The following is a 56,112-nucleotide window of genomic DNA, read 5'->3' as shown; positions in this document are numbered from 1 at the left end:
CAGATCAATAGGTGAAGTGGTTAAAGTCAGCAATGAACTGATTACAACCAATAGCCCTAATCGCATCGACACAAACAAGGCCTGACGGACACCCTCCTCTTCTATGCTGAACCACCCCCATCTTACATACACCTGCCCACCTTTCGTAAGCAAGATTTGCAAAATGACGGTTAGCAATAGCAGGAACCAGACTGGTTTTAAGCCACGAAGAATATAGGAAAGCGATAATTTCGACATAAACAAGCATAGTAAGAGAATAGCTACTAAGAATCCGTAGATTTCCGCCTTGTTCGCCATAAAAACAACCATAGCAAACACGATAATAAATAAAAATTTACTTCTCGGATCCAGACGGTGTACAAAGGAATCACCAGGTATATATTGGCCGATAGCAAAATTTTGTAGCATGCTCATTGAACATCCTCCTTACCTTGCTTGAGTAGATCAAGCAGATAGGAGGATAAATCCTCTTCTTTGTATAAAGAGAGCGGCAATCGCTTATTGTGTGGAAGCTTTTCATTTAATCGATGAAGAAAAGAGACTGTTTCAGGTACATCTAAAGCTAATTCTTGCAAAGCAGCTTGCTCTTTAAAAATGTCTGCAGGTGTACCCTCCATCGCAATCCTTCCTTTAGCCAATACCAGAAGATAATCAGCATACCGAGCAGCTTCCTCCATACTGTGGGTAACCAGTAAAGTAGTGAGCTTTTGTTCCCGATGAATCTGATAAATCCCTTCTAAGATGGCTTTCCTCCCAGCAGGATCGAGTCCTGCGGTCGGTTCATCTAGAACAAGTACTTTTGGTTGCATTGCCAATACCCCTGCAATTGCAACACGGCGCATCTGTCCCCCACTTAAATGGAAAGGAGAGCGGCCTTTAACCTCATCGAAGGAAAGTCCCACAATTTCAAGCGATTCTTTTGCCCTTTGATAAGCCATTTGTTCGGGTAATTCATAATTTAGTGGACCGTACATCACATCTTTAAGTACAGTTTCTTCAAAAAGTTGATGTTCCGGATATTGGAACACGAGCCCCACCTGACGGCGCAAATTACGCGTTTTTTTCGTTGTCGGAGTCACAACCATATCGCCGACCCGTACAGTACCCTCTGTCGGCTTAATTAAACCGTTCAGATGCTGTATCAAAGTCGATTTTCCGGAGCCGGTTTGGCCAATAATACCTACAAACGAACCCGATGGGATAGTAAAGGAGATGTGCGAAAGTGCCTCTTTTTCAAACGGAGTCCCTTTTCCATACAAATAGGTCACATTTTCAAAAGATATTTGCATAATTCGTCAACCAACTCCTCTTGATCCAGTACAGTCTGAAGTTTTATACCTTGTTGCCTTAAAGTGTGACGAAGCCTTCCTGCAAAGGGAACATCCAGACCAATAGCCTTCAGACCCTCTACGTCAGCATACACTTCAACAGGAGTACCATCCGCATAAATCTTCCCCTGATCCATCACAATAATACGATCAGACTCTAATGTCTCTTCAGGAAAATGCGTAATGTTAACGATTGTGAGCCCTTCTTCTCGGTTCAACCGGTGAACCAATTGAATAACTTCTTTCCTTCCTTGTGGGTCAAGCATAGCAGTGGCTTCATCCAAAATAATGATGGACGGGCGCATTGCCAGAATTCCAGCAATTGCGACACGCTGCTTTTGCCCACCAGACAGCCGTTGAGGCTGGCTTTTTAGGTAGGCTGTCATCTTAACCGATTCTAAGGATTCGTCAATGCGCTTACGCATCTCTGTTGCTTCAATACCGAGGTTCTCAAGCCCAAAGGCTACATCATCCTCGACGATCGTACCAACGATTTGATTATCTGGATTCTGAAACACCATACCAACCTGCTGCCTGATGTCCCATAATCGTTCCTCATCGTCAGTAGAAAATCCTGTGACCGTCAGTACCCCTGCAGTCGGTACCAACAAAGCGTTCATAAGCTTTGCTAACGTCGATTTGCCAGAGCCGTTATGTCCAATGATTGAAACAAAAGAACCTTCCTGAATAGAAAAGTCTATACCTTTTACCACGGGGGATGCTTCTGCTTGCTCCGAGTGATATTGAAAGGTAAGCCCACTAGCCTGAATCATGTTAGATTGTTCTTTCAAAGTCCTCACATCCCTCGTCACAGGCAAATTACAAGATGTTTTTGGAACTATATCTGGATAAAAGAAAAAAGGGTTGAATCAGAACCCGGCAAAACCAGACCCTGTCCTCACCCTTTCTCTAGCAACCAGTTACTATTCAACTAATTCGATATAAGCCATTGGTGCAGCATCGCCACGGCGAGGACCAACTTTAAGGATACGAGTGTATCCACCATTACGCTCAGCGAAACGTGGTGCGATATCATCGAAAAGTTTTTGAACAGCTGTTTTGCCTTCCTCAGTAGCAACTTCGTTACGAACGAAAGCAGCTACTTGACGACGTGCATGAAGATCACCGCGTTTTGCAAGAGTGACCATTTTATCAGCGATAGAACGTAGTTCTTTCGCTTTCATTTCAGTCGTTTCGATGCGCTCGTTGATGATAAGATCTGTTACCAAATCGCGGAACAGAGCTTTACGAGCCGCACTACGACGTCCAAGTTTACGGTATGCCATGTTCTAACCTCCTTCTTTCTGGTATGTTGTGACTTAATATGCATCAGCATTTCACACCAGATTTGACCCTCTCCCAAGACAAGGAGCGGATAGTAACATCTGTATAGATCAACTATGCTAAAAGCTCTTAGTCGTCGTTACGTAGACCTAGACCAAGCTCTTGAAGTTTTTCTTGAACTTCTTCTAAAGATTTACGTCCCAAGTTACGAACTTTCATCATATCTTCTTCAGACTTCTGAGTTAACTCTTGAACCGTGTTGATACCAGCGCGTTTCAAGCAGTTGTAAGAACGAACAGAAAGATCAAGCTCTTCGATAGTCATCTCTAAGACTTTTTCTTTCTTATCTTCTTCTTTTTCGACCATGATTTCAGCATCTTTCGCTTCGTCAGTCAAACCAACAAACAAGTTAAGATGTTCCGTCATGATTTTGGCTCCAAGGCTAACAGCTTCCTCAGGGCGGATGCTTCCATTTGTCCAAACTTCCAATGTTAATTTATCATAGTTAGTCATTTGCCCTACGCGGGTATTCTCAACCTGATAGTTAACACGTTTGATTGGAGTGTAAATGGAGTCAATTGGAATAACACCAATTGGTTGATCCTCAGATTTATTGCCATCTGCTTGAACATACCCACGACCGCGCCCTGCTGTCATGCGAATATGCAGACGACCGCCAGTTGCTAACGTTGCGATATGCAGATCAGGGTTTAAAATCTCCACATCACTATCAGCACGAATATCTCCTGCTTTCACAACGCCTTCGCCTTCTGCATCAATCTCAAGAATTTTTTCTTCATCAGAATGGATCTTAAGCGCAAGACCCTTGATGTTGAGGATGATTTCAGTTACGTCCTCCACTACTCCCTCGACAGTCGAGAATTCGTGTAGTACACCGTCAATTTGAACAGAAGTAACCGCCGCGCCTGGCAAAGAAGACAGTAGAATCCGTCTGAGTGAATTGCCAAGGGTTGTACCGTAACCACGCTCAAGGGGCTCAACGACGAATTTGCCGTACAAGTTGTCGTCGTCTAACTCCACAACCTCAATTCTAGGTTTTTCTATTTCTATCATTCTTAACAAACCCTCCTTCAAAACGTCGAAATTCAAGGGTGGGCCTAGGGACCCACTCAGGAATTTCTTTCGGCGGTTTACCGTTTGCATGCATGTCAAGCCAAAAAAGCAGAATCTACCATTCTATTATGGACAAGTTCTGAGCTTTATAAACCCGACTACACGCGGCGACGTTTTGGTGGACGGCAGCCGTTGTGTGGGATTGGGGTAACATCTTTAATCATGTTAACTTCCAAACCAGCAGCTTGCAATGAACGGATAGCAGCCTCACGACCAGCACCAGGACCTTTAACTAGTACTTCCAAAGAACGCATTCCATGATCCATTGCAGTTTTTGCTGCAGTTTCAGCAGCCATTTGCGCTGCGAATGGAGTGCTCTTACGGGAACCTCTGAAGCCGAGGGCACCAGCACTGGACCAAGAGATTGCGTTGCCATGAGGGTCTGTGATCGTAACGATAGTGTTGTTGAATGTAGAACGGATATGTGCTACGCCAACTTCAACATTTTTACGATCGCGACGACGTGTACGAGTCGCAACTTGTTTTCTTTTAGCCATGTTAATTTACCCTCCTTTACTTCTTCTTGTTCGCTACTGTACGACGAGGACCTTTACGTGTACGAGCATTTGTTTTAGAACGTTGACCACGAACTGGTAAACCACGACGATGGCGGATACCACGGAAGCAACCAATTTCCATCAAGCGTTTAATGTTAAGAGAGATTTCACGACGAAGGTCCCCCTCAACTTTGATGTTCTTGTCGATGAATTCACGAAGTTTGTTAACTTCATCTTCAGTCAAATCACGAACACGAGCATTAGCATCTACGCCAGCTTCCGCAAGAATGCGTTGGGAAGTAGAGCGACCGATACCGAAGATATAGGTAAGTGCGATTTCCACTCGTTTTTCACGAGGCAAGTCGACGCCTGCAATACGTGCCATTCTTCTAAAGCACCTCCTTGATTTTATCCTTGTTTTTGCTTATGTTTTGGATTTTCACAAATAACCATAACGTTACCTTTGCGACGGATAACTTTGCACTTTTCGCAAATCGGTTTAACCGACGGTCTTACTTTCATGGTTCTTGCCTCCCTTTTCTAGGGGTTAAAATTATTTGTAACGGTACGTAATACGCCCGCGAGTTAAGTCGTAAGGCGATAGTTCGACAGTTACCTTGTCTCCAGGAAGAATACGAATGAAGTGCATTCGAATTTTTCCCGATACATGTGCCAATACTTTATGTCCATTTTCCAGCTCAACACGGAACATTGCATTTGGCAATGGTTCGATGACGGTACCTTCTACTTCAATTACGTCGTCTTTGGCCATTGGCTAGTCTCCTTTCAACTGTTTATACAGTCAGACCATGAGTTTGGCATTATCATAATGCCTCGAGAAACTTCTCGGCTACTTGAACAAACTTATCGTCAACACGTTGAACGACAATCTTCCAGTTCACCTTCGTTTAGGGTCTAGTCAAGATCTCATAGCCATCTTCCGTAATCGCGATGGTGTGTTCATAGTGCGCACACTTTTTCCCATCCACTGTTACGACCGTCCAATTGTCCTCCAATGTGCGGACATAACGTTCGCCAGCATTCACCATCGGCTCGATTGCTAAAACCATTCCTGGCTTTAATCTTGGCCCTCTGTTAGGAGAACCATAATTAGGAATTTGTGGATCTTCATGCAAACTTTGACCGATTCCATGTCCCACGTACTCGCGGACAATTGAATAACCAGCAGCTTCCGCATGTAGTTGAATCTCATGAGAGATATCAGAAAGGCGTCCATCAGGAATTGCTTTCGCTAGACCTTTATATAAGGACTCTTCCGTGACTTGCATCAGGCGCTGATCATCCACAGAGATGTCACCAACAGCATAGGTCCAGGCTGAGTCACCATGATAACCTTGGAACTTAGCACCAATATCTATGCTGATGATATCCCCTTCTTGCAATGTCCGTTTTCCTGGAATTCCATGTACGAGTTCCTCATTGACTGAGGCACAGATACTGCCTGTAAACCCACCGTAGCCCTTAAACGACGGAATCGCATTATGACTGCGAATAAAAGTTTCGGCCAGCTCATCAAGTTCCTTTGTAGTAACACCCGGCTTTATGAAGTTTGCCAGTTGTTGATGAGTTAAAGCGACAATTCGGCCAGCTTCCCTCATTATCTCAAGTTCAGCTTTAGACTTTATATTAATCATTATCGCTTACCCTCGCAATAACGTGGCAATATTTTCAAACACCTTGTCGATATCCTGTTCTCCATTGATTGTACGCAAGATACCCTCTTTGGAGTAGTAATCAACTAAAAGATTAGCTTGAGAAATATTAACATCTAAACGCTGTGTTACTACTTCTGCTTTGTCATCATCTCGTTGGAATAGCTTGCTGCCATCTTTATCACAGATTCCATCCACTTGAGGTGGGTTAAACACTGTGTGGTAGCTCGCAGCGCAAGTTGGGCAGATCCAGCGACCAGTAAGACGTTCAATTAACAACTCGCGGCGAACCTCGATGTTAATCACGTGGTCAAGTTCACGTCCCAGTTCTTTTAGCATGGAGCTTAATGCTTCAGCTTGTGGAACTGTGCGCGGAAAACCATCGAGAAGAAATCCTTTTGCACAATCATCTTTACTTAAACGTTCCCGCACAATGCCGATCGTAATCTCATCTGGTACCAAGTTACCTTTATCCATGTAGGACTTTGCTTCCAAACCTAATGGAGTCTGGTTTTTAATAGCAGCCCGGAACATATCACCGGTAGAGATGTGCGGGATGTTAAAGGTTTCTACGATACGCTCTGCCTGTGTGCCTTTACCGGCTCCAGGAAGACCCATCAAAATTATATTCATGTCAATCCCCCGTCCACTTACGAAAGACCCTGTAAGGAAATCCTTAAAGAATTCTTTCTGCACCAGATCCTCTCCCATTAGGAGGTTCAGAGGTGATTATTATACTCGTTATTTAATGAAGCCTTTGTAATGACGCTGTATAAGCTGGCTCTCGATTTGTTTCATGGTGTCGAGAACAACCCCAATCATAATCAAGATGGAAGTACCACCGATATAAATCGAGTTAGGTAATCCAAACATCTTACTAAATGCGAAAGGCAATAGTGAGATGATAGTCAGGAATATAGCACCGGCGAACGTTAGGCGAGTTAATGTACGAGTAATATATACCTCGGTGTTAGTACCAGGGCGAATTCCAGGAATGTAACCGCCATTCTTTCTCATATTTTCTGCCATTTGAGCAGGATTCATCTGAACAAATGTATAGAAGAACGTAAAGCCAATGATTAACACCGCATAAAGCGTCATGCCAAGCGGAGCGCTAACTTGGAAGTTGTTATAAATCCAGTTAGCAATTCCTTCACCAGTCGGTTTAACCCAGAAACTAGCGATTGTTGACGGAAACACTACTAGCGACACAGCGAAGATTACCGGAATAACCCCTGCTGAGTTGACTTTTAGTGGAATATGAGAAGACTGTCCACCATACATCTTACGTCCTACAACACGTTTCGCATACTGAACAGGAATCTTACGCAAGCCTTGTTGCATGAAGATAATCCCTACAACCAGCAATAGAACCGCAAGCAGAATCAGCAAGATTTTAATAACTCCAAAGAAAACTTGCGAGTTGGGATTGTTAAACTGCATCTCATAGATCGTATGAATCCCACCAGGTATATTGGCGACGATACCCGCCATGATGATAATGGAAATACCATTACCAATGCCCTTTTCGGTAATTTGCTCACCTAACCACAGCAAAAAAGCAGTTCCTGCTGTTAGAGTCAAAGCAATTAACAAAAAGCTGCTCCAAGATGTATCAGTAACTAATCCGTTCATCATTCGGTTAAACCCATAGGTCATACCAAGTGATTGGATAAATCCAAGAACAATCGTACCGTAGCGTGTTACCTGCGCAATTTTGCGACGTCCCACTTCTCCTTCCTTCGACCATTGCGTAAACTTCGGAACCACATCCATGGAAAGAAGCTGCATAATGATCGAAGCAGTGATGTAAGGCATAATTCCCATCGCAAAGATAGAGAATTTTTTCAATGCACCACCAGAGAATGTATCCAGAAGACCTACAAAATTGTTGGTATTACCTTGAAGTAAATCAACATTGATGTTAGGCACAGGAACGTGGGTTCCAATTCGGAAGACGACAAGCATCAAAAGAGTGAAAAACACCTTTCGACGCAGGTCGCCTATCTTAAAGATGTTAGAAAAAGATCCTAACATTAGATCACCTCAGTGGTTCCACCGACTTGAGCAATCTTTTCAGCAGCAGCACCAGAGAATTTGTGAGCTTTTACTGTTAGCTTCACTGTTAATTCACCGTTAGCCAAAACTTTCACGCCATCACGAAGAGCACTGATAACTCCTGTTTCTTTAAGCAACTCAGGTGTAACCACTGTACCTTCAGCAAAGCGGTTCAATGCATCTAGAGATACGATTGCAAACTCTTTGCGGTTGATGTTGTGGAAGCCACGTTTAGGTAAACGACGGAATAGTGGGTTTTGACCACCCTCAAATCCTGGGCGTACGCCACCACCAGAACGAGCATTTTGACCTTTGTGACCTTTACCAGCTGTTTTACCAGTTCCGCTACCGATACCACGTCCTAGACGTTTACGCTCATGACGGGAACCTTCTGCTGGTTTAAGTTCATGCAATTTCATAGGTTGCACCTCCTCACTATCAATCTGTAGCTTATTCTCCGATTTCCTTTACATCTACAAGATGTTTAACTTTGAAAATCATACCACGCATTGCTACGTTATCTTGTTTTTCTACTGTTTGATGGATTTTGCGAAGGCCAAGGGCTTTCACCGTTTCCTTCTGGTCAGCCGGACGACCGATGAGGCTACGTTTTAGCGTGATTTGTAATGATTTCGCCATGTCCCTTTCCCTCCTTCTATCCTAAAAGTTCTGCAACAGTTTTTCCGCGAAGTTTAGCTACGTCTTCAGCAGTTTTCAGACGGCTAAGACCTTCAAGAGTAGCGCTAACCATGTTGATTGGGTTGTTAGAACCCAAAGATTTACTCAACACGTCACCTACACCTGCAAGTTCAAGTACCGCACGAACTGGGCCACCCGCGATAACTCCTGTACCTTCAGAAGCTGGCTTGATCAATACGCGGCCAGAACCGAAATGGCACAAAACTTCGTGAGGGATGGTAGTTCCTTTTAAAGGTACGCGAATCATGTTTTTCTTCGCGTCATCAATTGCTTTACGAATTGCGTCCGGTACTTCTTGGGCTTTACCCATACCAGAGCCAACATGGCCGTTCTTATCGCCTACTACTACTAGTGCGCTAAAGCTGAAGCGACGACCACCCTTAACCACTTTCGCTACGCGGTTAACAGCGACGACTCTTTCTTCTAGCTCTAATTTGCTAGCGTCGATACGCATTCTTTTCCCTCCTTGTATCTTATTGTCTCCTAGAATTGCAGACCAGCTTCACGTGCTGCATCAGCTAGTGCTTTAACACGTCCATGGTACAAGTAACCACCACGGTCAAAGACGATTTCAGTGAGACCTTTTTCTTGAGCGCGTGCTGCGATCAGGTTACCAACAGCAGTTGCTGCTTCAATATTAGAACCGTTATTTAAGTTAAGCTCTTTATCAAGTGAAGATGCAGCTGCAAGAGTTGTACCTGCTACATCATCGATTAACTGAGCATAGATATGCTTAGAAGAACGGAAAACATTCAAACGTGGACGAGCAGCAGAACCCATTACACGCTTACGAATACGCAGTTGACGTTTTTTCCGTGCTTTGTTTTTATCGTTTTTCGTAAACATTAAGCGGCCTCCTTTCTGATGAAACTATGCGGCTTATTTACCTTTTTTACCTTCTTTACGACGAACAACTTCATCGCTGTAACGAATACCTTTACCTTTGTAAGGCTCAGGTTTACGTAGAGAACGGATTTCAGCAGCCACTTGGCCTACACGCTCTTTATCAATACCTTTAACAACAAGTGTTGTTTGGTTAGTTAATTCTAATTCGATTCCTTTTTCAGGAGTTACCTCAACTGGGTGAGAGAAACCTAAAGAAAGAGTTACACCGTTAGCAGACTTAGCTCCACGATATCCTACACCTACTAGTTCAAGTGTACGAGTGAAACCTTCAGATACACCTACAACCATGTTCGATACCAAGGCACGAGTAGTACCATGTAGAGAACGATGAAGTTTATTGTCAGACGGACGCTCAACGATTACTTCAGATTCAGAAATGTTGATTTTGATGTCCGGATGAAAGTTACGAACGAGAGTACCCTTAGGGCCTTTTACTGTCAACTCTGTACCGTTCAGAGTTAAAGTAACGCCTGCAGGAACCGTAATCGGTTTTTTACCGACACGTGACATGACTTGCACCTCCTGTGCGTAAATCTAAGATTACCAAATATAAGCTAGTACTTCTCCACCAACATGTGCTTGACGAGCTTGTTTGTCAGTCATAACACCTTTGGAAGTAGAGATCAAAGCGACACCTAGTCCGCCTAATACACGAGGAATTTCATTGTTGTTAGCATAAACACGGTGTCCTGGCTTACTGATACGTTTTAGGCCAGTGATTACACGTTCGTTGTTAACCCCGTATTTAAGGAACAAACGGATGATTCCTTGCTTGTTGTCTTCAATAAATTCCGCATCACGGATAAAGCCCTCTTCTTTCAAAATGCGAGCAATTTCCTTCTTCAGGTTAGATGCAGGAATTTCAACTTTCTCGTGACGAACCATGTTCGCATTGCGGACGCGAGTTAGCATATCAGCAACTGGATCAGTCATTACCATGAGAGAAAAACCTCCTTCCCGTCTATATTACCAGCTGGCTTTCTTTACACCTGGAATTTGGCCTTTGTAAGCCAATTCACGGAAGCAAATACGGCACAGTTTAAATTTGCGAAGCACAGAGTGCGGACGACCGCAACGTTCGCAACGAGTATACGCACGAACTTTGAACTTAGGATCACGCTGTTGCTTCACGATCATAGATTTCTTTGCCACAATTGTCCCTCCTTACGATAGGGTTTATTTACGGAATGGCATACCCATCTGAGTTAGAAGTTCACGAGCTTCTTCGTCAGTTTTCGCAGATGTTACCACTACGATGTCCATACCGCGAACCTTATCAATTTTATCGTATTCGATCTCTGGAAAAATCAATTGCTCTTTAAGACCAAGAGTATAGTTTCCACGACCGTCAAAAGCTTTGGATGAAATACCACGGAAGTCACGAACACGTGGTAGAGATACGTTCATCAATTTATCGAGGAATTGGTACATACGCTCACCACGAAGTGTTACCTTCGCACCGATTGGCATACCTTCACGCAATTTGAAACCAGCGATAGATTTCTTCGCACGAGTAACAATTGGTTTTTGACCAGCGATTAATTGCAAATCTTCAATGGCTGTATCGATAGCTTTTGCGTTAGCAACTGCTTCACCAACACCAATGTTGATTACGATTTTCTCTACTTTAGGAACTTGCATGACAGTTTTGTAATTAAACTTAGTCATCAAGCTAGGAACGATTTCCTGCAAGTACTTTTCTTTCAATCTTGCTGCCATTTAAGACAACCTCCTTTCCGACCTGACTACTTATCGATTACTTCGCCAGATTTTTTCGCAACCCGAACTTTTTTACCGTTCTCTAATACTTTGTAACCTACGCGGGTAGGTTTTCCTGTTTTAGGGTCAATTAGAGAGACATTAGAAACGTGAATGGCAGCTTCTTGTGTTACGATTCCGCCTTGAGGATTCGCTTGAGAAGGACGAGCATGCTTCTTCACAAGATTAATACCTTCTACCAACACACGGTCTTTTTTAGGTAAAGCAGCCAATACTTGACCTTTTTTACCTTTGTCTTTGCCCGCAGTAACGATAACCATATCGCCTTTTTTTACGTGCATCGCTGGGTGCACCTCCTATCGAACAAAATACAAATTTGTTACGTTAATTTAGATAACCTCAGGAGCCAGAGAGATGATCTTCATGAAGTCTTTTTCACGAAGCTCACGAGCAACCGGTCCAAAGATACGAGTACCACGTGGAGAGTTATCATCTTTGATAACTACAGCTGCATTCTGGTCGAAGCGGATGTAAGAACCATCGTTACGACGTACGCCACTAACGGTACGAACGATAACAGCCTTAACTACTTGACCTTTCTTGACAACTCCTCCGGGTGTAGCAGCTTTGACAGAGCAAACGATAATGTCGCCTACGTTAGCAGTCTTGCGGCCAGATCCACCAAGAACCTTAATGCACATTAATTCTTTAGCACCAGAGTTGTCAGCAACTGCTAGTCTGGATTGAGTTTGGATCATTCTGAGTCACTCCCTTCGGATGTGATGTTTTATCCGAGTCTATCATATAGTAAGCTATCTTATACAATGACAGCTTCTTGTACTACTTTTACAAGACGGAATCTCTTGTCCTTAGAAAGCGGACGAGTTTCCATAATTTCTACGATATCACCGATTTTAGCTGTATTGTTTTCATCGTGTGCTTTGAACTTTTTAGAGTACTTCACACGCTTACCATACAACGTATGTTTTTTGTAGGTTTCAACCAGAACAACAACGGTTTTATCCATTTTGTCTGATACTACACGACCTACCAGCGTTCTACGCAAATTGCGTTGTGCGGTCATCGTTGGAACCTCCTTCCTTATATTAGCCGATTCCTAATTCACGTTGGCGTAGGATAGTTTTCGCGCATGCGATATCCTTACGCACTTGCTTAATACGAGCCGTGTTTTCCAATTGGCCAGTAGCTAATTGAAAACGAAGGTTGAACAATTCTTCTTTCAAAAAAGAAACGTTTTGTTCGATCTCGGCAGTGGTTAGATTGCGGTATTCATTAGCCTTCATGTGCGTCACCACCCACTTCTTCGCGCTTAACAAACTTACACTTAACAGGTAGTTTGTGCATAGCAAGACGCATAGCTTCACGCGCTACTTCTTCAGATACACCAGCAAGTTCAAACATAACTTTACCTGGTTTAACTACAGCAACCCATTTTTCAACGGAACCTTTACCAGAACCCATGCGGACTTCTAGAGGTTTTTGTGTAATCGGTCTGTCTGGGAAAACTTTAATCCAAACTTTACCGCCACGACGGATATAACGTGTCATCGCAATACGTGCTGCCTCGATTTGACGATTCGTTACCCAAGCTGGTTCAAGAGCTTGGAGGCCATATTCACCGAAAGCAACAGTTGTACCGCCTTTAGCGTTACCGGACAACTTCGGACGATGTTGTTTACGATGCTTCACGCGTTTAGGCATCAACATGTTTACTTGCCTCCTTCCACTCGTGCAACGTTCTTCTTAGTTGGAAGAACTTCACCACGGTAGATCCATACTTTTACACCGATGCGGCCATAAGTAGTGTGAGCTTCAGCTGTACCATAGTCGATGTCAGCACGCAATGTATGAAGAGGTACAGTACCTTCGCTGTAACCTTCAGAACGAGCGATATCAGCTCCACCTAGACGACCACTAACAAGTGTTTTGATACCTTTCGCACCTGCACGCAAAGAACGAGTGATTGTTTGCTTTTGTGCACGACGGAAAGAAATACGGTTTTCTAATTGACGAGCAATGTTTTCAGCTACTAGAGTAGCGTCAAGATCAGGTTTCTTGATCTCGTTGATATTGATGTGTACACGCTTGCTAGTAAGTTGGGAAAGAGCTTTACGAAGTGTTTCAACTTCAGAGCCACCTTTACCGATAACCATACCAGGCTTAGCAGTGTGAATTGTTACGTTTACGCGGTTTGCAGCGCGTTCGATTTCAACTGTAGATACAGCAGCGTCTTTAAGACGACCTTTGATGTATTTACGAATGTGAAGGTCTTCATGCAACAAAGTTGCGAAGTCCTTATCAGCATACCATCTGGATTCCCAGTCACGAATTACGCCAACTCGCAGACCGACCGGACTTACCTTTTGTCCCACTCAATTTCCCTCCTTATTTTTCGTTTAGTACCACTGTGATGTGGCTAGTGCGCTTATGAATACGGCTAGCACGACCCATTGCACGTGGGCGGAATCGTTTCAAGGTAGGACCTTGATCTACGAAAATTTGACTCACAACAAGATTCTCAACGTCCATGTTGTGGTTATGCTCAGCATTAGCAATCGCAGAGTTTAAAAGCTTCTCTACTACTGGAGAACCTGCTTTAGGAGTGTGTTTCAAAATACCTAGAGCTTCTCCAATTTTCTTGCCTCTGATTAGATCGATAACTAGACGCACTTTACGAGGCGCGATTCGAATATTACGAGCAACTGCTTTAGATTCCATGATTGTACCTCCCCTCTATGAAGAGAATAATTAGCGCTTCTTGGATTTTTTGTCGTTGTCGACGTGACCCCTGAAGGTACGAGTAGGTGCGAATTCACCTAATTTGTGTCCGACCATATCTTCAGTCACGTATACAGGAACATGTTTACGACCATCGTATACAGCGAATGTATGACCGATAAAATCAGGGAAGATAGTAGAACGGCGAGACCAAGTTTTGACAACTTTCTTCTCGTTTTTCTCGTTCAAAGCATCAACCTTTTTCATCAAGTGGTCGTCCACGAAAGGACCTTTCTTCAAGCTACGACCCATAGTTCAGAAACCTCCCTTCGCCAAAGGCGTTCGGTTTATTGTATTATCCGATCTTACTTCTTACGGCGACGGATAATGTATTTATCGTTCTTGTTTTTCTTCTTACGAGTCTTAAGACCCAATGCAGGTTTACCCCAAGGAGTAACTGGTGCTTTACGACCGATAGGAGCGCGACCTTCACCACCACCGTGTGGGTGATCGTTAGGGTTCATTACGCTACCGCGAACAGTAGGACGTACGCCCAACCAACGTTTACGACCAGCTTTACCGATGTTGATCAATTCGTGATCCAAGTTACCAACTTGACCGATAGTAGCACGGCATACGTTGTGGATACGACGAGTTTCACCAGAACCTAGACGCACGATTACGAATTCTCCATCGCGACCTAGCAATTGAGCAGAAGTACCAGCTGCACGAACCAACTGAGCACCTTTACCTGGTTTCAACTCGATGTTGTGGATTGTTGTACCAACAGGAATGTTTACAAGTGGTAAGCAGTTACCTGTTTTGATGTCTGCATCTGCGCCGGATACAATCTCATCTCCAACTTTCAAACCATGTGGAGCGATGATGTAACGCTTTTCACCATCAACGTAGTTAATTAACGCGATGTTTGCAGAACGGTTTGGATCGTATTCGATAGTAGCTACGCGACCTACGATACCATCTTTGTTACGTTTGAAATCGATAACACGATATTTACGCTTATGGCCGCCACCTTGATGACGAACAGTAATCTTACCTTGATTATTACGTCCAGCTTTTTTGTTAAGCGGTTGTAGAAGAGATTTCTCCGGAGTGGAGGTTGTGATCTCTTCGAAGGTAGAAACCGTCATATGGCGACGACTCGGAGAAGTCGGTTTAAACTTCTTGATACCCATTCCTTATTCCCTCCTTATAGAAAGTCGTCGAGCTTAAATACCTTCGTAGAATTCTAGCTCTTTGCTATCAGCAGTCAATTTAACGATTGCTTTTTTCCACTCAGAAGTGTATCCAGCATATTTACCATAGCGCTTAGGTTTTGCAGCAACGCGAATTGTGTTAACTGCTTCAACTTTTACGCCGAAAACTTTCTCAATAGCTTGTTTGATTTCCGTTTTGTTGGCTTTCATAGGTACTTCGAAAACGTACTTCTTGTCAGCCATCATATCGGTGGTGCGCTCAGTAATGATAGGGCGCTTGATAACATCGTGAAGGCTCTTCATTATGCGAGCACCTCCTCTACTTTAGCAATCGCTTCTTTAGTTACGATTACTTTATCATGAGCAACTAGGTCAAGAACGTTAACGCCAACAGCATCAATGCACTTAGCACCTGGGATGTTGCGAGAAGAAAGAGCAACGTTTTGATCATAATCTGCTGTTACGATAAGAACTTTACGATCAACTTTCAAGTTAGAAAGAATACCAGCAAATTCCTTAGTTTTAGGAGCAGACATAGTCAATGAATCTAGTACCAACAATTCATTGTTTTGTACTTTTGTAGATAGAGCGGATTTAAGAGCCAAACGACGAACTTTACGGTTTAGCTTATATCCATATTTGCGAGGTGTAGGTCCGAATACTACGCCGCCGCCTTTCCATTGAGGAGAGCGAATAGATCCTTGGCGTGCACGACCAGTACCTTTTTGACGCCATGGTTTGCGTCCACCACCACGTACTTCAGAACGATTTTTAACATCGTGAGTACCTTGGCGTTGAGAAGCTTGTTGCATAACGATTGCATCAAACAGTACAGCGTTGTTTGGTTCGATACCGAATACAGCTTCAGCCAATTCGATGTCGCCTACTTGCGCACCTGTTTGGTTATAAAGAGCTACTTTTGGCATGTCAGTTCCTCCTTTCCTTATTTCTTGACAGCCGTACGCACGACTACGTAGCTGTTTTTAGGTCCAGGTATGGAACCTTTAACAAGAATCAAGTTACGGTCTGTATCAACTTTAACAACCTCAAGATTTTGGATTGTTACTTTTTCGCCACCCATTTGACCAGGCAATTTCATACCTTTGAACACACGGTTAGCTGCGATAGAACCCATGGAACCTGGTCCACGATGGTAACGAGAACCGTGAGCCATTGGACCACGAGCGTGGTTGTGGCGTTTGATAGAACCTGCAAAACCTTTACCTTTTGTCTCGCCGGACACGTCTACAAACTCTCCTGCGGCAAAAATATCGGCTTTAAGTTCTTGACCTACCTCATAATCAGCGAGGTTAATTCCGTTGATTTCACGGATGAAGCGCTTAGGTGCAGTGTTAGCTTTAGCTGCATGCCCTTTTTCAGGTTTGTTCGTACGATTTTCTTTCTTATCGTCGAAACCGATCTGAATTGCCTCATATCCATCAGTCGCTTGATCCTTCTTTTGAAGAACCACGCAAGGACCTGCTTGGATTACAGTTACAGCAGTCGCTGTACCATTTTCAGCGAAAACTTGAGTCATTCCAAGTTTTTTTCCTAAGATTCCTTTGGTCATTTGTGCCACCTCCTACATTAACATTTTCATAAAATGACCTTTGTTGTATCAAGTCCCTACTGACGAGCAGGGGAGCTATATGGTGAATCCTTTAACTTCCGTACTCATCAAGACAACGCTAGCTAGCGTGTCGCACTCTAGGTAGAGATTAAAGCTTAATCTCAATATCAACACCAGATGGTAGATCCAAACGCATTAGTGCATCAACCGTTTGTGGTGTTGGATTCAAGATATCAATTAGACGCTTATGCGTACGCATTTCGAATTGCTCACGAGAATCTTTATACTTATGAACCGCACGAAGAATTGTGTACACAGCTTTCTCAGTAGGAAGCGGAATCGGACCAGATACATTTGCACCGGAACGTTTCGCAGTTTCTACGATTTTTTCTGCTGATTGATCTAGAATCTTATGATCATATGCTTTCAATCGGATACGAATCTTTTGTTTTGCCATTGTAGTCCCTCCTTTTTCGCCCATATTATAACGGACATTTCTCCGCGAAAATATCCTGCACCCCAGCAATGGCAAAGGAGCCGGGTGTGTCAGCAACCTCCCGCATCATCGCAAGTCCATGACCAACATTCACTATTTTACTAAAGAAATATAGGCATTGCAAGTTTTTTTTGTAATTCCTATGAATTTCTAATCAAACAAGTATAATAGAGTTATGCGAGCTACGACTTTTGCTATTATACAATAGAAAGGAGCCTTCATGTGATTGAAAAGTCTGGAAGCCTTTATGACCAAATTGGAGGAGCTCCCACCCTTAAGAAACTAGTAAATCACTTCTATGATTTGGTTGCCAAGCATGAAGACTTAATTCCTATTTTTCCATCTGATCTTACAGAAGTAAAAGCAAAGCAATATTTGTTTCTAACTCAATTTCTTGGTGGACCTTCTCTCTATTCTGAAAAACATGGGCATCCCATGCTTCGAGCGCGTCATCTGCCTTTTAAAATTACTCCAAAACGGGCAGGAGCTTGGCTTCATTGTATGGAACAAGCTCTAGATCATACTGAGATTGAGGAACCGATGAAATCTCAGATTTTTGAACGACTTACTTTGACAGCACACCACATGATTAATCATTGGAATCAACAAGAAGGAACGCCTTCCTAGGCGTCCCTTCTATATAATATTAGTTTTTCACACTTGGAACTTCATCTAAACTCCTCTACCTTTAATAGATAGTTGAATTTTCACAGGGCGCGGCTTGGTAGAACCTAGATAAACTCCCGCAACTGTGCATAGCAGAGCAATTACAGCCAAATAAGTAAACGGCTCGTCAATAAGCAAAGCAGCAAAAAGCAAACTCGCTATTGGCATGCCATTGAGAAAAATGGACGTTTGACTAGCTCCTATCTTTTGAATGCCATAATTCCAGCCTAATGATCCGAGACCACTGGATATGCCACCCGAGCAAAAAATGACAAACCAGGTGAACCAACTGGTATTCATCTCCTGATAAATATATGTAGGATACATCCCCACGCTCAAAATCCCTAACACGATAGCACCTATCCACTGAGAATACGCCGTCAGCTCCCATACCGGCAAACCAGTTGACTTAGCCCCTCTTACCAACAAACCACCTGCTACATACATCAGCATAGATCCAAAGATAATGATCTCGCCCAATCCAAATGAGATTTGTCCATTCCCTTTTGATGTAACTGCAATAATTACACCAGTAAAACCAAGTAAAATACCTAAGCCTTTGCGAAAACTTAGCTTTTCCCCAAAAAACATAGCGGCTAATAAACTAGTGGCTAAAGGATTTAATGCCAAAATTAATGAGGAGCTTCCAGCTGTACTATGTTGAAGCCCCCAAGCTAAAAGAACCTGATGCAAAGCAATTGATGTAGAGCCGATTGCTACTATAAACAGCCATTGCTTTACTGATATCTTACATTTTTCTTTCTTAACAAATAGGATTGGAGTTAATACAATTGCCGCATCAACATTCGAATCGCTGCAATGACTACTGGAGGAAAAAAAGACAGATATTTTATCATTACTACATTAAGTCCCCAGAAGCATACTACAGATGTTAATATGACATAGATGTATGAATCTTTCTTTCCCACTTCTGTTCCACTCCTCAATCAAAATATGAAAGGTATTGTAACAGGTTGATATTGATTTGACTATAGGGCGGTTGAAAAGTAACGTTTGCAAAGCATACAAAAAACCCGAGGATATATTCCTCGGGTTTTTTATATCAAGTAAAAATTACTCAACAATAGTAGATACTACGCCAGCGCCTACTGTACGGCCACCTTCGCGAATCGCGAAACGAGTACCTTGTTCCATTGCAACTGGAGCGATAAGTTCAACAGTGAACTCAGTGTTATCGCCAGGCATGATCATTTCAACGCCTTCTGGCAATTGGATGATACCTGTTACGTCAGTTGTACGGAAGTAGAACTGTGGACGGTAGTTTGCGAAGAATGGAGTATGACGTCCACCTTCTTCTTTAGATAGAACGTAAACTTCACATTTGAATTTAGTGTAAGGTTTAACGGAACCTGGTTTAGCTAGACATTGTCCACGCTCGATGTCTTTACGCTCAACACCACGTAGAAGAGCACCAATGTTGTCCCCAGCTTCAGCTTGGTCAAGAAGCTTACGGAACATCTCAACACCTGTTACAGTGGAGCTGCGAGTTTCTTCTTGAAGACCGATGATTTCGATAGCGTCACCAACTTTGATAACACCGCGCTCAACGCGACCAGTAGCAACTGTACCACGACCAGTGATTGTGAATACGTCCTCTACAGGCATCAAGAAAGGTTTGTCAGTAGCACGTTCTGGAGTTGGGATGTAAGAATCAACTGCTTCCATCAACTCAAGAATTTTCTTAGCCCATTCGCCAGTTGGGTTATCCAAAGCTTCTTTAGCAGAACCTTTGATTACTGGAGTGTCGTCACCTGGGAACTCGTATTGAGACAATAGGTCACGGATTTCCATTTCAACTAGTTCTAGCAACTCTTCATCGTCAACCATGTCGCATTTGTTCATGAATACTACGATGTAAGGTACACCTACTTGTTTAGAAAGAAGGATGTGCTCACGAGTTTGTGGCATTGGACCGTCAGCAGCAGATACTACTAGGATCGCTCCGTCCATTTGTGCAGCACCAGTGATCATGTTTTTAACATAGTCAGCATGGCCTGGGCAGTCAACGTGTGCATAGTGACGAGTTTCAGTTTCGTACTCAACGTGTGCAGTGTTGATTGTGATACCACGCTCGCGCTCTTCAGGAGCAGCGTCGATGCTACCGTAGTCCATAGCAGTTGCTCCACCAGTTACTGAAAGAACAGTAGTGATAGCAGCAGTTAGAGTTGTTTTACCATGGTCAACGTGACCGATAGTACCGATGTTAACGTGGGGTTTATTCCGCTCAAATTTAGCTTTTGCCATGAGAATTTGTGCCTCCTTAAAGATTAAAGGTTTTTTATAATAAGTATAGAGAGAAAGGTTTACATGAAGTTGGCTGTAACCAAACAATATTGTAAACCTTTCTTCTTTGAAGATAAAGAGAGAAATCTACACTGGAAGTAAATTCCCAAAAAATAGATACTGATTATTCACCTTTAGACTTCTTGATGATTTCATCAGAAATATTTCTTGGTACTTCTTCGTAGTGGTCGATTTGCATAGAGTACTGACCGCGACCTTGTGTACGGGAACGTAGTACTGTAGAGTAACCAAACATCTCAGAAAGTGGTACCATTGCGCGGATAACTTGTGCGTTTGCACGAGCTTCCATACCTTCAATGCGTCCACGGCGAGAGTTAAGGTCACCCATTACGTCACCCATGTAGTCTTCAGGTACAGTAACTTCTACTTTCATAACTGGCTCAAGAAGAACAGCTCCACACTTCTTAGCTGCTTCTTTAAGTGCCAAGGAACCTGCAACTTTAAACGCCATCTCAGAGGAGTCTACATCATGGTAGCTACCGTCTACAAGAACAGCTTTAATGTCTACAAGTGGGAATCCTGCAAGAACACCATTTTTCATAGCTTCTTCGATACCCGCTTGAGCTGCTGGGATGTATTCACGAGGAACCGCACCACCAACAATTTTGTTCTCAAACATGAAGCCTTGACCTGGCTCAAGTGGAGAGAACTCAACCACAACGTGACCGTATTGACCACGACCACCGGATTGGCGTACGAATTTACCATCAACCTTAGCAGATCCGCGGAATGTTTCACGGTAAGCTACTTGTGGAGCACCCACGTTAGCTTCTACCTTGAATTCGCGTCTCATACGGTCAACGATGATATCTAGGTGAAGCTCACCCATACCACCGATGATGGTTTGTCCAGTTTCTTCATCAGTGTGCGTACGGAACGTTGGATCCTCTTCAGAAAGTTTAGAAAGGGCGATACCCATCTTATCTTGGTCTGCTTTGGATTTTGGTTCAATAGCAACGTGGATAACTGGCTCAGGGAATACCATAGACTCAAGGATAACTGGCGATTTCTCATCGCACAAGGTATCCCCAGTTGTAGTATCCTTCAAACCTACAGCCGCTGCAATGTCACCGGAGTAAACCATAGGGATTTCTTCACGGTGGTTAGCGTGCATTTGTAGGATACGTCCGATACGCTCGCGTTTACCCTTGGTAGAGTTCAGCAAGTAAGAACCGGAAGCTAGTGTACCAGAGTATACACGGAAGAATGTAAGTTTACCAACGTAAGGGTCAGTCATGATCTTAAATGCAAGAGCAGAGAACGGACCATTGTCATCGGATTCACGAACTACTTCTTCTTCACTATCAGGAAGAGTACCTTTAATAGCTGGTACGTCAATTGGAGCTGGCAAGTAGTCAACTACTGCATCCAACATCAATTGAACACCTTTGTTCTTATAAGAAGAACCACAAAGAACAGGAACTAGATTAACTGCGATAGTACCTTTACGCAGAGCACCTTTGATTTCTTCAATGGTTAACTCTTCGCCTTCAAGGTATTTCATCATTAATTCTTCGTCTTGTTCTGCAGCTGATTCAACAAGATGCATGCGAAGTTCTTCGCATCTTTCTTTTAATTCAGCAGGGATCTCTGTAGTTTCAGAAGTTTTACCCAAGTCATCTACATAGATGTGAGCTTTCATTTCAACAAGGTCAACGATACCTGTGAAATTATCTTCAGCACCAATTGGATATTGGATAGCTACAGGGTTAGCGCCTAGACGCTCTTTAATTTGTTCTAAACACATATCATAGTTTGCACCCATGATATCCATTTTGTTTACGTAACAAATACGTGGTACACCATAACGGTCTGCTTGGCGCCATACAGTCTCAGACTGAGGTTCTACGCCGCCCTTCGCGTCAAAAACCGCAACAGTACCATCAAGTACACGCAGAGAACGTTCAACCTCAACTGTGAAGTCTACGTGACCAGGTGTATCGATGATGTTGATGCGGTGACCATTCCATTGAGCAGTCGTAGCAGCAGAAGTGATTGTGATACCGCGCTCTTGTTCTTGTTCCATCCAGTCCATCGTTGCGGCACCTTCGTGTGTCTCACCGATTTTGTGAACGCGACCGGTATAAAAAAGAATACGCTCGGTTGTTGTCGTTTTACCGGCATCGATGTGTGCCATGATACCGATATTACGCGTATTCGCTAGAGAGAATTCGCGAGCCATTTAGGAATTGCTCCTTCCATACTCATATGTGAGAATATGCGGGTATCCTTCAGATACCCGCTTTGCATTCTACCAGCGATAGTGTGCAAACGCTTTGTTTGCTTCAGCCATTTTGTGAGTGTCCTCACGTTTCTTAACAGCTGCACCAGTACTGTTTGCTGCATCCATAATTTCGCTAGCCAAACGCTGCTCCATAGTTTTTTCACCACGAAGACGAGCGTAGTTAACTAACCAACGAAGACCAAGAGTCGTACGACGCTCAGGTTTAACCTCAATAGGTACTTGGTAGTTAGCACCACCTACACGGCGAGCTTTTACCTCAAGTACAGGCATGATGTTTTTAAGAGCTTCTTCGAACACTTCCATAGGGTTGCGTCCTGTACGTTCTTGAATGATGTCAAACGAGTTATATAGGATATTTTGCGCAACTCCACGTTTACCGTCCAACATCAAACGGTTGATTAAACGAGTAACCAACTTGCTGTTATGAATTGGATCTGGCAATACGTCGCGTCGAGCAACTGGACCTTTACGCGGCATCAAGTTTCCCTCCTTTTCCTAGAGTTATTATAATGTAATCACGCAACGTGATTATTTTTTTGCAGCCTTCGGACGTTTTGTACCATATTTGGAGCGAGATTGCATACGGTTGTTAACACCCGCAGTATCAAGCGCACCACGTACGATATGATAACGTACCCCTGGTAAGTCTTTTACACGACCACCACGAACTAGTACAACACTATGTTCTTGAAGGTTGTGACCGATACCTCCGATGTAAGCTGTAACCTCGATTCCGTTAGTTAAACGTACACGAGCATACTTACGAAGCGCGGAGTTCGGTTTTTTAGGTGTCATTGTACCTACACGAGTACATACACCACGTTTTTGAGGCGAGCTTTGGTTCGTTTGAGATTTCTTAAAGCTGTTGTACCCTTTTTGTAGAGCTGGGGACTTAGACTTTACGACTTTATCTTTACGACCTTTGCGCACTAATTGGTTAATTGTAGGCATGATCTTTTTCCTCCTTCCTCATTCTTTATTGTAAGACCACAGATCCAGGTGAATCACATATGGGCAAAATAAGATGCCTTTGCCAGAAAAACGCACGGTTCTTCAACAAAAACATGACTTAACCACTCTTTTTTATTGCACAAGCGGCTGCCCCAACCTGTATTCCACACGCTTTACCTAAGCGCTTCATGGAATCAACAAAGTTGACGGGAACACCCTTTTCTTTACATAGAAGTGCGATCTTTTGTATTAAACGTCTATCTGCATCCTTAGCCAGAAACACTTCCTCAACAAGTCCGTGTTCGATCGCTTTGGTGGTTTGATTAATACCGATCGTTAACTCCTTTGCCCACTCTACTTTTTCATAAGACATGATGATCATATCCTCCAAAGTAATTGAGTATCAGGCACACTCAAGTATCATACCAGCTATTTTTATAGAAGTCAACCTATTATTCTATAAAAATTACTTTCTATTAAATTGATAAGGAGGCAGTTTCCCCAGAGAGGAAACGCCTCTTTATCAATTAGCAAACTAAGATTCTACTGACACTGCTTCTAGTACGTCAGAATTGCCTTCTGCTTGTTCACGATTTAAGAGTCTTGAGTTGCGATAACGGTTCATACCGGTACCAGCCGGGATCAGCTTACCAATAATTACGTTCTCTTTCAATCCAAGAAGCTTATCTACTTTACCCTTAATCGCTGCATCTGTAAGAACACGTGTTGTTTCTTGGAAGGATGCTGCAGACAAGAAGGAATCTGTCTCCAAGGATGCTTTTGTGATACCAAGCAACACTGGGCGTCCAACTGCTGGGCTCTTACCAGACATAAGCACTTTCGCATTGGCTTGCTCAAATTCATGAACTTCTACGAAAGAACCTGGCAACAGATCAGTTTCTCCACTATCAATGACACGCAATTTACGAAGCATTTGACGAATCATTACCTCAACGTGCTTGTCGTTGATTTCTACCCCTTGCATACGGTAAACTTTCTGAACCTCTTGCAGGATGTAGTTGGATACACCGCGCTGACCTCGTACTTTCAGCATTTCTTTCGGGTCTACAGAACCCTCTGTTAACTCATCACCGGCATTTAGTTTTTGGCCAACAGATACCTTGATACGTGCACCGTATGGCGCTGCGTATTCTTTGTTCTCTGCTTCACCGCGAACCTCGATGATGCGTTTATCTTTATCTTCACGGATGCTAACCACTTCTGAGTCGATTTCGGTGATAACCGCTTGACCTTTCGGGTTACGAGCTTCAAACAACTCTTGGATACGCGGCAAACCTTGCGTGATATCGTCCCCTGCTACCCCACCGGTATGGAACGTACGCATTGTCAACTGTGTACCCGGTTCACCGATAGATTGTGCAGCAATAATACCTACTGCTTCACCGATCTCTACCTCTGCTCCTGTTGCTAGGTTACGGCCATAGCAACGTTTGCAGACCCCGTGACTTGTGCGGCAAGCAAGTACATTACGAATGTATACATCTTGAATGCCAAGCTTAACGATTAATTCAGCCATCTCCTCAGTAATTTCCTCATTGCGATGAACAAGGATCTCACCAGTTTCAGGATGACGAACAGTTTCAAAGCAAGTACGACCTTCCAATCGGTCAGACAGCTTTTCGATTTCTTCTTTACCATCTTTAATAGCACTTACGCGAATACCTTTATCTGTTCCGCAATCTTCTTCGCGAACGATAACGTCTTGCGCTACGTCTACCAGACGACGAGTTAAGTAACCTGAGTCGGCAGTACGCAGGGCTGTATCGGCCAAACCTTTACGCGCACCATGCGTAGAGATGAAGTATTCCAATACCGTTAAACCTTCACGGAAGTTGGATTTGATCGGTAACTCGATGATTCGACCTGACGGGTTTGCCATCAGACCACGCATACCAGCTAGCTGAGTAATCTGGGACACGTTACCGCGGGCTCCGGAGTTAGCCATCATGTAAATCGCATTGAATTGATCCATGGATTTCATGAGAACGTCAGTTACTTCATCTTTAGCTTTTGACCAGATGGAGATAACACGGTCATAACGCTCGTCTTCGGTAATTAAACCACGACGGAATTGCGTCATTACCGCATTTACTTTCTCGTCAGCACTGCTAAGAATGGATTGTTTTTCAGATGGAACTACGATATCGGCAACGGCAATCGTAATACCAGCTTTTGTTGAATATTTAAATGCCAATTCTTTTATTTTATCAAGAATTTCAGAGGTCATGGTTGTTCCAAAGCGACGGAAGCATTCAGCAATGATTGTTCCCAAGAAGCCTTTTTTAACAGCACCCGGATCCTTCAAGCTCTTAATAAAAGCAGTGGTATCCTGACCTTTTTCAAACATAAAGTACTCATCAGAAACTTGGTTCTGAAGGTTATCTCTAGTAGGCGCATTGATGTATGGCAGCTCTGGAGGAAAAATTTCATTAAAGATTACTTTACCTACCGTAGTTGCTAGCAATGCATCCTGCTGTTTTTCCGTAAATGAAGTTTTGTTCAAGCTCTTAGCCGGAATAAGGATACGTGTTTGCAGCGTGATATATGCATTCTCATAAGCTGCAATCGCATCAGCAGGGTCACGGAAGATAGAACCTTCACCCACATCTCCTCTGCGCTCCAGCGTCAGATAGTAAGAACCAAGCACCATATCCTGAGAAGGTGTTACAACTGGTTTACCATCTTTCGGGTTCAAGATGTTTTGAGCAGCAAGCATTAGGATACGAGCTTCAGCTTGTGCCTCTGCAGACAATGGTACGTGAACCGCCATTTGGTCACCGTCAAAGTCAGCGTTATAAGCAGTACATACGAGCGGATGCAGACGAATCGCACGTCCCTCAACCAATACCGGCTCAAATGCTTGAATACCCAAACGGTGCAAGGTAGGAGCGCGGTTTAGTAATACAGGATGTTCCTTGATTACCTCTTCCAATACGTCCCATACCTCAGGCTGTATACGCTCAACTTTACGTTTTGCACTCTTAATGTTATGAGCTAGGCCTTTTGCTACAAGCTCCTTCATTACGAAAGGCTTGAACAGTTCCAACGCCATTTCCTTAGGTAGACCGCATTGGTACATGCGAAGGTTCGGTCCTACTACGATAACGGAACGACCAGAGTAGTCAACACGTTTACCCAACAGGTTTTGACGGAAACGACCTTGTTTACCTTTAAGCATATGACTCAAGGATTTCAATGGACGGTTACCAGGACCAGTAACAGGACGTCCGCGACGACCGTTATCAATCAACGCATCCACTGCTTCTTGTAGCATACGTTTTTCGTTTTGTACGATAATGTCTGGCGCGCCAAGTTCAAGGAGGCGTTTTAGACGGTTGTTGCGGTTGATCACACGACGATACAAGTCATTCAGGTCAGATGTCGCAAAACGTCCACCATCCAACTGTACCATCGGGCGCAATTCTGGAGGAATTACAGGCAATACGTCAAGTACCATCCAATCAGGGCGATTACCAGAGTTGCGGAATGCTTCCAGCACCTCTAAACGTTTAATCGCACGAGTACGGCGTTGACCCTGTACAGTTTTTAAATCTTCCTTCAGAGTGCTTACTTCTTTTTCAAGATCAATTTCAGCTAGCAAACGGCGAATTGCTTCAGCACCCATTGCTGCTTGGAAGGATTGACCATATTTCTCGCGGTAGTTACGGTATTCTTTTTCAGACAAAAGTTGTTTTTTGTCCAAAGGAGTATCCCCGGCATCTACTACTACATAAGAAGCGAAGTAGATAACTTCCTCAAGGGAACGCGGAGACATATCCAGTACCAGACCCATGCGGCTTGGGATACCTTTGAAATACCAGATGTGGGAAACAGGAGCAGCAAGCTCAATGTGTCCCATACGTTCACGACGCACTTTTGCACGAGTTACCTCAACGCCGCATCGATCACAGACTACACCTTTATAACGAACGCGCTTGTATTTACCGCAATGACATTCCCAATCCTTGGTTGGTCCGAAAATACGTTCACAGAACAAACCATCTTTCTCAGGCTTCAGGGTACGGTAGTTAATTGTTTCAGGTTTTTTAACTTCCCCGAAAGACCACGAACGGATCTTATCGGGAGAAGCTAAACCAATCTTCATATATTCAAAATTATTGACGTCAATCACAGGGCGTTACCTCCCTCTTGTACCGGAATCTTACTCATCTTGTGCGCCTATGCTTTCAGGTAAGAGATTTAACTTTTCTCCAGTTCCTTCATCCTCATCATCGGTTTCGCGCATTTCAATTTCCTGCTCGTCTCCAGAGAGGATTTTTACGTCCATACCTAAGCTTTGAAGTTCTTTAATCAATACTTTGAATGATTCTGGAACTCCCGGTTCTGGTACGTTTTCACCTTTAACGATCGCTTCGTACGTTTTAACACGACCAACAACATCGTCAGATTTAACGGTGAGGATCTCTTGCAGAGTATATGCGGCACCGTATGCTTCAAGCGCCCATACCTCCATCTCCCCAAAGCGCTGACCACCAAATTGAGCTTTACCACCCAATGGTTGTTGCGTAACAAGAGAGTATGGTCCAGTTGAACGAGCATGAATCTTATCGTCAACCAAGTGAGCCAGTTTCAGCATGTACACGCAACCTACCGTTACACGGCGATCGAATGATTCACCTGTACGGCCATCGTATAGAAGGGTTTTACCGTCACGGTCTAATCCAGCTTCTTCAAGTGTATCAAGAACATCGTCTTGACGTGCACCATCGAAAACAGGAGTCGCTACGTGAATACCCAACAATTTAGCAGCCATACCTAAATGTGTTTCAAGTACCTGACCGATGTTCATACGCGATGGTACGCCCAATGGATTCAAGACGATCTCAACTGGTGAACCATCCGGTAGGAACGGCATATCTTCTTCCGGCATGATACGGGCAATAACCCCTTTGTTACCATGTCGACCGGCCATTTTATCCCCAACGGAAATTTTACGTTTTTGAGCAATGTATACACGCACTAGTTGATTAACACCTGGAGGCAATTCATCGCCATTGTCGCGAGTAAATACTTTTACATCAACAACAATACCGGAGCCACCGTGCGGTACACGCAGTGATGTATCACGAACTTCGCGTGCCTTTTCACCGAAGATCGCATGCAATAGACGCTCTTCCGCTGTTAGCTCTGTTACACCCTTAGGCGTTACTTTACCAACAAGGATATCGCCATCGCGGATCTCGGCACCGACGCGAATGATACCACGTTCATCAAGGTTCTTCAGCGCCTCTTCCCCTACGTTCGGAATATCGCGTGTAATCTCTTCTGGTCCTAGCTTCGTATCACGCGCTTCGGATTCATATTCTTCAATATGAATGGACGTGTAGACGTCATCTTTAACCAGTTTTTCACTTAGCAAGATCGCATCCTCGTAGTTATAACCTTCCCAAGTCATAAACGCTACGATAACGTTGCGACCAAGTGCCAATTCACCCTTCTCAGTGGACGGACCGTCACCGATGATATCGCCTTTTTCGATAATATCACCAGGTTTTACAATCGGACGTTGGTTAATGCAAGTCCCTTGGTTAGAACGGATAAATTTGTGCATTTTATATTTATCCAGGTCTCCAAGAACTTGTTTGCCGTCAACCTCGATATAACGTCTAACAGTTACTTCGCGAGCTGTTACACGCTCTACTTTCCCAGGCCATTTTGCAACAACCGCAACACCGGAGTCTTGCGCTGCTTTATGTTCCATACCAGTTCCTACAAATGGAGCTTGAGGAATTAACAAAGGAACGGCCTGACGTTGCATGTTTGATCCCATTAGGGCACGGTTGGCGTCATCGTTCTCAAGGAACGGAATCAACGCTGTCGCAACCGACACAACCTGCTTAGGAGAGATGTCCATAAAGTCTACCTTATCGCGAGGAACGTTAAGGATTTCACCTTTACGGCGGCAAATAACCATCTCGTTAGCAAATCTGCCATCTTCAGCTAGCGGCTGGTTCGCCTGAGCTACGTTGTATACATCCTCTTCATCAGCAGTCAGGTATTCAATCTCAGACAATACAACGCCGGTTTCAGGATTAATTTTACGGCGAGGCGTTTCAATAAAGCCGTAATCATTAATACGAGCAAACGTAGACAGGGAGTTGATCAAACCGATGTTTGGTCCCTCCGGAGTCTCGATCGGACACATACGTCCATAGTGAGAGTGATGCACGTCCCGCACTTCGAAACCAGCGCGTTCACGCGTCAAACCACCAGGTCCTAATGCGGACAAACGGCGTTTATGTGTTAACTCAGCAAGCGGATTCGTTTGATCCATGAACTGTGAAAGCTGGGAGCTACCAAAGAACTCTTTGATTGCCGCGATCACAGGACGGATGTTAATCAAAGCCTGCGGTGTAATTTGATTTTGATCTTGAATGGACATGCGTTCACGAACCACGCGTTCCATACGAGAAAGACCGATACGGAATTGGTTCTGCAACAATTCACCTACAGAACGTAGACGACGGTTACCCAAATGGTCAATATCGTCTGTAGTACCTATACGATGTAGTAGGTTAATAAAATAGTTAATTGCCGAAACAATGTCTGCTGGAGTAATATGCTTTACAGACATATCGATATTCGCATTACCGATAACCTTAACTACTTTGCCTTCTTCATCAAAGATATCTATAGATTGAAGAGTAATCGTTTCATTTTCTAGAACTCCACCATGTGTACGTACGTCCACATAGTTTACGCCACCCTCCAACATAGGAAGAATCTTTTCCAGAACACGACGGTCAATAATTTGACCTGCTTCTGCAATGATTTCACCTGTTGTTTTATCAATCAGCGTCTCAGCAAGACGTTGGTTGAATAGGCGGTTTTTAATATGGAGCTTTTTGTTCATTTTATAGCGACCTACTGATGCTAAATCATAGCGCTTTGGATCAAAGAAGCGAGAGATCAATAAGCTCTTCGCGTTCTCTACTGTAGGTGGTTCACCTGGACGCAAACGCTCATAGATTTCGATCAAAGCTTTCTCAGTAGAATCGGTGTTATCTTTTTCAAGCGTGTTGTTAACGAATTTCTCGTCATGACCAAGCAGGTCAAGAATATCTTTATCGGTTCCAAAACCTAAAGCACGAAGTAATACTGTAACTGGAATTTTACGAGTACGATCAATACGCACATAAATAATATCTTTCGCATCGGTTTCAAGTTCAAGCCATGCTCCACGGTTCGGAATAACAGTAGCGCTAAAAGTCTGTTTACCGTTCTTATCAATTTTAGTGTTATAGTAAACACTAGGGGAACGAACGAGCTGACTGACAATAACGCGCTCCGCTCCATTTATAATGAAGGTACCCGTTTCTGTCATCAGTGGGAAATCTCCCATAAAGACTTCTTGCTCCTTCACTTCGCCCGTCTCTTTGTTTAGAAGACGTACTTTAACACGCAACGGAGCAGCATACGTTACATCACGTTCCTTCGACTCATCTACGCCGTATTTAGGCTCACCAAGACTATAATCAATAAACTCCAGCACTAAATTACCAGTAAAGTCTTGGATTGGCGAAATGTCTTGGAACATTTCTCTTAGACCAGTATCCAAAAACCATTGGTAGGATTTTTGCTGAATTTCGATTAGGTTAGGTAGCCCCAGTACTTCGTTGATTCGAGAATACGTGCGACGCTGGCGGTGCTTACCGCTCTGGACCAGTTTACCTGCCAACTCATTCACCCCTCACTTTTTGTTGCAACACCTTTTATTAGATGTTGACCGCAACATGTCTTCCCTCTTAATATTTAGGAAAACGGAAAGCATCTAGCAATATAACACCAGACGCTGAAGACACAAAAATAAAAATGGGTTAACCATTTAACCTCATTTTTGATAAAAAAACTCTATTCTAAAAGAATTCCCAACCTTTTACAGCTTTAACCCTCTACGCAAAAAAATCAGCATAAAAAGGTGTTGACAAATCAGGAATCGCTCAGTTTAGACATTTAACCCATATTGACATTTTATAATGTTAACATAAGGGAAATGCCCCGTCAAGGAGATTTGGTCATTTTTTTGCTCGAATTATAAAATAACCCTTGCTTTTTTCGACAGTTTCTACCTCTCGAAAATATTCTTCTAATTTTTTAATAGCAGATGGTGCGCCTTGCTTTTTTTGAATAACAACCCACATCTCACCATCAGGCGCCAAAAGCTTATAGCCTTCCGTGAAAATGCGATGCACCGTCTCTTTTCCAGCTCGGATGGGAGGATTGGTTAAGATAACATCAAACTCTCTACCCTCTACTTGTTCGTAAAGGTCACTGGCCATAATCTCCACATTGGAAATACCATTTCGCTCTGCATTCCGTTTCGCAAGCGCTACTGCTCGTTCATTTATATCAATCATGGTAACAAGACCCTTGTTAGCTATCGATGCAGCCGCAAAACCTATCGGACCGTAGCCACAGCCCACATCAAGAACTCGTGCACGTTCCGAAAACTGCATGGTTTCTATTAAGAGCACGCTCCCAAAATCAATTCGTTCCCGAGAAAAAACACCACTATCGGTAGTAAAGTGATAGGTTTTTCCACGCAGCTCAAAATCAAATTCAGCTTCCTCATGTGCCGATTGTGGTCGGTTTGTGTAATAATGATCACTCATCCTCTTGCCTCCTTTCCCAAGCAATTCATTAAGGTGAAATAAGCCTAGATAGCAGAAATCCCCCAACCTTTATAGGTAAGGGGGATTTTTCTATAGACAGTAGAAGAATTACTTAACTTCTACAGTTGCACCTGCTTCTTCAAGCTTAGCTTTCATGCTTTCAGCTTCGTCTTTAGAAACGCCTTCTTTAAGAGCTTTAGGAGCGTTATCTACCAAGTCTTTTGCTTCTTTCAAGCCAAGACCAGTGATTTCGCGAACAACTTTGATTACGTTGATTTTGGAAGCTCCGCCGCTAACTAGGTTAACAGTGAACTCAGTTTGCTCAGCAGCTGCTTCAGCGCCACCAGCCATAACAGCTACAGGAGCTGCAGCAGTTACACCAAACTCTTCTTCGATTGCTTTTACTAGATCGTTCAATTCAAGAACGGACATACCTTTGATAGCTTCTAAAATTTGCTCATGATTCATTTTATTGTCCTCCAATCTTTCTTATAACGAATTAGGCACCTTGGCCTTCTTTTTGTTCGGAAACAGCTTTAACCGCAAGCGCGAAGTTGCGAACTGGTGCTTGTAGTACGCTGAGAAGCATAGACAACAAGCCTTCGCGAGATGGTAGTGCAGCAAGTGCTTTGATTTCAGCAGCGCCTACTACTTTACCTTCAATAACTCCACCTTTGATTTCAAGTGCTTCATTTTTCTTTGCGAAGTCAGCGATGATCTTCGCAGGAGCAATTACGTCATCTTTGGAGAAAGCAATTACGTTTGGTCCCAAAAGGTATTGGTCCAAATCGCTCAAGTTTTCTTGAGCTGTAGCTAAACGAGCCAAAGTATTTTTGTATACTTTAAATTCAACGCCAGCTTCACGCAATTGTTTACGAAGTTCAGTTACCTGAGCAACTGTAAGACCACGATAGTCAGCTACTACAGTTGTTTGACTTTCGCGTAACTTAGTAGCGATTTCGCTGATAACTTGTGCTTTCTCTTCACGGATAACAGTTGGACGAATTTCTGCCATTTGTTACACCTCCCGTGCAATCAATCCTAATGTAAATTGAAAATGCCCTCGCAGACGTTCGCGAGGGCACATATCAACAGAGCTAATCTATTAACAGTACACACCTCGGAAGGAAATTAAGCAACTTACCAATCGGTTCATTGCACCCTCTGTCTGCGGCATGACAATATTCTCTTTAACAACAGGTTATATATTATCAACTTCTCTAGCAGAAGTCAACTGTAATTATTTTACATCAACGCGTACACCAGGACCCATAGTGGAACTGATAGATACGCTCTTCATGTAAATACCTTTAGCTGCTGCTGGTTTTGCACGGTTAAGCGCATCTGTCAGAGCTGCAAGGTTTTCAGTTAGTTTTTGAACATCAAAGGATACTTTACCGATAGGAGCGTGGATGATACCACCTTTTTCTACACGGTATTCGATCTTACCAGCTTTGATTTCATTAACTGCTTTTGTAACATCGAATGTTACAGTTCCAGTTTTAGGGTTTGGCATTAGACCTTTAGGACCTAATACGCGACCCAATTTACCTACTTCACCCATCATGTCTGGAGTAGCAACGATAACGTCGAACTCAAACCATCCACCTTGGATTTTAGCAAGCATGTCTGCATCGCCTACGTAATCTGCTCCAGCTGCTTCAGCTTCTTTCGCTTTTTCACCTCTAGCAAATACAAGAACACGTTGTACTTTACCAGTACCGTGTGGCAATACAACAGCACCACGAATTTGTTGATCAGCACGTTTTGGATCTACACCCAAACGGAACGCTGCTTCAACTGTTTCATCAAATTTAGCAGAAGCTACGTTTTTCACTAGCTCGATCGCTTCAGTTACAGGATAAACTTTAGTCTTATCGATCTGCTTTGTAGCTTCTAGATATTTTTTACCATGCTTAGGCATTTGCAAATCTCCCTTCAATGTGGTCGTAGCGGTTTAATCCTCCCACAGGATGAGGTCCAAAGCTTGTAACTCACCCTTAACAAGCAATCAAAGACAAATTAGTCTTCGATTACGATACCCATGGAACGGGCAGTACCTTCAACCATGCGCATAGCTGCTTCAACAGAAGCTGCGTTTAGATCCGGTTGTTTCAAGATCGCGATATCACGAACTTTATCACGTTTCAAAGTAGCAACTTTTGTTTTGTTAGGCACGCCAGAACCAGACTCGATTCCTGCTGCTTTTTTCAATAAAACTGCTGCCGGTGGAGTTTTTGTAATGAATGTGAAAGAACGATCTTCAAATACAGTAATTTCTACTGGAATGATCATTCCTGCTTCACTCTCTGTACGAGCGTTAAATTCTTTACAGAAGCCCATGATATTAACCCCAGCTTGACCGAGTGCCGGACCTACTGGAGGTGCAGGGTTTGCCTTACCTGCTGGAATTTGTAGTTTAATTACGCGGATTACCTTCTTAGCCACGTAATACACCTCCTTCTTCGTGTGTGGTAATGCGGGGTACTCGCCCCTCCCACTCTACCAAAAAACCATGTAAGTTAATCAGTAGTGAGATTGAGAACCGCATTCGTCTGCAGATTCTAGAATCATCAAGAACTGTATCATATGAAACGATACTTTTCAAGATGAGTTCTTAATCCATTTTTTCAACTTGTGTATAATCTAATTCAACTGGTGTCTCGCGACCGAAAATATCCAATAGCACGCGAATTTTTTGTTTGTCGGCCAGAATTTCAATGATTTCTCCATCACGACCTGTGAAAGGACCATCCTTTACAGTAACCATGTCGCGAAGCTCAAAATCGATCCTAACTTTCGGCGCTTCAAATCCCATTGTTTTGAGAATTGTATCCGCTTCTTCAGGAAGCAACGCTGTTGGTTTGGAACCAGCTCCAGTGGATCCGACAAAACCCGTGACCCCTGGGGTATTCCGCACGACATACCATGAATCGTCCGTCATAACCATTTCAACAAGCACGTATCCAGGAAATACCTTTTTGGTAACTGTGCGTTTTTTACCGTCTTTATTCTCTACTTCTTCCTCAGTAGGAACAAGCACCCGAAAGATTTTGTCTTCCATGCCCATAGACTCAACACGTTTTTCCAGATTCGCTTTAACCTTGTTTTCATACCCAGAGTAAGTATGAACGACATACCACGCTTTTTCCATATCCACGAGGACGTTAGACGTCCGTCCCTCCTAAGACCCGAATATTACCTACTTCTTAATAATAAGACCGATCAGCTCTGAAATTCCAAAGTCCACCACAAACATAAATACCGCTAAGAACGTAATCGCAAGCACAACGACTGTTGTATAGCTAACCAGCTCTTTGCGATTCGGCCAGCGGACTTTTTTCAATTCAGAGACAACATCTTTTAAAAACGAACCTGTTCTGGAAAAGATATTCATATTGCTACCTCCAGACTTCTCGTTCATCATTATTTCGTTTCACGATGAACTGTGTGCTTTTTATCACGGGAGCAATACTTCTTCTTTTCGATGCGCTCAGGATTTGTACGCTTGTTCTTCGTGCTGATATAGTTACGATCACCGCAATCGGTGCACGCTAATGTAATGTTTACTCGCATCATTGCCACCTCCATCTTTTCTGTTACCTAAAGACTATAACTACAACCCAAATAAACTCGGGAAAAACCGCTACTTTTTTCCGTATGTTCATAGAAGTAACCATAGAATCTACTCTATGGCTACCAAACAAATTTATCACATCAGCTAGCTTAATGTCAACGAAATGCCTTGACAATTTTATACACTATCGTTCTAACTAATATTTCCTTGAATATAATTCGACAAAAAACAGGATTTTTGCGTTTATAGCCGAATACATGCTATAGACAGCCTTGTAAAATTCCAAATTACAGTTGCACTTCTCTACCTTCTAGATATCGTTCCAATTTCCGTTTCACTCGTTGCAATGCATTGTCGATAGACTTTACATGGCGATCCAACTCGACTGCAATCTGTTGATAAGAACGTCCATCCAGATAAAGCATCAGTACCTGACGTTCCAAATCGCTAAGAATTTCACTCATTTTCCCTTCAATGTCGTCAAATTCTTCTCGATTAATAAACAGCTCTTCAGGATCAGTTACCTTTGTTCCACAAATCACGTCAAGCAATGTTCGATCCGAATCCTCATCATAGATGGGCTTGTCCAACGATACGTAAGAGTTAAGAGGAATGTGCTTCTGCCTAGTTGCCGTCTTTATCGCTGTAATGATTTGACGGGTAATGCATAACTCGGCAAATGCCTTAAACGAAGTGAGCTTGTCCCCTCTAAAATCCCGTATAGATTTGTATAGGCCAATCATGCCCTCCTGTACAATATCTTCACGGTCCGCCCCGATCAAAAAATAAGAACGAGCTTTGGCCCGTACGAAATTTTTGTACTTATTGATCAGGTATTCTAGGGCCTCAGCATCGTTCTCTCGTACTAACTCTACTACTTCTTCGTCGGACATCAGATCATATTGAGTATGTTTCAACTCCTTGAGGTCAACACTCACTATTATCCCTCCGACACCTGGTTACATAAGATAGTGTTATTATACATGAATCGATAAAATAGCGTCAACCAAATGCGTTTTACTCTCTTCTCCATTTTTCGAAGATTTTCGCTATTTCATCATTTAACGGAATCCGTGAAAAATACTGGTCTTCATTTGTTTCTTTTACTGTTTGATTAATTTCCTTTTGGGCATTTTCTACTTCTAATAACAGCTCTCGTGCCGATTTCCGCAGAGCTCCCTGTCCAAAAATAACCCGCTGCGAGGTATAATCGGATGTAGCTACATATATTTGTCGATTTTTCTCGAAAAACTCATGAACTAGTCGTTCAATTTTTTCATCAGCCGTCTCTTTTTTCTTCGTAAAATAAACCTCAATCTTAAAATCTTCCTGTTTTCTTCCGATTCCCGGTATTTTATAGGCATCAAAAACTACGATGACTTTGATTCCTGAGTAGCTTTGGTATTCAGCTAATTGAGAAATGAGGAGGTCGCGCGCCTCATCCATCTGATCCTGGTCCTTTAAGACGCGCAACTGTGGCCAAGCCCCAATAATGTTATAGCCATCTACAATGAGCAGTTGCTTGCTCTTTCTTTTAGCCATTTCATTTTCCTCTAGGCAAGAGTGGGTTTCGTCCTCGATATACCTCATACATCAGAATAGCCGCCGCAACCGAAGCATTCAGCGAAGTAACTTGTCCAACCATCGGTAAACGGTAAAGGAAGTCGCAATTCTCGCGTACAAGACGACTCATTCCCTTCCCCTCACTACCAATTACCAAAGCAAACGGCATGGTGTAATCGCCTTCTCGGAAATCCTGTTTTCCTGCCGCATCTGTACCGCCAATCCAGAAGCCCTTTTCCTTTAGTTCCTCCATGGCACGTACAATATTAGTCACACGTGCAACCGGTACATATTCAATCGCTCCAGCAGATGCTTTGGCAACGGTTGCTGTCAAAGAAACAGATCGGCGCTTTGGTATAATGACGCCATGCGCTCCAACTGCATCAGCAGTCCGCAGAATCGAGCCTAAATTATGCGGATCTTCCAGCTCATCTAAAATAATGACAAAAGGTACTTCATTTCTCTCTTCTGCCTTAGCCAAAATATCATCTATCTCCACATAATCGTACGCCGCTACTGAAGCAATAACTCCTTGATGGTTATCTGAGTTAACCAATTGATCCAGCTTCTTTCGGTTAGCCGTGGTAATCACCACTCCAAGCTCCTTTGCCAGCGTGAAGATAGGCCCCATCTGGTTTTTATTAGCACCTTCCGCCATCCATATCTTATTAATAGTGCGTCCCGAGCGCAATGCCTCGATAACGGGGTTTTTACCCAAAATCCACTCTTCATTCATTTCATTTATTCTCCTTCCACGATCGCAAAAGCTTGTTGAATAATCTCCTGCAATCGCTTGTCTTCACCATTCAAATATAAATAACCGATCAGGGCTTCAAATGCTGTAGCATGCCGATAATCAACAATGCCAGCATTCTTGGCGCTTGATCCCGATTTAGCATTTCTTCCCCGCTTTACTTGCGCCATCTCCTCCTCCGTTAAAGAAGGAAGGAGATGATGCAGGATAGTCGCCTGCGCTTTTGCAGCCACATAGCGATTTGCCGTTTTATGCAGCAGATTTGGTTTTGCAATCCCTTGCGTTATCAAATGGCAGCGCACGTAATGAGCGTACGTAGCATCCCCTAAATAGGCGAGCACTAGCGGATTAATAAGTTTAGGATCACGGGCTAGTGTATCTCTTTCTATTATCATGTTATTGCTCCTTATTTTCGACGCCAGCGAATACCTTGTGGTGTATCTTCAAGGATAATTCCCATCTCTTGTAGTTGATCACGGATTTCGTCAGAACGAGCAAAGTTTCGAGCCTTTCGAGCTTCTGTGCGTTCTGCTATTAAAAGCTCAATCTCTTCATCTAGTAAAGCAGCCTCTTCCTGCAAAATTAACCCTAATACAGAGCTCAGCTCTTCTAGCAACTGACGGTAAGCTTTGATTTCCGTAGCCCCTACGTTATCATGACGCGTATATAGATTAGCTTCCTTGGCAATGTCAAACAATACTGTAATTCCATTAGCAGTATTTAGATCATCATCCATCTCTTCCTCAAAACGCTTACGCAAGTTCTCAATTACCTGCGCTTGCTCCTGAGCTAAGCCATTCGGCTCTTCCTCGCGCGCCGTATTTAGACGATGCCCCAGATTTACATAAGCATTTTTTATCCGTTCTAATCCATTAGCTGCTTGCTCCAGCATTTCATCACTGAAATTAATCGGACTGCGATAATGGCCGCTTAGCATGAAAAAGCGAATGAGTTGACCCGTATATTTTGCAATCAGGTCGCGCGCTAACAAAAAATTGCCCAAGGACTTAGACATCTTTTCGTTGTCGATATTAAGCATTGCGTTATGCATCCAGTATCGAGCGAACGGTTTGCCTGTAAAGCACTCTGACTGTGCAATTTCATTTTCATGGTGAGGGAAAGTAAGATCTGTTCCACCTGCATGAATATCAATGGACTCTCCTAAGAAGCGAAGGGCCATTGCAGAGCACTCAATATGCCAGCCAGGACGACCCGCTCCCCAAGGGCTCTCCCAAGAAATTTCTTGAGGCTTAGCCGCTTTCCACAGGGCAAAGTCAAGCGGGTTCTCTTTCTTTTCATTTACTTCAATGCGTGCCCCTGCTTGCAAATCGTCTAGGGGCTGATGAGATAGTTTGCCATACTCTTTGAAGCGATTAGTGCGGAAATAGACGTCGCCCTCGCTCTCGTAGGCAAATCCTTTTTCAATTAGTCCTTCAATAAAGGAAATAATTTCCGGAATCGTATTCATAACTCGCGGTTGAATATCAGGTGGCAGGACATTTACTCCTTGTAGATCCTGATTATATGCTGCCGTATAGCGGTCAGCCAATTCGGCCACTGTTGTCTGCTCTTCATTTGCTTTGCGAATTAGTTTGTCGTCTACATCGGTGATATTTTGTACAAATGTAACCTGATAGCCTTTGTATGACAAATAACGGCGCAATGTGTCAAACACGATGGCAGGACGCGCATTTCCTATATGAATATAATTATAAACGGTTGGGCCGCAAACATACATTTTCACTTTGCCTTCCTCTAACGGGATAAAGGCCTCTTTTTCACGTGACATCGTGTTATATAAGCGTATGCTCATTATTTGATTTCTCCTTTTTAACTTGATCAAGCTCCACTTTTAATTGAGCAATTTCCTTTTGCATGTCCCGAATCATTTCTAAAATCGGGTCTGGTAAATTAACATGGTCCAGATCACATTCTACCTTTTGACCGTTTTGTACCTTAATACGGCCCGGAATCCCAACTACTGTTGAGTGGGAAGGTACAGGCTGGAGGACGACAGAGCCCGCTCCAATTTTAGAGTAATCTCCAATTTTAAATGAACCGAGCACCTTTGCTCCAGAGGCGATAATAACATTGTTTCCTATCGTCGGATGACGCTTTCCTTTTTCTTTCCCTGTACCTCCAAGGGAAACCCCTTGATATATGGTTACATCATCGCCAATCTCACAAGTTTCCCCAATTACAACACCAGCTCCATGGTCAATAAACATTCTCCGACCAATCGTTGCTCCTGGATGTATCTCGATTCCTGTAAAAAAGCGCGTGATTTGAGAAACGAAACGAGCTGAGGTTTTCCAGCCTTTTTTCCATAATCTATTCGCCACTCGGTGTCCCCAAATGGCATGAAGCCCTGCATAAGTTAGCACCACTTCCCACGTACTCCGTGCAGCAGGGTCACGTTCAAACACGATCTGTATGTCTTCCTTCATCCTAGCAAACATGGGACTCCCCCTATTCTTTTGCCTGACCACCGGTTTCTTTAACGTTCCATCGTAAACGAAGCAGGCTTTACGTTTTGACAAGGCTTCAGCAGGGCAGGATGTTGTGCTTTTTCTCAGATGAATGCAAAAAACACCGCCTCGTACGCCTATATAGACGCAGAGACGGTGTTTTTACCGTGGTTCCACTCTGCTTAGATGAATCAAACTCTACTCCAAAGACGACTAGAGTTCATCTCGCTCAATACCCTTTATCGGCGGGTTCCCCGACCAATCTACTTGCAATAGACATTGTGTTCAATTGGTTGCTCCCAGGTGCATTTCCAAGAAGAGTCTACAAACGGCTTCCACCTATCCCGTTCTCTCTATTGAATCCTCTTTCTTGTACTTCTCCTGTTCAACGCGTGCAAAATCTATGTTGTTTTTATTATAGACTAGAAATCACTTGTTGTAGACGTGCCAATACTTTTTCGCGGCCAATTAAGTAAATGGATTGACCAAGATCACGTCCGTGCGCCTGACCTGTAATGGAAACACGCACTGGCATAAATAGTGCTTTCCCCTTATATCCAGTTGCTTTTTGAACTGCCTTTAATGAAGCATTAATTGTTTCTACACTATATTCATCTGCAGATTCAATGTGCTCCTTAAAGCTCACAAGTACCTCTTTTACTTGAGGCTCTTTTAATACAGCCTTGGCATCCTCTTCATAAACTACTTCATCTAAGAAAAAGAGAGCGGAAAGAGGTACAATCTGTGCACAATAAGACATTTGCTCTTGATATAGTGCTACGATTTGTTTTGCCCATTCTCTGCGTTCAGCAGTCAATTCTTCTTCTAAGAAGCCAGCTTCTTGAAGATGAGGAATGCACATGTCCACGATCTCATCTACTGGTTTAGCTTTGAGATAATGATTATTCATCCAATTCATTTTAGTGCTGTCAAATACAGCCGGGGATTTGCTAACTCGATCAAAACTAAATTTCTCGCTCAATTCTTCTAAAGAGAAGATCTCTTGTTCCCCACCCGGAGACCATCCTAATAACACAAGGAAATTCACAATAGCTTCTGGCAAGTAACCCATATCGCGATATTGCTCAATGAACTGAATAATGCTTTCATCGCGTTTACTCATCTTTTTACCCTCTTGATTTAAAATAAGGGCTAAGTGAGCAAATTGAGGTGCTTCCCAACCGAATGCTTCATAGATCATCAATTGACGAGGTGTGTTGGACAGATGCTCTTCTCCTCGAACAACATGACTGATTTTCATGAGATGGTCGTCGATTACAACCGCAAAGTTATAGGTTGGGATACCATCTGGACGACAGATAACGAAATCTCCGCCCATTTCATTTGAATCAAATGTTACTTCACCACGAACAAGATCATTTACTGTATAAGAACGATTTTCTGGCATAATGAAATGAACAGAAGGAACTCGTCCTTCTTTTTCATAGGCAGCTTTTTGTTCTGGTGTTGTATGGCGGTGCTTTTCTAAAATACGAGGGGTTTCATTGCGTGCAAGCTGCTCTTCGCGTTCTGCATCGAGCTCTTCCTTTGTTGCATAGCAGTAATACGCTTTTCCCTCTTTTAATAATTGTTCAATATATCCTTTATAAATATCCAAGCGGTCCATGCAACGATACGGGCCATATGGGCCACCGATGTCATCGCCCTCGTCCCAATCGACACCGAGCCATTTCAAGTTTTCCATTTGTTTCTCGGCGGCATTTTCCACATTGCGGACTTGATCTGTATCCTCGATGCGCACAATAAATTTTCCGCCTAAACGACGTGCATACAAATAATTAAATAGCGCTGTACGAGCACCGCCAATATGCAAATGACCGGTTGGACTCGGAGCATAGCGCAAACGAACTTCCTTTGTCATGATGACACCATCCTTATCCCATCTCTTCCAAACTTATGATACTACTAGACTTACGCATTGACAAGCAAACATACAGCCTGCGCAGCGATACCCTCCCCGCGTCCAGTAAATCCCAATTTTTCCGTTGTGGTTGCTTTAATATTCACCTGGGCAATATCTGCATCAAGCGCGTTAGCAATTACTTCACGCATCTGCGGAATATATGGTGCCATTTTAGGTGCTTGTGCGATGATCGTAGCATCAACATTTCCTAATTGATATCCTCGCTCTTTTACCAAATTCCATACATGGATGAGTAACTGCAAACTATCGGCATCCTTAAAAGCTGGATCAGTATCAGGGAAGTGCCGTCCAATGTCTCCCTCTCCAATCGCGCCAAGAAGTGCATCAGAAATCGTATGTAATAGTACATCCGCATCTGAGTGACCTAATAAACCTTTTTCATACGGAATGGTTACACCGCCTATGATGCAGGGCCTGCCTTCAACTAGTTGATGTACATCGAAACCTTGTCCGATCCTCATTTTCTCCTCTTCCTCTCTTCCGAACGCCTCTTCATAATCTCTTCCCCAAACCAGAGATCATCAGGAGTTGTCACCTTGATGTTTTCATAGCTACCATCAACAATTGTAACTGGGTATCCAAGCATTTCTACGAGCATCGCATCATCTGTTCCTACTTTTCCCTGTTCAAGTGCAAACTGGTGCGCTTCTTTTACGAGTGAAAGTGGAAAAGCTTGTGGGGTTTGAACCGCCCACAAGCTCTCGCGTGCCGGGGTTGCTTGAACGATTCCATCTGGACCTACGATTTTAATCGTATCCTTTACAGGAACCGCTACAACAACTGCCTGATGATCTTTCAATTTGGTTATGATTCCAGAAATTTGCTCCCCTGTGATAAAAGGTCTTGCTGCATCATGGATTAATACGTGCGTACAGCTCTCCGATAGAGCTTCAAGTCCATTTCGCACACTATCCTGACGCTCTGCGCCACCTATAGCCAAGATCACTGAGTATGGCATGCTCTTTCGCCATCGATCCATATCCTCATAATCTTGTTCATTTATCACCAGAACTACCTCAGAAATTCCTGGATGTTGAATGAAAGCTTCAACCGTATGCTGAAAAATCGGCTTATGCTGCAAATGCAACCATATCTTATTCTTACCAGCTTTCATTCGTTTTCCTTTTCCAGCGGCAACGATCACCACGCTTGTTTCCACACGTACCCTCTCCATTATGTTATCAATGCGCTACAATGCCTTCTCCAGCATCTTTGGCTTCGCGAAGATCATGCGGCCTGCCGACGTCTGTAGCACGCTGGTTACCAGCACATCAATCTCTAACCCAATATAATCACGGCCGCCTTCTACTACGATCATAGTACCGTCATCAAGATAAGCTACACCCTGACCGTACTCTTTCCCGTCTTTAATTACCTGCACATGTAATTCTTCACCCGGCAGGACCACAGGTTTAACCGCATTGGCCAAATCATTGATATTAAGAACTGGAACACCTTGCAATTCACAGACCTTGTTTAAGTTGAAGTCATTGGTAACCACTTTACCATTAAGCACCTTTGCTAGCTTAATTAATTTACTATCCACTTCCGCAATCTCTTCAAAATCTCCTTCATAAATTTGAACATTAACTTTTAATTCTTTTTGAATTTTGTTTAGAATGTCCAAACCTCTGCGACCACGGTTTCTTTTTAGTGCATCAGACGAATCAGCAATATGCTGCAATTCTTCAAGTACGAATCCTGGTATAACAAGCGCTCCCTCGATAAAGCCGGTGCGACAGATATCAGCAATCCGACCGTCGATAATGACGCTGGTATCCAAAACTTTATGCTCAACATTGGCACCAATGCCACCGCTTTCCTTTTTGCTCTTCTCCTTGCGACCTATAGAAAATACCGCCATAATTTCATCTCTTTTACGGAATCCCACCTGAAAGCCTAAGTAACCAAGCAAACCGGAAACAAGAAGTGGTAAGAAATCACCGAGAACTGGGACAGGTATACTATTGATCGGTAGGAATAATAAAAAGGCAACGATAAGTCCGATAATCAAACCTAAGGCTCCAAACATGACATCAGTAATAGGGAGTGTCAATAGCTTTTCTTCACCCCAGCGGATTGCATTCACCAAGTAATCCACCAACGTATTTGCCAACAGGTAAAACAAAATCACTCCTAGTACAGCCCCAATGTATGCTGGACGTGGAACTTCTCCAAAATTGAGCAAATCATTCAAAAATGAGAAAAATGCAGGCCCAAACTGATACCCCAGTCCTCCACCAATGATAACAAAGAAAAACTTACAGATTCGTTTTAACATAGGCTCACCTCCTCTTATTAATATAGACAGAAGATCTAACAAAAAAACCTAGTCTCCTGCAAATGATTTGAATGGTTTGTCTCATATCTCTTTCCCCTCACTATAACAAAATATTTTTTATAGTGTCAAATAGCCGGAAATTTTAACACAGCTTCAACATATACGTCAATCAAAAAAATATAAATTTGCAAAAGCCAGCAAAAATTCTAAGGTTTGACAGATGGATTAAGGAGTTTCTATAATAAACCATAATCAAGTGAATAGAATTTTCTGACTCCCCCTCATCAGAGAACAGAGGTGAATACTATTGTCTAGTGAAATCAAGGATTTTCAAGAACAAGTTTCCAACCTACTGATTAGACATCGGAGTATTTTAGATGTCATGTCTAAGCTGCAGGAGTCCAGCGCTCGAACAAACCGGGCCTTGACGAAAGCCGTAACTGATTGTGGATGCGTGGAGATTACTGCCTTAAAACAAGCCTTTGATCCTGCAAGTTCCTTACACGATAACCAGCCTCATCTAGACACGCATTTTTCGGGACAGCTTTGTGAGCATTGCCGGGATATCCTAACCGCTGAAATTGGAAAAAACTTATTTTACTTGGCTGCTCTTTGCAACGTCACTGATATTTCCTTATCCAAAGTACTCGAAGTTGAAACAGATCGACTCAATACGTTAGGAGTTTTTAATCTCTCCTAGAATCAATTGTTCTTTTCTCTCTATACTACGGATGAACCGGCAAGAAAGTTGCAACCCCCCGTTTGAGTTAAACGGGGGGTTGTTGTTTAATCCTATCAGGTTATAGATAATGCTTTTTCTCTTCTTGTGATTCTCTTTTTCTTACCTTGCGAATAAAATATTCAACGTTTTTTTTTATCCCATACAAAGCATATAGTGCGAGCGGCACAAATACCAGTTTGGAAATTTGATTCGGGAACATAATCGCAATAACAATCACACCAACAATGATGATGGGAGCAATCCAATATGCTGACTTCGGAATCCCTACTTTTTTGAAGTTTGGGTATTTTACGCGGGATACCATAAGGTAAGCAAGCATCAGCATCCCAAGTGCCAAGATGGTTGTCGGAAATACTTCATGAAATAAAGCCAGTGTAGCAAGTACACCACCAGCAGCCGTAATAGGCAAGCCGATAAAGTAACCCGGAACACCCGCTTGTACATTAAAACGCGCTAAACGACAAGCTCCGCAAATGGGGAAAAGAGCCGTGATGATAATACCTACTACACTGATTTCCTGCAATGCAACTACATACATGATAAAGGCCGGTGCGACCCCAAAAGATATAACGTCCGATAATGAGTCCAATTCTTTTCCAAATTCACTTTGTGCATTTAACATACGTGCTACTCGCCCATCCAAACCGTCCAACAGCATACCGACGATTACTGTAATGGCTGCGAAATCAACATAATCGTTAAATGCCAAGATCATTGCTACTATACCTAAAAATAGGTTGCCTAGAGTGAGCATGTTCGGCAATGCTTTCACAATCATAGTCTACCTCCGTTAATTATCATCCCACGATATTCTATCCCTACAGATAATCGTAATGGGTAAGAGTAGAAAAAGGGGGTAATTTATACCTGTTGACTTTAAAAAGAAAACCGTAACATAATTCCTTCATACTAATAGAACTAAATGTGCCTGTCAATGAACACTTGTTCCTGGATTCTTTTCAATCCGTCCTTAATGGCACGCGCTCTAATCTCACCAATTCCTTCTACATCGTCCAATTCCTCGATAGTAGCCATCAAAATGGAGTGTAGATTGCCAAAGTGGCAAATGAGGTTGCATATGACAGTGGAAGGAAGTCTAGATATTTTACTAAGCAATCGATATCCGCGTGTCATTACTGCCTCGTCCGACAGCTTATTCATATTTATATACCCCAACAGTCGAAGAAAGACACTTGGATCCATTAATTCCTCTGGACTTAGCTTACTCATTTCGTGTAAGACTTGTTTAGTATCCACCTTATCATCTTTTGCATAGTCTAAAATGAGTAGCTCTGCCTCTTGCTCCACATTGAACACAAGCTCTTCTAGCTGCAGGTTAATTAACCGACCCTCCGTACCCAATTCCAGGATATATTTTTTCATCTCTAACTTTATACGGATGACCATCTCAATCCGTTGCATAACCGATACAATTTCATGAACAGTGACTAATTGTTCAAATTCTAACGCACTTAGATTCGTAAGTCCCTGCTCTAATACCATCTTATATCTTTCCAAAGTTTGCAGTGCTTGATTCGTTTTCGCCAAAATAACACTAATATCTTTAATAACATAGCGCTGAGTTCCTTGGTATAACGTAATGACATTGCGCCTTTGGGAGATGGCAATAACCAAATGGTTCGTTAATCGTGCTGTACGATCGGCTGTCCGGTGCCTTGTTCCCGTTTCATTAGAAACAACAGCCCCACTGGGCAATAGCTGTGTGTTGGCATATAAAATCCGCTTAGCGTCCTGGCTGACAATAATAGCTCCATCCATTTTGGCCAATTCATATAAATGGGCTGGAGTAAATTCGCAGTCAATATAAAAACCACCGTCAATGATGTTTTTCATCTGTGGACTACATCCCACAACAATTAAAGCGCCTGTTTTGGCATGTAGAACGTTTTCCAGACCCTCACGAAAAGGCGTGCCTGGAGCGACAAAACGCAAAGCATCCAACATCAAATATAGCTACCCCCTCAATGCATATTGCAAAGCTTCCTCCACATTTTTTACACCAATTACCTCAATTCCAGCAGGCTTTTCTAGTCCTCGCATGCTTCTCTCAGGAATAATGACTCGCTTAAAGCCCAGTTTTTCCGCTTCGCGTATACGTTGCTCAATTCGAGAAACACCGCGGACTTCGCCTGTTAAACCAATTTCTCCAATCACTACATCATATGGATTGGTGGAATGATCTCGAAAACTACTAGCAATGCTTACCGCAATCGCTAAATCAATTGCAGGCTCATCTAGCCGAACACCACCGGCTACGTTTACATAGGCATCTTGATTTTGCAGCATCAAACCTACTCGTTTCTCCAAAACTGCCATAATCATAGCTATTCGCTGATGATCTACCCCGGTTGCCATTCGGCGTGGAGTAGCAAAACTGGTCGGGGAAACTAATGCCTGTAGTTCAACAAGCACGGGGCGAGTTCCTTCCATACTAGCTACTACTGTTGATCCAGCAACTCCAATCGGTCGTTCCGCTAAGAACAGCTCAGATGGGTTTTCTACTTCAGCCAGCCCTTTTTCTTTCATTTCAAAAATACCCATTTCATTTGTGGACCCAAATCGATTTTTAACAGCTCGTAAAATACGGAAGGTATTATGCCGATCTCCTTCAAAATAAAGAACAGCATCAACCATATGCTCAAGCATACGCGGTCCAGCGATAGCTCCTTCTTTTGTAACATGTCCGACAATAAAGATAGCGATACCTTTACTTTTTGCTATTCTCATCAGATGGCTGGTACACTCTCGGACCTGAGCTACACTCCCTGCTGCGGATGTGACTGCCGGATGAAAAATGGTTTGGATTGAGTCAATAATGACCACATCAGGGTCGACAAACGTTATCTGTTCCTCCACTTGCTCCAAATCAGTCTCCGTCACTACTAGCAGATTTGATGTTTGTACACCAAGTCGATCAGCTCGCATTTTAATTTGTTTAACAGACTCCTCACCTGAGATATACAACACTTTATTATTCTGATGTGCAAGAGCAAAAGAAGTTTGGAGAAGTAAGGTAGACTTTCCGATCCCCGGATCTCCCCCAACCAGCACCAATGATCCCAAAACTAAACCGCCGCCTAAGACACGGTTTAATTCACCTAAAGTTGTATCTAATCGTGGTTCCTCCTCACTTATGACCTCTGTGATGGGCTGTGCCCTTTGTTTGGTGGACATTCCGCGATCTCTGCCACCCGCTTGTTTACGCTCTAATTCTTCAACCATTGTATTCCAATTATTACAACCTGGACATTTTCCCAGCCATTTAGGACTTTCGTACCCGCATTCCTGACACACAAACTTTGTTTTTACTTTTGACATATAACATACTCCCGTATCTATAAATTCATTCTACTGTTGTTCGTGCAACTACTGTTAAATCCTGCTAATGGACAGCATTTTTATATCACCTTACTTGTATGCTAGATGTATAAAAAATATCCCCGAATCATCTTCGGGGATACGTACTGCTTTCTCCTGAAATTATACCATGTTTTGCTTCAGGATTTGTTTATTTTGTTACTTTTACTTGCTCCAAGCGTTTTACCGTTAATTTGCCGTCTTCCGCATCAATTTGAACGGTATCGCCTTTCGTGATCGTTCCCTTGAGCAATTCCTCAGACAAGCGATCTTCAATATTTCGTTGAATCGCTCGACGTAGAGGACGTGCACCATAGGCGGGATCAAAGCCCTCTTTAGCAAGAATTTTCTTAGCCTCATCGCTTAGTTTGAAATCAATCTCCTGTTCGACTAGGCGTTTGCGCAAGTCCTCAGTCATCAACGTAACGATTTTTTCAATATGCTCCTGTTCTAGAGAGTGGAACACAATAATTTCGTCGATACGGTTCAAGAACTCTGGACGGAAGCTACGTTTCAATTCATCCATGACTTTATCTTTCATATCTTGATATTTCTTTTCAGAATCATTCGTAGTAAAGCCAAGGGAGCTATTTTTCTTAATCATGCTTGCACCCACATTGGATGTCATGATGACTACCGTATTGCGGAAATCAACCGTCCGTCCTTTAGAGTCTGTCAATCGTCCATCATCAAGCACTTGTAATAAGATATTAAAGACATCTGGATGTGCCTTTTCAATTTCATCTAGCAAAATAACTGAGTATGGTTTACGGCGAACCTTTTCTGTCAATTGACCGCCTTCATCATAACCCACATATCCCGGAGGCGCACCGACTAAACGGGCAGTGGTGTGCTTCTCCATGTACTCAGACATGTCTACACGAATCATGGCATCTTCATCACCGAATAATGTTTCAGCCACAGCACGAGCTAATTCTGTTTTACCTACCCCTGTAGGGCCTAAGAAGATAAATGAACCGATTGGACGCTTTGGATCTTTTAAACCGGCGCGAGCGCGACGTACTGCACGGGCAACTGATTTAACAGCCTCATCCTGTCCAATAACTCGGTCGTGCAGAATATCTTCCATTTTCAACAGACGTTCTGTTTCTTCTTGCTTCAATTTTAAGACAGGAATACCAGTCCAGTTAGCTACCACATGAGCGATATCCTCCTGAGTAACCTCCATGTTTAGTTTTCCTTGTCTCTCTTTCCAATCCTTCTTAGTGGAATCAAGCTCCTCGCGTAGTTTTTGTTCCTTATCTCGTAACGCTGCAGCTTCTTCAAATTCCTGAGATTGTACGGCTGCGTCCTTTTCTTTGCGAACCTCTTCTAATCGCGCTTCTAGCTCTTTTAGGTTAGGTGGTACGGTAAAGGATTGCAGGCGAACCTTGGAAGCTGCCTCGTCAATTAAATCAATAGCTTTATCCGGCAAAAAGCGATCTGTTATATAACGATCTGACAATTTTACCGCTTGATCAATGGCCTCATCAGTAATTTTTACACGATGATGGGCTTCATAACGGTCACGTAAACCGCTTAAGATTTTAATCGCATCTTCTGGAGTCGGTTCATCTACTTGAATTGGTTGGAAGCGGCGTTCGAGCGCGGCATCCTTCTCAATGTATTTACGATACTCATCCAGCGTGGTAGCACCGACACATTGTAGCTCGCCGCGAGCAAGTGCTGGTTTAAGAATATTGGATGCATCAATTGCTCCCTCAGCTCCGCCTGCTCCAATTAATGTATGCAACTCGTCAATGAACAGAATAATATTTCCTGCTTGTCGAATTTCATCCATAATTTTTTTCAGACGATCCTCGAATTCACCACGATATTTGGTGCCGGCTACCACTGTACCCATATCTAAAGTCATGACACGTTTATCACGCAATGTTTCCGGAATTTCATTATTAACAATTTTTTGAGCTAGACCCTCGGCTATCGCTGTCTTACCAACACCGGGTTCACCAATTAATACTGGGTTATTCTTTGTCCGTCGGCTCAATACCTGAATCACACGTTCAATTTCCTTCTGACGACCGATCACCGGATCAAGTGAACCTTCTTTAGCAATAGCCGTCAAGTCCCGTGCTAATCCATCTAAAGTAGGAGTATTTGCCGATGCGTTGCTTCCAGATGGCTGATGAGATGACATCATTTCTGAGCTGCCCAATAATTGCAATACCTGTTGACGTGCTTTATTTAGGCTAATGCCTAGATTGTTCATGATTCGCGCAGCAATTCCCTCTCCCTCGCGAATGAGACCTAACAAAATATGTTCGGTTCCCACGTACGTATGACCTAGCTTGCGAGCCTCGTCCATGGACAGCTCAATTACTTTCTTAGCTCGCGGGGTGTAGTTTGGTGTATAATTTGTCGTGTTTGCCGGTTGTTCAGGAGCACGACCGATTAAAGATTCCACTTCATTTTGAATTTTATCAAGGCCGAGACCGAGTGCTTGAAGTGCTTTTGCCGCAATTCCTTCTCCCTCTCGGATCAGACCTAAAAGAACATGTTCGGTTCCAATATCTTTGTGACCTAAACGAACTGCCTCTTCCAATGCTAAAGCTAATACTTTTTGTGCACGCTCTGTAAATCGTCCAAACATCATAGTATAAGCACCTCCATTACTCTTCTCTTATGAATTACATTTTAGTCGTTCCCGAATAACATAAGCTCTACGCTCATCTCGTTGTTCTGGTGTTAATTTCTGTCCCGCATCATATTGTAAAAAACCGGGTTGTGTGCTAACTAACAGCTCATTTACAACAAATGGGCTGCATGCTTGTAAATAACCCAAATCTATTCCCAAGCGTACATCAGATAAGCGCTGAGCCGCTTCTTTTGATTCTACTGTTCTTGCATGAGTCAAAATCCCGTAAGAACGAAAAATCTTATCCTCAATAGATATGCGATTATGCTCTTGCAAATACTGACGCGCTTCACGCTCTTGTTCAATAATTTGGCTTGCAACGCTGTATAGATTTGAGATAATATCTGCTTCCGACATACCGAGTGTCACTTGATTGGAAAGCTGAAAGAGGTTGCCAACAGCTTCGCTTCCTTCCCCGTACAGACCCCGAACAACCAAGCCTACTTGAGTAATTGCTTGCAAAATTCGATTAATCTGCTGGGTCATCACAAGTGCAGGTAAATGTAACATGACAGAAGCACGTATACCAGTACCTACGTTTGTAGGACAACTAGTTAAATAGCCTCGTTTTTCATCAAAAGCATAATTGACTTGTTTTTCGAAGATATCATCCATCTTGCTTCCTTTTTCCCAGGCTTCCCGCAATTGAAAACCTGGCAAGAAAACCTGAATACGCAGATGATCTTCTTCATTGACCAAAACACTAATGGATTCGTCCTCACTTAAAATGACGGCACCTTTTCTGGATTCCTCTGCCAAATTAGGGCTGATAAGATGTTTTTCTACCAGCACTCTCTTTTCGAGAGGCTTCATGTCCTCCATGGACAACAGTTCGAAGGAGCCTTTCTTCTTCATAGAAGGAGAATCGATTACTTCTTTTACTTTACGTACGACCTCTTCTGCCTGTGAGTCAGTAGCTAAGAGTGGAAATGGATGCTGACGTAGGTTCCTAGCGATTCGCAACCGCGTACTAATAACAATGTCAGAGTCAGGACCCTCACCTTTCATCCAATTACTCCATGGGTGCTGGGTAAAACGCTGTAGGGACATACTTGATGTTCACCTCCACCATTTATTCACTTGGATTGTTCAATCTTTTGTTCCAATGCACGAATACGGTCTCTAATTTCCGCTGCCTTTTCAAACTCCTCTGTAGCAATATGCTGTTGAAGAGCCGTTTTTAGTTGCTGTAAGTCCTTTTTTATCTTTAATTGGCTACCTGTACGTTCAGGTACTTTCCCCATATGCTGGGTATTTCCATGAATTCTTCTAAAGAGCGGGTCAAGTTTGGCTCCAAAGTAGTTATAACAATCACTGCAACCAAAACGACCACTCTTGCTAAATTGTGTATAGGTTAATCCGCATGTTTCGCAACGCGTAAGCGGAGAAACTGTATTTTGGCTAATCTGTTGACTGCTGACACCTTTATTCATAGGGTCAAAATTTAATAAACCAGCCAATAAATTATTTAGACCAAAATTACCAAAGCCTGAGAAATATTCGCCTTTTTCCTTGGCACATTGCTCGCAAATGTGTGTCTCAGACTTTTCGCCATTTACGATTTTGGTAAGATGTAAGGTTGCGGGACGTTTGCCGCACTCTTCACAATTCATAATCAGAACCTCCTTACAAGTCAATCGGTACAACCAGACTTTTAGGGTTAATTCTATTCTTTGCAAAGGTGTAACTTCTATGTTATGAGGATTGATGTAATCATATGCTTTAAGATACTGGCTCTTAGCTGATCTCGTAAAGGTGTATTAACCATCAGCACCTGTCTTGAGGTGGCTACCTTCATTAAAGTGGCTTCCCGCAAACTAATCCATCTTTCTTCCACTAATCGATCAATGATAGAGTAGCCGTATGATTGAGTTATACTATCGCCAATCATTTCTTCTGTCAAAAGCTCCTGCAATGTATCCTTACACAAAATTTGCGCCTTTCGAATCCGGATAAAGCCTCCACCGCCACGTTTACTTTCAACAATATATCCTTTTTCAATAGAGAAACGTGTGTTAATGACATAATTAATTTGGGACGGTACACATTGAAACTTTTCGGCAATATCACTCCGCTGAATTTCAATAGCTCCATTCGGACTCTCCTGAAGTATGCTCTTTAAATGCTGCTCAATGATGTCCGATATATTTCGCAAAGTGTCGCCTCCTTGCCTAAGAATATGAGTGAAGCTAAGGGCGTTAAAATTAATTTTTTAGTTTGTCAATTTGACTTTGACTATCTTTGACTTTTATTATAATTACTTTTTTATTTACTTTCAACCCTTATTTCCCTTACTCCTTTATTTTGGTCAAAAAAGGTCTATTTCAACCTGCATCATCAAAAAAACCACCTTTAAAAAGGTGGTTCATTTTTACCTGTTTATTTAGATTGATAAAATGGTACTTGCTGAAGTAATTTCTCATAGCCTTGAATGACGACATCTGCATTTTTTAATTCGCCAGATTCAGCAAAGCCAAAATCACAGCCTATTGTCCATAACTGATTTTTTTTACCTGCCTCAACATCTGACTTACGATCTCCTACCATGACTGCCTGCTTAATATCGTATGTTTTTAGAAGAAGGGCAACCAGATCTACTTTTGACTCGGTTTGGAAACGTCCGGCTGAGTATAGATCAGTAAAAAGATGCGTGATGTTAAAGTGCTCACATATTGCTTCGACATAACCGTCCATGGCATTAGATGCTACAAAAAGCGCGATTCCTTGCTCGTGCAGTGCTGTTAGTTGTTCTACTACTCCCGGATACAGGGAAACAACACCTTCGTCTAATAATTTCTCTTCATGCTTGGCTAATAACTCCGTAGCCAGTTCCCTTGTCTTTTCATCTGCTTCCGGTAGGAGTACATCCCATATTTCATCTAGAACCATACCCAAGGTATTAGTAATAGCACGATCATCAGGAAGTTCACCATCCCATAGCTGGCGATTTCGCAAATCTTGAAAGGTGCGTCTAAAACCTGGAATAGCCATAGACTCTGTTTGCAATAAAGTACCATCCATGTCAAAAATAACGGCATGCTGTATGCTCACTCTACCACCTCAATATCGTGTTGTTAAATGATTGTGACCGATTTTCATAGAAATCACTCATCTACTGCATATCTTGTTTAATAAATGCAGCGATGTCATAAGCGGCAAACGGACGAGCAATCATTTCTGCTTGTTGTCGCATTGCTTTAGACTTTTGTTCATTTAAAAGCACTTGCTCAATTGAGTATATCAAATCTCGACTCTCTGTAGCGTGGACAGCACAGCCATTGTTTAACAAAAAGTGACTATTTCGTTCTTCTTGACCGGGTAATGGATTAAAAATAACCATAGGAACACGTTTGCTTAATACCTCAGCAGTTGTTAGACCACCTGATTTTGTCACAATCGCATCGGCTACTTCTAAATACTCATGAAAATTATCTACATATTGTAATGCCACTACATCATGAGAATACGAATTGTTTGTAACACTTCTGTATAATTTTTCATTTAGACCTGTTAAGACGAAAATTTTTAATGGGATATGCAAGGCATCCAGGCCTTGCAATACTTTATCCATGGGGCCTAATCCCAATCCACCACCGGACAATATTAATACCTTTTGGTCGGGCTTTATTTCAAATTTAGCACGAAGCTCCTGTTTATTAACCTCTTCTCTAAATTTGCGCATAATCGGGATGCCCATTGGTTTAAATTTTTGACGATTTTCATGATAAAGATCAACTAAGTAAAAAAGCTGTTCACTAGCAATAAAATAATGGTCAATATGATGATTCACCCAGGATGGATGGATTGTATAATCCGTTATAATTGTATAAATTGGTTCGGTCCACTGGTTACGTCCCTTCAATACAGAGAGCATACAGCTAGCAAATGGATGCGTAGCAATAAATGCATCCGGTTCTACACTGTTAATCAATCGTTTTAAATTATTTGCCAGTAGCTTATTAACAAAAACATTCATATCAAAAAGTCTGGTTTTCTCTGTATTATGATAAATTTTACCCCAAACACTTGGAGAGAGCTTTAATATATTCGTATAGCTTTCCAATAAGATTTTATGGAAGGTTGGACTTATATATTCAAGGGTGTCTATTACCATAGAAGCATAACCAAGTTCGCTTAACTCTTCCTGAATCGCACGAGCAGCCTGGTTATGACCGTTGCCAATGGAGGCGGAAAAGATGAGTATCTTTTTCATTTCGACTCTCCTTTGCTGTCTATTCCAACATCAGTTCATTTGCACCCAATTCTTTTTACATACCAGCATGCCTTACATATTCTGTAAGGCTTCAATGAGCGTCCTATGATTGGGGTACGAAGATGAGGAAGGCCTAATTCATGTAGGAAAAGTATATTTAGCCAGATTTGATTCCTATCCTTAGCATATCATACCATTGGTTATAACCTAAGTCATATCTTCATGTGCATTTATGTTCTAATGTTCTCTTATGTAATACGATTTAACACTGCAATAAGATACACTATGATTCGATCTAAATAATCTTTTCATAAAACGAAAAATCTCTCAACAATAATCTGTTGAGAGAATCTATTCATGATCTTCATTCCCTG

The 56,112-nt window shown here is 42.8% G+C and carries 70 protein-coding genes and 2 other annotated features (1 of these 72 only partly in view); of the genes, 2 read left to right on the top strand and 68 right to left on the bottom strand.

All coding sequences use genetic code 11. The features are described from left to right. The 33 genes from QZ995_RS20380 to rpsJ all read right to left on the bottom strand — a co-directional run. Positions 1-414 carry the 5' portion of an energy-coupling factor transporter transmembrane component T family protein gene (locus QZ995_RS20380; protein WP_301811061.1) on the bottom strand. 390 nt of this gene lie to the left of the window's left edge, so 414 of the gene's 804 nt are visible here — the first part of the coding sequence; it begins with the start codon at positions 412-414; the stop codon falls past the left edge of the window. Then, positions 411-1,289 (bottom strand): energy-coupling factor transporter ATPase, encoded by an 879-nt coding sequence (locus QZ995_RS20375; protein WP_301811059.1) that lies wholly within the window; start codon positions 1,287-1,289, stop codon positions 411-413. The genes QZ995_RS20380 and QZ995_RS20375 overlap by 4 nt, the downstream gene beginning before the upstream one ends. Further along, positions 1,265-2,101, bottom strand: a complete 837-nt coding sequence (locus QZ995_RS20370; protein ID WP_301811090.1) for an energy-coupling factor transporter ATPase — start codon at positions 2,099-2,101, stop codon at positions 1,265-1,267. The genes QZ995_RS20375 and QZ995_RS20370 overlap by 25 nt, the downstream gene beginning before the upstream one ends. Before the next feature lie 150 nt (positions 2,102-2,251). Further along, positions 2,252-2,614 (bottom strand): 50S ribosomal protein L17, encoded by a 363-nt coding sequence (rplQ, locus tag QZ995_RS20365; protein ID WP_003333760.1) that lies wholly within the window; start codon positions 2,612-2,614, stop codon positions 2,252-2,254. Between the two features lie 127 nt (positions 2,615-2,741). Further along, positions 2,742-3,686 carry a DNA-directed RNA polymerase subunit alpha gene (locus QZ995_RS20360; protein WP_301811087.1) on the bottom strand — a complete coding sequence of 315 codons (945 nt, stop codon included), beginning with the start codon at positions 3,684-3,686 and terminating at the stop codon, positions 2,742-2,744. 158 nt (positions 3,687-3,844) lie between these two features. After that, on the bottom strand, positions 3,845-4,243 hold the full coding sequence (gene rpsK / locus QZ995_RS20355; RefSeq protein ID WP_018673881.1) for a 30S ribosomal protein S11: 399 nt from the start codon (positions 4,241-4,243) through the stop codon (positions 3,845-3,847). A gap of 16 nt (positions 4,244-4,259) precedes the next feature. Then, on the bottom strand, positions 4,260-4,628 hold the full coding sequence (gene rpsM / locus QZ995_RS20350) for a 30S ribosomal protein S13 (RefSeq protein WP_018673882.1): 369 nt from the start codon (positions 4,626-4,628) through the stop codon (positions 4,260-4,262). A 23-nt stretch (positions 4,629-4,651) separates the two neighbouring features. After that, a complete protein-coding gene (gene rpmJ, locus QZ995_RS20345; RefSeq protein WP_003333770.1) occupies positions 4,652-4,765 on the bottom strand; it encodes a 50S ribosomal protein L36 in 114 nt (37 codons plus the stop codon). Between the two features lie 31 nt (positions 4,766-4,796). Next, positions 4,797-5,015, bottom strand: a complete 219-nt coding sequence (gene infA, locus QZ995_RS20340) for a translation initiation factor IF-1 (protein WP_003333772.1) — start codon at positions 5,013-5,015, stop codon at positions 4,797-4,799. Positions 5,016-5,151: 136 nt separating this feature from the next. Continuing rightward, positions 5,152-5,898 carry a type I methionyl aminopeptidase gene (map, locus tag QZ995_RS20335; protein WP_301810573.1) on the bottom strand — a complete coding sequence of 249 codons (747 nt, stop codon included), beginning with the start codon at positions 5,896-5,898 and terminating at the stop codon, positions 5,152-5,154. A gap of 6 nt (positions 5,899-5,904) precedes the next feature. Next, a complete protein-coding gene (locus QZ995_RS20330) occupies positions 5,905-6,549 on the bottom strand; it encodes an adenylate kinase (RefSeq protein WP_031413217.1) in 645 nt (214 codons plus the stop codon). A 108-nt stretch (positions 6,550-6,657) separates the two neighbouring features. Next, a complete protein-coding gene (gene secY / locus QZ995_RS20325; RefSeq protein ID WP_064019501.1) occupies positions 6,658-7,953 on the bottom strand; it encodes a preprotein translocase subunit SecY in 1,296 nt (431 codons plus the stop codon). Beyond that, complete coding sequence (rplO, locus tag QZ995_RS20320; protein ID WP_003333776.1) at positions 7,953-8,393, bottom strand: 50S ribosomal protein L15; 441 nt, start codon at positions 8,391-8,393, stop codon at positions 7,953-7,955. The genes secY and rplO overlap by 1 nt, the downstream gene beginning before the upstream one ends. 31 nt (positions 8,394-8,424) lie before the next feature. After that, positions 8,425-8,613 carry a 50S ribosomal protein L30 gene (rpmD, locus tag QZ995_RS20315; protein ID WP_003345160.1) on the bottom strand — a complete coding sequence of 63 codons (189 nt, stop codon included), beginning with the start codon at positions 8,611-8,613 and terminating at the stop codon, positions 8,425-8,427. A 16-nt stretch (positions 8,614-8,629) separates the two neighbouring features. Further along, the gene (gene rpsE / locus QZ995_RS20310) at positions 8,630-9,127 is read right to left on the bottom strand and encodes a 30S ribosomal protein S5 (protein ID WP_003333777.1); all 498 of its coding nucleotides are present in this window, start codon (positions 9,125-9,127) and stop codon (positions 8,630-8,632) included. A gap of 29 nt (positions 9,128-9,156) precedes the next feature. Next, on the bottom strand, positions 9,157-9,519 hold the full coding sequence (gene rplR / locus QZ995_RS20305) for a 50S ribosomal protein L18 (RefSeq protein WP_031413212.1): 363 nt from the start codon (positions 9,517-9,519) through the stop codon (positions 9,157-9,159). A 33-nt stretch (positions 9,520-9,552) separates the two neighbouring features. Further along, complete coding sequence (rplF, locus tag QZ995_RS20300; RefSeq protein ID WP_301810566.1) at positions 9,553-10,089, bottom strand: 50S ribosomal protein L6; 537 nt, start codon at positions 10,087-10,089, stop codon at positions 9,553-9,555. Positions 10,090-10,119: 30 nt separating this feature from the next. Beyond that, positions 10,120-10,518 (bottom strand): 30S ribosomal protein S8, encoded by a 399-nt coding sequence (gene rpsH / locus QZ995_RS20295; RefSeq protein WP_301810563.1) that lies wholly within the window; start codon positions 10,516-10,518, stop codon positions 10,120-10,122. A gap of 27 nt (positions 10,519-10,545) precedes the next feature. Next, a complete protein-coding gene (locus QZ995_RS20290; RefSeq protein ID WP_003333781.1) occupies positions 10,546-10,731 on the bottom strand; it encodes a type Z 30S ribosomal protein S14 in 186 nt (61 codons plus the stop codon). A 24-nt stretch (positions 10,732-10,755) separates the two neighbouring features. Next, positions 10,756-11,298: a 50S ribosomal protein L5 gene (gene rplE, locus QZ995_RS20285; protein ID WP_301810559.1), complete on the bottom strand. Its 543-nt coding sequence runs from the start codon at positions 11,296-11,298 to the stop codon at positions 10,756-10,758. 26 nt (positions 11,299-11,324) lie between these two features. Further along, positions 11,325-11,639, bottom strand: a complete 315-nt coding sequence (rplX, locus tag QZ995_RS20280; protein WP_003333783.1) for a 50S ribosomal protein L24 — start codon at positions 11,637-11,639, stop codon at positions 11,325-11,327. A gap of 48 nt (positions 11,640-11,687) precedes the next feature. Further along, on the bottom strand, positions 11,688-12,056 hold the full coding sequence (gene rplN, locus QZ995_RS20275) for a 50S ribosomal protein L14 (RefSeq protein ID WP_003333784.1): 369 nt from the start codon (positions 12,054-12,056) through the stop codon (positions 11,688-11,690). Between the two features lie 59 nt (positions 12,057-12,115). Continuing rightward, positions 12,116-12,382, bottom strand: coding sequence for a 30S ribosomal protein S17 (gene rpsQ, locus QZ995_RS20270; RefSeq protein WP_003333785.1), 267 nt, complete (start codon positions 12,380-12,382; stop codon positions 12,116-12,118). A 22-nt stretch (positions 12,383-12,404) separates the two neighbouring features. Further along, positions 12,405-12,602, bottom strand: a complete 198-nt coding sequence (gene rpmC, locus QZ995_RS20265; RefSeq protein WP_301810553.1) for a 50S ribosomal protein L29 — start codon at positions 12,600-12,602, stop codon at positions 12,405-12,407. Next, positions 12,592-13,026 carry a 50S ribosomal protein L16 gene (gene rplP / locus QZ995_RS20260; RefSeq protein WP_018673893.1) on the bottom strand — a complete coding sequence of 145 codons (435 nt, stop codon included), beginning with the start codon at positions 13,024-13,026 and terminating at the stop codon, positions 12,592-12,594. The genes rpmC and rplP overlap by 11 nt, the downstream gene beginning before the upstream one ends. Positions 13,027-13,028: 2 nt before the next feature. Then, a complete protein-coding gene (rpsC, locus tag QZ995_RS20255) occupies positions 13,029-13,691 on the bottom strand; it encodes a 30S ribosomal protein S3 (RefSeq protein ID WP_003333788.1) in 663 nt (220 codons plus the stop codon). A gap of 13 nt (positions 13,692-13,704) precedes the next feature. Continuing rightward, positions 13,705-14,037: a 50S ribosomal protein L22 gene (gene rplV, locus QZ995_RS20250; protein WP_003345155.1), complete on the bottom strand. Its 333-nt coding sequence runs from the start codon at positions 14,035-14,037 to the stop codon at positions 13,705-13,707. Positions 14,038-14,067: 30 nt separating this feature from the next. Further along, positions 14,068-14,349: a 30S ribosomal protein S19 gene (gene rpsS, locus QZ995_RS20245; RefSeq protein ID WP_003333791.1), complete on the bottom strand. Its 282-nt coding sequence runs from the start codon at positions 14,347-14,349 to the stop codon at positions 14,068-14,070. Positions 14,350-14,402: 53 nt separating this feature from the next. Further along, entirely contained in the window at positions 14,403-15,233 is an 831-nt protein-coding gene (gene rplB / locus QZ995_RS20240; RefSeq protein WP_003333792.1) for a 50S ribosomal protein L2, read from the bottom strand. 33 nt (positions 15,234-15,266) lie between these two features. After that, on the bottom strand, positions 15,267-15,557 hold the full coding sequence (rplW, locus tag QZ995_RS20235) for a 50S ribosomal protein L23 (RefSeq protein ID WP_003333793.1): 291 nt from the start codon (positions 15,555-15,557) through the stop codon (positions 15,267-15,269). Then, positions 15,557-16,180, bottom strand: coding sequence for a 50S ribosomal protein L4 (gene rplD, locus QZ995_RS20230; protein WP_301810548.1), 624 nt, complete (start codon positions 16,178-16,180; stop codon positions 15,557-15,559). The genes rplW and rplD overlap by 1 nt, the downstream gene beginning before the upstream one ends. A 17-nt stretch (positions 16,181-16,197) precedes the next feature. Continuing rightward, a complete protein-coding gene (gene rplC / locus QZ995_RS20225; protein ID WP_301810547.1) occupies positions 16,198-16,824 on the bottom strand; it encodes a 50S ribosomal protein L3 in 627 nt (208 codons plus the stop codon). Between the two features lie 148 nt (positions 16,825-16,972). After that, positions 16,973-17,281: a 30S ribosomal protein S10 gene (gene rpsJ / locus QZ995_RS20220; protein ID WP_003333796.1), complete on the bottom strand. Its 309-nt coding sequence runs from the start codon at positions 17,279-17,281 to the stop codon at positions 16,973-16,975. A 261-nt stretch (positions 17,282-17,542) separates the two neighbouring features. Between rpsJ and QZ995_RS20215 the strand changes: the two genes are divergently transcribed. Further along, the gene (locus tag QZ995_RS20215) at positions 17,543-17,947 is read left to right on the top strand and encodes a globin (RefSeq protein ID WP_301810531.1); all 405 of its coding nucleotides are present in this window, start codon (positions 17,543-17,545) and stop codon (positions 17,945-17,947) included. A 45-nt stretch (positions 17,948-17,992) separates the two neighbouring features. On the opposite strand, the gene QZ995_RS20210 is transcribed toward QZ995_RS20215, so the two are convergent. The 26 genes from QZ995_RS20210 to QZ995_RS20085 all read right to left on the bottom strand — a co-directional run bounded on the left by QZ995_RS20210 (position 17,993) and on the right by QZ995_RS20085 (position 44,749). Then, positions 17,993-18,733, bottom strand: coding sequence for a DMT family transporter (locus tag QZ995_RS20210; RefSeq protein ID WP_301811085.1), 741 nt, complete (start codon positions 18,731-18,733; stop codon positions 17,993-17,995). Positions 18,734-19,060: 327 nt separating this feature from the next. Continuing rightward, positions 19,061-20,251, bottom strand: coding sequence for an elongation factor Tu (gene tuf, locus QZ995_RS20205; protein WP_301810528.1), 1,191 nt, complete (start codon positions 20,249-20,251; stop codon positions 19,061-19,063). Positions 20,252-20,414: 163 nt separating this feature from the next. Beyond that, positions 20,415-22,493, bottom strand: coding sequence for an elongation factor G (fusA, locus tag QZ995_RS20200; RefSeq protein ID WP_301810525.1), 2,079 nt, complete (start codon positions 22,491-22,493; stop codon positions 20,415-20,417). A 69-nt stretch (positions 22,494-22,562) separates the two neighbouring features. Continuing rightward, a complete protein-coding gene (gene rpsG, locus QZ995_RS20195; protein ID WP_003333802.1) occupies positions 22,563-23,033 on the bottom strand; it encodes a 30S ribosomal protein S7 in 471 nt (156 codons plus the stop codon). Between the two features lie 51 nt (positions 23,034-23,084). Next, complete coding sequence (gene rpsL / locus QZ995_RS20190) at positions 23,085-23,507, bottom strand: 30S ribosomal protein S12 (protein ID WP_003333803.1); 423 nt, start codon at positions 23,505-23,507, stop codon at positions 23,085-23,087. A gap of 118 nt (positions 23,508-23,625) precedes the next feature. Continuing rightward, on the bottom strand, positions 23,626-23,880 hold the full coding sequence (locus QZ995_RS20185; protein ID WP_301810519.1) for a 50S ribosomal protein L7ae-like protein: 255 nt from the start codon (positions 23,878-23,880) through the stop codon (positions 23,626-23,628). Positions 23,881-24,042: 162 nt separating this feature from the next. Continuing rightward, positions 24,043-27,660 carry a DNA-directed RNA polymerase subunit beta' gene (gene rpoC, locus QZ995_RS20180; protein WP_301810515.1) on the bottom strand — a complete coding sequence of 1,206 codons (3,618 nt, stop codon included), beginning with the start codon at positions 27,658-27,660 and terminating at the stop codon, positions 24,043-24,045. Between the two features lie 30 nt (positions 27,661-27,690). Beyond that, a complete protein-coding gene (gene rpoB, locus QZ995_RS20175) occupies positions 27,691-31,227 on the bottom strand; it encodes a DNA-directed RNA polymerase subunit beta (RefSeq protein ID WP_301810513.1) in 3,537 nt (1,178 codons plus the stop codon). A gap of 337 nt (positions 31,228-31,564) precedes the next feature. Continuing rightward, complete coding sequence (locus tag QZ995_RS20170) at positions 31,565-32,161, bottom strand: class I SAM-dependent methyltransferase (RefSeq protein WP_301810510.1); 597 nt, start codon at positions 32,159-32,161, stop codon at positions 31,565-31,567. A 108-nt stretch (positions 32,162-32,269) separates the two neighbouring features. Further along, entirely contained in the window at positions 32,270-32,629 is a 360-nt protein-coding gene (gene rplL, locus QZ995_RS20165; protein ID WP_301810507.1) for a 50S ribosomal protein L7/L12, read from the bottom strand. 31 nt (positions 32,630-32,660) lie between these two features. Further along, positions 32,661-33,176, bottom strand: coding sequence for a 50S ribosomal protein L10 (gene rplJ / locus QZ995_RS20160; protein WP_003345139.1), 516 nt, complete (start codon positions 33,174-33,176; stop codon positions 32,661-32,663). 28 nt (positions 33,177-33,204) lie between these two features. After that, positions 33,205-33,353: a sequence feature (ribosomal protein L10 leader region), on the bottom strand. A gap of 48 nt (positions 33,354-33,401) precedes the next feature. Then, a complete protein-coding gene (rplA, locus tag QZ995_RS20155) occupies positions 33,402-34,085 on the bottom strand; it encodes a 50S ribosomal protein L1 (RefSeq protein WP_003333811.1) in 684 nt (227 codons plus the stop codon). A 98-nt stretch (positions 34,086-34,183) separates the two neighbouring features. Further along, a complete protein-coding gene (rplK, locus tag QZ995_RS20150) occupies positions 34,184-34,609 on the bottom strand; it encodes a 50S ribosomal protein L11 (protein ID WP_003333812.1) in 426 nt (141 codons plus the stop codon). A 169-nt stretch (positions 34,610-34,778) separates the two neighbouring features. After that, positions 34,779-35,315 (bottom strand): transcription termination/antitermination protein NusG, encoded by a 537-nt coding sequence (gene nusG / locus QZ995_RS20145; protein WP_003345138.1) that lies wholly within the window; start codon positions 35,313-35,315, stop codon positions 34,779-34,781. Positions 35,316-35,363: 48 nt separating this feature from the next. Next, positions 35,364-35,558: a preprotein translocase subunit SecE gene (gene secE, locus QZ995_RS20140; protein ID WP_003333814.1), complete on the bottom strand. Its 195-nt coding sequence runs from the start codon at positions 35,556-35,558 to the stop codon at positions 35,364-35,366. A gap of 29 nt (positions 35,559-35,587) precedes the next feature. Further along, complete coding sequence (rpmG, locus tag QZ995_RS20135; RefSeq protein WP_255193757.1) at positions 35,588-35,740, bottom strand: 50S ribosomal protein L33; 153 nt, start codon at positions 35,738-35,740, stop codon at positions 35,588-35,590. 285 nt (positions 35,741-36,025) lie between these two features. Beyond that, positions 36,026-36,676, bottom strand: a complete 651-nt coding sequence (gene sigH, locus QZ995_RS20130) for an RNA polymerase sporulation sigma factor SigH (protein ID WP_003333816.1) — start codon at positions 36,674-36,676, stop codon at positions 36,026-36,028. 79 nt (positions 36,677-36,755) lie between these two features. Then, on the bottom strand, positions 36,756-37,280 hold the full coding sequence (locus QZ995_RS20125; protein ID WP_031413192.1) for an NYN domain-containing protein: 525 nt from the start codon (positions 37,278-37,280) through the stop codon (positions 36,756-36,758). Between the two features lies 1 nt (position 37,281). Next, the gene (gene rlmB / locus QZ995_RS20120) at positions 37,282-38,037 is read right to left on the bottom strand and encodes a 23S rRNA (guanosine(2251)-2'-O)-methyltransferase RlmB (protein WP_018673913.1); all 756 of its coding nucleotides are present in this window, start codon (positions 38,035-38,037) and stop codon (positions 37,282-37,284) included. 5 nt (positions 38,038-38,042) lie between these two features. After that, entirely contained in the window at positions 38,043-38,450 is a 408-nt protein-coding gene (locus QZ995_RS20115; protein ID WP_301810488.1) for a Mini-ribonuclease 3, read from the bottom strand. A gap of 11 nt (positions 38,451-38,461) precedes the next feature. Then, positions 38,462-39,868, bottom strand: coding sequence for a cysteine--tRNA ligase (cysS, locus tag QZ995_RS20110; protein WP_301810486.1), 1,407 nt, complete (start codon positions 39,866-39,868; stop codon positions 38,462-38,464). Beyond that, entirely contained in the window at positions 39,849-40,544 is a 696-nt protein-coding gene (cysE, locus tag QZ995_RS20105) for a serine O-acetyltransferase (RefSeq protein WP_437124757.1), read from the bottom strand. The genes cysS and cysE overlap by 20 nt, the downstream gene beginning before the upstream one ends. A 125-nt stretch (positions 40,545-40,669) precedes the next feature. Next, positions 40,670-40,921, bottom strand: a binding site (T-box leader). A 17-nt stretch (positions 40,922-40,938) separates the two neighbouring features. After that, positions 40,939-42,405, bottom strand: coding sequence for a glutamate--tRNA ligase (gene gltX, locus QZ995_RS20100; RefSeq protein WP_301810481.1), 1,467 nt, complete (start codon positions 42,403-42,405; stop codon positions 40,939-40,941). A 50-nt stretch (positions 42,406-42,455) separates the two neighbouring features. Next, entirely contained in the window at positions 42,456-42,929 is a 474-nt protein-coding gene (ispF, locus tag QZ995_RS20095) for a 2-C-methyl-D-erythritol 2,4-cyclodiphosphate synthase (RefSeq protein ID WP_301810479.1), read from the bottom strand. After that, positions 42,926-43,627, bottom strand: a complete 702-nt coding sequence (ispD, locus tag QZ995_RS20090; protein ID WP_301810477.1) for a 2-C-methyl-D-erythritol 4-phosphate cytidylyltransferase — start codon at positions 43,625-43,627, stop codon at positions 42,926-42,928. The genes ispF and ispD overlap by 4 nt, the downstream gene beginning before the upstream one ends. Positions 43,628-43,657: 30 nt before the next feature. Next, the gene (locus tag QZ995_RS20085; protein ID WP_031413182.1) at positions 43,658-44,749 is read right to left on the bottom strand and encodes a PIN/TRAM domain-containing protein; all 1,092 of its coding nucleotides are present in this window, start codon (positions 44,747-44,749) and stop codon (positions 43,658-43,660) included. A gap of 307 nt (positions 44,750-45,056) precedes the next feature. On the opposite strand from QZ995_RS20085, the gene QZ995_RS20080 reads away from it, so the two are divergent. After that, complete coding sequence (locus tag QZ995_RS20080; protein ID WP_031413181.1) at positions 45,057-45,449, top strand: hypothetical protein; 393 nt, start codon at positions 45,057-45,059, stop codon at positions 45,447-45,449. A 100-nt stretch (positions 45,450-45,549) separates the two neighbouring features. On the opposite strand, the gene pssA is transcribed toward QZ995_RS20080, so the two are convergent. From pssA to QZ995_RS20035, 9 genes are all read right to left on the bottom strand, one after another. Further along, the gene (pssA, locus tag QZ995_RS20075; RefSeq protein ID WP_003345131.1) at positions 45,550-46,269 is read right to left on the bottom strand and encodes a CDP-diacylglycerol--serine O-phosphatidyltransferase; all 720 of its coding nucleotides are present in this window, start codon (positions 46,267-46,269) and stop codon (positions 45,550-45,552) included. A 140-nt stretch (positions 46,270-46,409) separates the two neighbouring features. After that, positions 46,410-47,456 carry a DNA integrity scanning diadenylate cyclase DisA gene (disA, locus tag QZ995_RS20070; RefSeq protein WP_301810470.1) on the bottom strand — a complete coding sequence of 349 codons (1,047 nt, stop codon included), beginning with the start codon at positions 47,454-47,456 and terminating at the stop codon, positions 46,410-46,412. A 9-nt stretch (positions 47,457-47,465) separates the two neighbouring features. After that, positions 47,466-48,830, bottom strand: a complete 1,365-nt coding sequence (gene radA, locus QZ995_RS20065) for a DNA repair protein RadA (protein ID WP_301810469.1) — start codon at positions 48,828-48,830, stop codon at positions 47,466-47,468. Positions 48,831-49,020: 190 nt separating this feature from the next. Further along, positions 49,021-51,483, bottom strand: coding sequence for an ATP-dependent Clp protease ATP-binding subunit (locus tag QZ995_RS20060; protein WP_301810468.1), 2,463 nt, complete (start codon positions 51,481-51,483; stop codon positions 49,021-49,023). 27 nt (positions 51,484-51,510) lie between these two features. Further along, positions 51,511-52,575, bottom strand: coding sequence for a protein arginine kinase (locus tag QZ995_RS20055; RefSeq protein WP_301810465.1), 1,065 nt, complete (start codon positions 52,573-52,575; stop codon positions 51,511-51,513). Between the two features lie 26 nt (positions 52,576-52,601). After that, entirely contained in the window at positions 52,602-53,138 is a 537-nt protein-coding gene (locus QZ995_RS20050) for a UvrB/UvrC motif-containing protein (protein ID WP_301810462.1), read from the bottom strand. 77 nt (positions 53,139-53,215) lie between these two features. Further along, the gene (locus QZ995_RS20045) at positions 53,216-53,680 is read right to left on the bottom strand and encodes a CtsR family transcriptional regulator (protein ID WP_301810460.1); all 465 of its coding nucleotides are present in this window, start codon (positions 53,678-53,680) and stop codon (positions 53,216-53,218) included. Between the two features lie 224 nt (positions 53,681-53,904). Continuing rightward, positions 53,905-54,576 carry an HAD family hydrolase gene (locus QZ995_RS20040; RefSeq protein WP_301810457.1) on the bottom strand — a complete coding sequence of 224 codons (672 nt, stop codon included), beginning with the start codon at positions 54,574-54,576 and terminating at the stop codon, positions 53,905-53,907. 61 nt (positions 54,577-54,637) lie between these two features. Next, a complete protein-coding gene (locus tag QZ995_RS20035; protein ID WP_301810453.1) occupies positions 54,638-55,738 on the bottom strand; it encodes an MGDG synthase family glycosyltransferase in 1,101 nt (366 codons plus the stop codon). Between the last annotated feature and the right edge of the window lie 374 nt (positions 55,739-56,112).

The organism is Brevibacillus laterosporus (assembly GCF_030489605.1).
GTDB lineage: Bacteria > Bacillota > Bacilli > Brevibacillales > Brevibacillaceae > Brevibacillus_B > Brevibacillus_B laterosporus_E.
Note: the sequence above shows the minus strand (reverse complement) of the source record. Positions and strands in the feature narration are given on the sequence as shown.

Bases quoted from the DNA above. Each gene is read 5' to 3' on its own strand.
- rplC (WP_301810547.1), bottom strand. From the start codon at position 16,824: ATGACCAAAGGAATCTTAGGAAAAAAACTTGGAATGACTCAAGTTTTC.
- rplD (WP_301810548.1), bottom strand. From the start codon at position 16,180: ATGCCAAAAGTAGCTCTTTATAACCAAACAGGTGCGCAAGTAGGCGAC.
- rpsK (WP_018673881.1), bottom strand. From the start codon at position 4,243: ATGGCTAAAAGAAAACAAGTTGCGACTCGTACACGTCGTCGCGATCGT.
- rpmD (WP_003345160.1), bottom strand. From the start codon at position 8,613: ATGGCGAAATCATTACAAATCACGCTAAAACGTAGCCTCATCGGTCGT.
- secY (WP_064019501.1), bottom strand. From the start codon at position 7,953: ATGTTAGGATCTTTTTCTAACATCTTTAAGATAGGCGACCTGCGTCGA.
- rplA (WP_003333811.1), bottom strand. From the start codon at position 34,085: ATGCCTAAGCATGGTAAAAAATATCTAGAAGCTACAAAGCAGATCGAT.
- rplW (WP_003333793.1), bottom strand. From the start codon at position 15,557: ATGAAGAGCCTTCACGATGTTATCAAGCGCCCTATCATTACTGAGCGC.
- rplE (WP_301810559.1), bottom strand. From the start codon at position 11,298: ATGGCAGCAAGATTGAAAGAAAAGTACTTGCAGGAAATCGTTCCTAGC.
- rlmB (WP_018673913.1), bottom strand. From the start codon at position 38,037: ATGAATGAAGAGTGGATTTTGGGTAAAAACCCCGTTATCGAGGCATTG.
- rplJ (WP_003345139.1), bottom strand. From the start codon at position 33,176: ATGGCAGAAATTCGTCCAACTGTTATCCGTGAAGAGAAAGCACAAGTT.
- rpsG (WP_003333802.1), bottom strand. From the start codon at position 23,033: ATGCCGCGTAAAGGTCCAGTTGCTCGACGCGACGTATTGCCAGATCCA.
- rpsE (WP_003333777.1), bottom strand. From the start codon at position 9,127: ATGCGTATCGACGCTAGCAAATTAGAGCTAGAAGAAAGAGTCGTCGCT.
- nusG (WP_003345138.1), bottom strand. From the start codon at position 35,315: ATGGAAAAAGCGTGGTATGTCGTTCATACTTACTCTGGGTATGAAAAC.
- rpsQ (WP_003333785.1), bottom strand. From the start codon at position 12,382: ATGACCGCACAACGCAATTTGCGTAGAACGCTGGTAGGTCGTGTAGTA.
- QZ995_RS20185 (WP_301810519.1), bottom strand. From the start codon at position 23,880: ATGTCTTATGAAAAAGTAGAGTGGGCAAAGGAGTTAACGATCGGTATT.
- rplL (WP_301810507.1), bottom strand. From the start codon at position 32,629: ATGAATCATGAGCAAATTTTAGAAGCTATCAAAGGTATGTCCGTTCTT.
- rplB (WP_003333792.1), bottom strand. From the start codon at position 15,233: ATGGGTATCAAGAAGTTTAAACCGACTTCTCCGAGTCGTCGCCATATG.
- QZ995_RS20360 (WP_301811087.1), bottom strand. From the start codon at position 3,686: ATGATAGAAATAGAAAAACCTAGAATTGAGGTTGTGGAGTTAGACGAC.
- QZ995_RS20060 (WP_301810468.1), bottom strand. From the start codon at position 51,483: ATGATGTTTGGACGATTTACAGAGCGTGCACAAAAAGTATTAGCTTTA.
- rplO (WP_003333776.1), bottom strand. From the start codon at position 8,393: ATGAAATTGCATGAACTTAAACCAGCAGAAGGTTCCCGTCATGAGCGT.
- rpsL (WP_003333803.1), bottom strand. From the start codon at position 23,507: ATGCCTACAATTAACCAATTAGTGCGCAAAGGTCGTAAAGATAAAGTC.
- gltX (WP_301810481.1), bottom strand. From the start codon at position 42,405: ATGACAAAGGAAGTTCGTTTGCGCTATGCTCCGAGTCCAACCGGTCAT.
- rplF (WP_301810566.1), bottom strand. From the start codon at position 10,089: ATGTCACGTGTCGGTAAAAAACCGATTACGGTTCCTGCAGGCGTTACT.
- QZ995_RS20050 (WP_301810462.1), bottom strand. From the start codon at position 53,138: ATGAATTGTGAAGAGTGCGGCAAACGTCCCGCAACCTTACATCTTACC.
- rplQ (WP_003333760.1), bottom strand. From the start codon at position 2,614: ATGGCATACCGTAAACTTGGACGTCGTAGTGCGGCTCGTAAAGCTCTG.
- QZ995_RS20170 (WP_301810510.1), bottom strand. From the start codon at position 32,161: ATGAGTGATCATTATTACACAAACCGACCACAATCGGCACATGAGGAA.
- cysS (WP_301810486.1), bottom strand. From the start codon at position 39,868: ATGAGCATACGCTTATATAACACGATGTCACGTGAAAAAGAGGCCTTT.
- QZ995_RS20085 (WP_031413182.1), bottom strand. From the start codon at position 44,749: ATGTTAAAACGAATCTGTAAGTTTTTCTTTGTTATCATTGGTGGAGGA.
- rplR (WP_031413212.1), bottom strand. From the start codon at position 9,519: ATGTTTACGAAAAACGATAAAAACAAAGCACGGAAAAAACGTCAACTG.
- tuf (WP_301810528.1), bottom strand. From the start codon at position 20,251: ATGGCAAAAGCTAAATTTGAGCGGAATAAACCCCACGTTAACATCGGT.
- disA (WP_301810470.1), bottom strand. From the start codon at position 47,456: ATGTTGGATGCTTTGCGTTTTGTCGCTCCAGGCACGCCTTTTCGTGAG.
- rpsH (WP_301810563.1), bottom strand. From the start codon at position 10,518: ATGGTAATGACTGATCCAGTTGCTGATATGCTAACTCGCGTCCGCAAT.
- pssA (WP_003345131.1), bottom strand. From the start codon at position 46,269: ATGATTGTGAAAGCATTGCCGAACATGCTCACTCTAGGCAACCTATTT.
- rplX (WP_003333783.1), bottom strand. From the start codon at position 11,639: ATGCACGTAAAAAAAGGCGATATGGTTATCGTTACTGCGGGCAAAGAC.
- rpsS (WP_003333791.1), bottom strand. From the start codon at position 14,349: ATGGGTCGTAGCTTGAAGAAAGGTCCTTTCGTGGACGACCACTTGATG.
- rpmC (WP_301810553.1), bottom strand. From the start codon at position 12,602: ATGAAGGCTAATGAATACCGCAATCTAACCACTGCCGAGATCGAACAA.
- secE (WP_003333814.1), bottom strand. From the start codon at position 35,558: ATGAATATCTTTTCCAGAACAGGTTCGTTTTTAAAAGATGTTGTCTCT.
- QZ995_RS20125 (WP_031413192.1), bottom strand. From the start codon at position 37,280: ATGGCTAAAAGAAAGAGCAAGCAACTGCTCATTGTAGATGGCTATAAC.
- QZ995_RS20035 (WP_301810453.1), bottom strand. From the start codon at position 55,738: ATGAAAAAGATACTCATCTTTTCCGCCTCCATTGGCAACGGTCATAAC.
- ispF (WP_301810479.1), bottom strand. From the start codon at position 42,929: ATGAGGATCGGACAAGGTTTCGATGTACATCAACTAGTTGAAGGCAGG.
- rplN (WP_003333784.1), bottom strand. From the start codon at position 12,056: ATGATCCAAACTCAATCCAGACTAGCAGTTGCTGACAACTCTGGTGCT.
- rplP (WP_018673893.1), bottom strand. From the start codon at position 13,026: ATGTTGATGCCTAAACGCGTGAAGCATCGTAAACAACATCGTCCGAAG.
- map (WP_301810573.1), bottom strand. From the start codon at position 5,898: ATGATTAATATAAAGTCTAAAGCTGAACTTGAGATAATGAGGGAAGCT.
- rpmJ (WP_003333770.1), bottom strand. From the start codon at position 4,765: ATGAAAGTAAGACCGTCGGTTAAACCGATTTGCGAAAAGTGCAAAGTT.
- QZ995_RS20055 (WP_301810465.1), bottom strand. From the start codon at position 52,575: ATGTCCCTACAGCGTTTTACCCAGCACCCATGGAGTAATTGGATGAAA.
- QZ995_RS20370 (WP_301811090.1), bottom strand. From the start codon at position 2,101: ATGATTCAGGCTAGTGGGCTTACCTTTCAATATCACTCGGAGCAAGCA.
- QZ995_RS20115 (WP_301810488.1), bottom strand. From the start codon at position 38,450: ATGATAATAGAAAGAGATACACTAGCCCGTGATCCTAAACTTATTAAT.
- infA (WP_003333772.1), bottom strand. From the start codon at position 5,015: ATGGCCAAAGACGACGTAATTGAAGTAGAAGGTACCGTCATCGAACCA.
- fusA (WP_301810525.1), bottom strand. From the start codon at position 22,493: ATGGCTCGCGAATTCTCTCTAGCGAATACGCGTAATATCGGTATCATG.
- rpmG (WP_255193757.1), bottom strand. From the start codon at position 35,740: ATGATGCGAGTAAACATTACATTAGCGTGCACCGATTGCGGTGATCGT.
- radA (WP_301810469.1), bottom strand. From the start codon at position 48,830: ATGTCAAAAGTAAAAACAAAGTTTGTGTGTCAGGAATGCGGGTACGAA.
- rpsM (WP_018673882.1), bottom strand. From the start codon at position 4,628: ATGGCACGTATTGCAGGCGTCGACTTGCCTCGTGAAAAACGAGTGGAA.
- rpsJ (WP_003333796.1), bottom strand. From the start codon at position 17,281: ATGGCAAAACAAAAGATTCGTATCCGATTGAAAGCATATGATCATAAG.
- QZ995_RS20330 (WP_031413217.1), bottom strand. From the start codon at position 6,549: ATGAATATAATTTTGATGGGTCTTCCTGGAGCCGGTAAAGGCACACAG.
- rplV (WP_003345155.1), bottom strand. From the start codon at position 14,037: ATGGAATCTAAAGCAGTTGCTCGTAATATTCGAATCGCGCCTCGTAAA.
- QZ995_RS20375 (WP_301811059.1), bottom strand. From the start codon at position 1,289: ATGCAAATATCTTTTGAAAATGTGACCTATTTGTATGGAAAAGGGACT.